The organism is Sphingomonas sp. PvP055 (genome assembly GCF_040546365.1).
Taxonomy (GTDB): Bacteria; Pseudomonadota; Alphaproteobacteria; order Sphingomonadales; family Sphingomonadaceae; genus Sphingomonas; species Sphingomonas echinoides_A.
The window spans coordinates 1-55,774 of the sequence record NZ_JBEPNS010000003.1 but is presented as its reverse complement, the minus strand read 5'-3'; the positions used below and the strand labels follow the sequence as shown (position 1 = coordinate 55,774).

Sequence of the window (55,774 nt, the reverse complement as noted above, 5' to 3'; positions counted from 1 at the left end):
GTAGTCAGCCTTCAACCCGTAACGGGCACGATATTCGCTCGCCGTAAGACCATTGGTTGTGAGATGCCGCGTCAAGGTTTTGTACGGCTTGCCATCAATCATCGAGATGATGACATCCGGATTGGACAACGACTTTCGTGGAGTAACCGCACCAGTGAACTCCGTAGCGCTTTCCTCATTCGAACTTTCGGTTGGCGCGTTGGTGAGGCCATTAACCGCGTTGTACATAGACTGTAGGAATGTCGGAACATCCTCCGCCGAAGTCCGGGTGTTTACATTTGAAAGCCACGCCATCGTCAATTCCGCGGCTAGCTTAACTGAGTTTGTAGGTTCGTCTGACATAGAAGATCCTTCTGGCCAGCGATCTAAGGATACGATCTTAAACTGGCGCTGAACACGATAAATGACATATTGTTTAACAAGTTACCATGAATGCGCACCGCACCGTAAGCCATCTAAGGTTGCTTAGTAATGACTTTCTTCATAGCGTCTACTGCACACGTTTTCAAATAATCTTGTCCGCCTAGGTTCCAGTTCAGTTTCGGCTTGCGCGATGTGACGCACAATGCGCCTATAAGATATCCGTTGCTGTCTCGCATTCCCGCAGCAGCGTAGAAGTCTATGTCACCGTCCTCGACCAGCGGATAAGTGGCGAACCGCCCGTCACTTTTCGCACTTGGTACGATTAGTGTATCTATATCGCCGTGAATCATGTGGCCGACAAAGGATGTGGATCGGTTAAAGACGCCCGAACGCGCTCGGTCCTGCGCGATAACGAACACGTTATAGTGGCTCACGGCACAGATTATCGCGGTCTCGACCCGACAGTGAATGCGTGCGCGTCGCGCCAGATCCATCAGCACCGGATCGCCAACCAAATTTAATATACCTGACGCCTCTGTCGCCTTTTGACGCTCGGCCTCGTTGCCGGGCATGCCAGCCGAATTGTAGGAAGTGATGTTCATTGTTTGAGCTTGTTCACGTTACGTTGAGCAATTCGCTACCAAGAGAATCTTTGCTGCTTGCTGAATATCCGCACAAAGTATGATCCGTCCTAAAAACGTACGGTTGTTCGGCGTTGATGTCAGATGTCTGAGGCGGACTTCAAACCTGACGACTGTGAAAATGGACTGTGAAAACGCGCATGATGGCAACCGGCGAACGGATCGATGAAACAGGAACGCTGATACAAGCCGGAGGTGTGATCTTTTTCCGGCGTGACCATGGGGGCCGTTACCAGCTCGAGCTGCACCGTTTGCCTGTGGACCTAATTCAAAAGCGGGTACGTTTGATTGGTACGTTGGTTGGCCCGATGCTCGTACATGCCGAGGGCGTAGCTCCGGCCTGAATAACAGGAATTGCTTTTTTACGATTAACCGCAATTCCGATTCAGCTCGACTCATACCGATTGTCAGGATCATGTCGCTGGGGATCATACCTCCATGGGACACATCATTACGCACGCTTGCGGCCACGGCCAGATCCACCACCTCGCGGGCTATGCCCGACAACAGGAGCAGAAGGCGAAGTGGTTAGAAACCACGCGTTGCCGCGAGTGCTTTATTTCTGACAAACAAGCTGTCCAGGCGGAAACAGCTGCCAGCGATATTGCAGCTGTAGCCCATCTTGCACTGCCCGCGCTCAGCGGCAGCGATCGCCAGATTGCCTGGGCGGCATCTCTGCGAGCGGCTCGCCTCATATCTACGACATCGCACGAGGGCAGTGATACCACCGTGACCGCGTGGGTGAGACACTTGACTGACGCAAAATGGTGGATTGACGGGCGCGGTCTAACCGACGTCGAATGGCTTAACCAAGCCAAGCAAGTCGTTGCCGCATGTTTTCCAACCTTACGCGGAACCCAGACCCTTGAGTAGCCCCGAGTTTTTTAGACGCCTTCAGCTTTCAAAATCTGCTGCCGTTCGAACGCGACGGGCGACAGCATCCCGTTCCTGACCTGCTTGCGCACCGGGTTGTAGAACATCTCGACATAATCGAACACGTCCTGGCGGGCTTCCTCGCGGGTTTTGTACGTTCGCCGCCGGATGTGTTCGCGCTTGAGCGAGGAGAAGAAGCTCTCGGCGACGGCGTTGTCATGGCAGTTGCCGCGGCGGCTCATCGAGTGCTCAAGATTGTGAGCGCGTATGAAGGCAGCCCAGTCCATGCTGGTGAACTGCGAACCCTGATCCGAGTGGATCAGTACCCTTTGCTTCGGCTTACGGCGCCATACCGCCATGTGCAGCGCCTTCAGCACCACATCGGTGGTCTGCCGGCTCTGCATCGACCAACCGACCACGCGGCGGGAAAACAGGTCGATCACGACAGCCAGATAGGCGAAGCCTTCCAAGGTGCGAATGTAGGTGATGTCTGTCACCCAAGCCCGGTCTGGCGCAGCCACGTCGAACTGACGGTCCAGCGTGTTGTCGACCGCCAGCGACGGCTTGCCGCCATGGCCGCCGGGCCTGCGCTTGTAGCCGATCTGCGCCTTGATGCCCGCCAGCCTGGTCAATCTGGCGACCCGGTTCGGGCAGCAGGTCTCGCCGTGATCCAGCAGGTCGTCGTGCAGCTTGCGGTAGCCATAGACCTTGCCACTGTCGTTCCAGGCCCGCCGGATCAGTTCCGTCTGCCGAGCATCTTCCCGAGCCCGCTGAGCCAGCGGGCTCTTTTGCCATGCATAGTAGCCACTTGGCTGCACAGCGAGGCACCGGCACATGGCCCGTACGCCAAAACAATCGCGATGCTCAGCAATGAACGCGTATCTCACTTTGCATCTCGAGCGAAATACGCGGTGGCTTTTTTTAGGATGTCGCGCTCCTCGGTCACCCGGGCCAGCTCGCGCTTCAGCTGGCGGATCTGCGCATCCTTGCCAGCATCGCCCGACACTTGACCCGCCAGCTGCCGCTTCCAGGCATAGAGCGAATGCGGACTGACGCCGAGCCGCTGTGAAACCTCCGCTACCGGATACCCGCGGTCGGTGATCTGGGCCACCGCGTCACGCTTGAACTCATCGCTGAAATTGGGCTTCCCCATCGTCGCCTCCTGTCCTCAAAATTAGGATCGAAGGCGTCCAGAAATCTAGGGGCTACTCAGAGAACGGTTACAACGAGAGCTTCAATGGTTCGCTTCGCGACGAGCTGCTCAACGGAGAGATCTTCTACAGCCTCGCCGAGGCAAGAGTGCTGATCGAGGCGTGGCGGCGTCACTATAACACCGTCCGACCACACAGTAGCCTGGGCTATCGACCTCCGGCGCCAGCAGCGGCGACCCCGCCATTGCCAGCCTCCGGTTCCGCTTCGCTCCACCTACGCCCGGCAATGGCGGCGGAGGCGACAATGCACTAACTATCTATCTGTACCACCCGGTGGGGGCTGCTCACCAAAAAGGATCCAATTTCTAGGAAAAGGGCGCGTGCCTGTACGACTGGAATTGGGTGCTTGCGGACTGGCAGCTTTCCCACACGATAGATGCCGGTCGGCTTTCAGGCGCCTTGGACGCCCGCAAAGGGTTTGAACGGCGATAGGTGGTGGTCAGCGGACATTCACCACTGGTCGTCGTTGACGCCCTTCCGGGAGCGACAAATACTCCGCAATCTAGTGACGTCGCTAACGAACGAACCCAGCACGATTGGCATGCCGACCAGCAGGTAGACCGGCAAAAACCACCGCCATGTTATATCTGATGCTCCCGCGTAGAGCATCGCAAGGCATACGACAGTTAAAGACAATGTGGGCCAGAGCGTCCATCGCGCTAACCGTTCGATCTTCCCAATCGCTGCCTTATCGCTGCTGTTCATTCTGCCATCCTCCGGCAATTACCGAATGACCGCAACTGGGCGCTTCCGGTCCGTCCGCTTCGGCGCCCAAAAGTGGCCGGTCGGCTTTCGGCCAAGTTCGCGCTGCGGAAAGCGATGGAACGGCTCAACCTGAGTTGGAAGCCGACGTTCAAATGGTCTTGCGCGCGGTGGTGACACGCCGCGAGGGGGCTGAACCAATACTCCCATCGCCGCCACCCGGCCTGCATGTCATACCGACAGGCGGGCCTCTTTGGCCGGTCGATCAACGGCAAGCGAATGTCGCGACTTCGTAAAAATTGAAACGCTAGGTCGGGCTTCGGGAGGGGCCTACCCGACCTAGCGTCATCCACAAGCACCCGTCCACCGGTGCAACACCGAGTTACCGTTTCACGGTTAAAAAGGTATTAACGACAAAAGCTACAACTAAAAGTTGCGCTAATTATTCTTGTAATTAACTTTTTACGCGATGAACGTTACCCTAACCACGCATACATCTGCCGGTAAGAGCTGGCGATTAAAGTCGCCACACCAGCCACCTCAATCAAGATGCGGTTGAAGTTTTTTACCGGAGAACGGGTAGAAGCAGCAAAATAGAGTTTGGCCTCTATAGCCCGTTGTTCTGTTTTTACCGCTATGGGTTTTGTATTTTGCGGCAAGATCGTTTGTTAAATGGATGGATGAGAACGTTTGAACAGGCGTTTTTGCATGAGTTTACGCCAAGCGGCGTTCCGCAATTTCGATCTCTAAAAAGGCTCCGTGGCCAATAAGATCGTCAATTGGAATATACTGCAAATCGCTTGTTGAAGTTGAGCTCCGGAACATGCTCCCTTTGGGTTACGTTCGATCTACTATGCAACAAAGACATAGAGACTCGGGGATGGGCGTAGTGGTATGGGTTCGCGCAGCAAGGGTGACACAGCATGCTTCGATCTGATCTCGTGCAGGCGGTCTCCGCTGATAACCCGACATTACCCCTTCCGGTCATCGACGCCGTCGTGTCCTGTTTTTTTGAGCAGATCACGAACCGGTTGGCAGAGGGCGGGCGTGTCGAGCTGCGGCGTTTCGGCACATTCACAACTCGTGAACGCGAAGAACGGTTATGCCGCAATCCAAAGACTGGGGAACCGGTCCAGGTTAACGCAAAGCGCGCGCTCCACTTTAAGCCAGCAAGAGAACTGCGCACAAGCGTGACGATCGGGAAGAAATGATTCTTTCTTGTCGCCTTGCAAGGGGGTGCGACCGCGAACGCGTTGTAGCTTACCCTATCCCATTTTTGTCGCCGCAGCTTTACAGATTATTAACCATTTTCTGAAAAGATCTAAAGGTCGAAGCGGGGGCTGGAGATTCCCAATGCTCAACAAATCTGAGATTGAAATAGAGATCAACAGAACGAGGCGGATGGCTGATCAGCTGTTCGACGAGCGTTCTGCAAAGGCGCTTAAAACGTATACGAACGAACTTGAACGTGCTGCTGACCTTATCAAAAATAAGGGTCGCCGTTTCGTCCTGTCATCAAGCTTTTGAAAAGCTCCTGCAAGCATTCAGCAAAGGGTTGGCTGCGTTTCACGAAGTGCCGCACGCACCATCGCGCAATCCTCACGAACATGAATTGCTATAGAGTCATCTTCCGATCCCATCCAGATTAACGTACCTCCATTGCGGGCGGGCTCAATGGATGTAACGACGTTATTTTCTAAGCTGACTAACCGCCCATCAGGGTAATGTATCTGAGCCATTGGTTTATTTTCGCCGCTAGGGGGGAGCGATATAAGCGCCACTGACTAATCATTTACAACCCTACTTTAGTCTAACGCGTTTGGGTGAGTCGGCAGACGGAAAGGCTCCTACGTTGGCGTCGATCCGCCTCAGGTCTATGGACGTCCCAACCGCCATATTTCCCCCAAGCAACATGGCGGCCAGGGCTGCTGCGGACCCACGTCGGCAGCGGCCCGAAACTATTCTCTCCGGTCTCATCATCGATCTTTGCTTAGGATGGCATCAGGGAATCCGCCGTCAACCATTCGAGAGCGGCCGCACATCCTTTGAAAACGCACATGTTAGAGCGGTTCTCAGAGATGCGCAGCGCTTGCCGGCGGGCCAAGACTCCGTCGGTATACATCGCGACACGCCGGTGAATCATAGCAGGATGTTCCGCCAAAGCTTTCATGGCCGCGACAACTTCTTGGGTCTGAATTGTCGCGTCGGTAAAGTCGTAAAGGGTGGTGGGCGGCTGATCGCCGACCGGAAAACTGGCTTCGCCGCATCACTCGTCTCCATCTGACGAGCTAACTTACCAATGGCATGATTTCTGGGGAGCACGTCACTAAGCGGCTAACAGACTTCGGACTTCGTTTTCCAGAGTCTGTAACGTGAACGGTTTCTGTAGAAAGCGGTCTGCAAGACCAGTGCGCTGGATGCTTTCCCCAGTGTAGCCTGAAATGATAATCGTCCGAAGGTGGGGGCGGTCGGCGAGCGCTTTTCGAACTAAGTCGAAACCATTTATAGCTCCAGGCATTCTGACGTCTGTTACAATAAGGTCAATGCGAGTCACGCCTTGCACGATCTTGAATGCGTCATCGCCGCTGGCTGCCAGGATTACCTTGTAGCCCACGGTCTCGAGTTGATCCCCGATCAACGTTCGTATCCTTTCCTCGTCATCGACGACGAGGATAACCCAACGGTCACAAGACATCGTCTGAGTTCCCAACGTTTTCTAAAATACATACTGAACCTAGGATGGTGAGCATGGCTAGTGGCAAACTGTTGATCGTAGATGACAACGCGCTAGTCCGTCAGATGATAGCGAGCCTTGCGCGCGAACTAGGCCTGTCCGTGATTGAAGCAGCTTCGATCGACGCTGCACAGGCGCCGCTTGCTGACGGCGATATCGATATGCTGCTTTGTGATGATGACCTAGGCACTGGCGTGTCAGGCGTTCAATTTATCGCCAGCAATCCGTTGCAGATGCCGGCGACCGTTGTGCTGATGTCCGGTAATCCGAAACCGAATGGGCTGCCAGAAGGTATACGGTATCTCTGCAAGCCCTTTACGATCGGGCAACTAGAAGGGGAGTTATTAGCTTAAAGACCGATAACCGAGGCGTGACGCAAAACTTTAGCTTTGCATCACGGACGTCCGACTTGGGTGGGGGGTGCGTAAGAACGGTGACGAAGCGTCGCTGATTGAGACGCGCGTGAACGCAGTGTTAAGGCCTGCATCGCTGCTATCAGTCCCGGCACACCAACCAGAGCGATGGCGCGCTTGGTATTGTATGCGAGGAGCTGGAGGCTCAACTCGGTTCCGACGTTCCTCAGTGTTCGCGTCTTGAAATAGCTTTGCCCCACCCGGTCCTTGAGAGTGCCGAAGACGTGCTCGAGCGCGCGTGCGCGATAGCTGTCTCAAGCTTCCCACTAAAAATGTCGGCAAAATCCAGTAGGCTCTCGTCTTCAAGTTCTATGATGGACAACTCTATCTGCGTAAGACGCTTCATTGCGCCCGCGTTTTGCTGCGCCTCCCGCTTCATCCGTATTTATAACATGAGATCATCGTACCACCAATGGCATGCATGTGGCAGATCCCCAAAACTCGGCGCCCTCGTGTCGCGAATGTTCTAAGTTTCGGACGTCGCGTATATCCCGCCTTTTGCGACACCGCTGCTTGCCCTCCGAAACCTTTCCCAAAAAGGATGGTGAATCGGGAATCTGAGATAAAAGGGGAAAACCAGCCTAGCGCCATCCTCTGCCACCTTCGACATTGTGCATCACTGAGTGGGCTTCTAGACGCATCCAATGAAACGCCGGGCTCGCCCACTCTCCAAGATATTGCATTCCATGGCGTTTTTCGTCCTGGCGGTGATGTTGCTGGTCCGGCTTGGCCCGCTCTGCGAGACGATGGCGATGGCCGCGCCTCCGGCTGCGTCCGCTATGATGGACTGCGCCAGCAAATCAGCAGGCGCTCCCATCAAAAAGGCCCCTGCGTCGGCCTGCGCCATACCGTGCGTTGCGGTTGCCGGCGAAACCGTAGAGCATGTCGGGCTGGTTCCGTCCTCCCGTCTATCGCCTTGGCCGGCTCCACAGACCGGCCTTTTGGGCATGGCATACGCTCCGGCCACACCCCCTCCGCAAACCGTGTGACGTCGAACACCATCACACGTAAATTTCGGAGAATATCATGACCAAGTTCAAGCTCATCAGCGCTGCCTTCGCCCTCACCCTGTCGACTGGCGCATTCGCCGCTGTCGCCAATTGCTGCGCCGACATGGCGTGCTGCAAGGACGGTGCGGACTGCTGCAAGGATGGCGCAAAAGCCAAGGCTGCTGACTGCTGCGATCATGCCAAGGGCGGCATGAAGCACGGCTAAAAGCTAGATAGGGGCGGGCAACCGCCCCTATCTATTAGCCGGCTGCGATACGCCGCCACGCCACGGCTACTGATCGACTACATAGCTATCCAAGAATGGAACGGGCCGCTTACCAGCGCGTCCGTAAACGATTAAAAAATGGGAACACCCAAGCATCCCAAGCCGCGTCGCACGCGTCATGAGAGAAATATTTATCCTCGTTCAACCGTGGCATTAGTTGGGCACGGCAGTAATCGCTTCCATTACCCGGCAGTCGGCGATGCGTCCGCCATCGCAGTATCGTGTTGCAGCACTCAATGCGTCGCGAAGCGCGACAAGGCGTGTGATACGATCCTCCACGCTGGCGAGATGCCGACGGGCGATGGCGCCGGCCTGGTTGCAGTCCTGATCGGGATCGGCAGACAGGGCAATAAGCGATCGGATTTCATCTACTGAAAATCCTAGTTCCCGGGCATGGCGGATGAAGCCAAGCTGGCGAACCTGCCCCTCTCCATAGGTGCGACGGCCTCCAGACGTGCGGAGCGCTTCGGGCATGAGGCCGATTTCCTCATAGAATCGGATGGTGTTGATTTTGGTCCCTGTCCGCTTTGCCAAATCGCCGATCATCAACACGTTGCCACTCCACTAGAAACCGCTTGCTCCTACAGTGACTGTAGATCGTAGAGGCACGATATGAGTGCAAGTGAATCCTCTTCATGCGGTTGTTCCGGTGATACCAAACGAGCGGAGCGCGATCCCGCATATCGGCGCGCATTGTGGATCGTCGTTCTGCTTAATCTGGGCTTTGGTCTGGCTGAAATCGTCGGGGGGTTCCTTGCCGACAGCCAGGCATTGAAGGCCGATGCCCTCGATTTCATCGGGGACGGCAGCATCTCGCTCCTCGGATTGATTGCGCTGGGATGGACCGCTCGTGCCCGTTCTCAGGTTGCGCTTACACAGGGCATATTCCTTGGCGCGCTCGGGATAGGTGTCATCGCCTTCGCCCTTTGGCGTGCGATGAATGCAATTGCGCCAGAAGCCGAATTGATGGGCGCTATCGGGATCGTTGCGCTCATAGTGAACGTGACGGCTGCACTAGTTCTATCGCGATTTCGCGAAGGGGATGCGAACGTCACCGCTATTTGGTTGTTCAGCCGTAACGACGCGATTGCCAATGTTGCGGTGATCATCGCAGCCGCCCTTGTTGGCTGGACCGGTGCGGCTTGGCCCGATCTGGTCGTTGCCGGCGTCATCGCGCTCCTGTTCCTGCATTCGGCCTACGAAATTATCCGCAATGCGCGGCGCGAACTCCAATCAACGGCAAGGCCGTCGTCATAATGACTTACCCTATGAAGCTCCGGCACCGGTTGCCCTTCGTCCTGATCGCGGTCGTCGCCGTCGTTCCGTGCGTAGCGCACGCCCAATCGCAAACCGGTTCCGAAGCGACGGTCACCCCGGTACTGACGCTAGAAAAAATACTGGCGTTGGCGGAAGCGTCAGCACCGTCGCTAGAAGCAGCGCAGGCCGGCGTTCGGGCAACAGGTGCGGCGCGCGATGTAGCGGGGCTGCGCCCTAACCCTACGCTGAATGGCGGTCTGGAATATTTTGGGGGTTCGGGGGCATATCGCGGTCTTCGTAGCGCGGAAGCTACAGTCGGTGTTGCTCTACCTATCGAGCTTGGCGGCAAGCGTTCCGCGCGGGTCGGTGTTGCCAACGCACAAGGGGAGCAAGCTCGGCTCGCCCTGGTTATTGCTACGGCCGATATTCGGCTCGCTGTAACACAGGCGTATATCGAAGCCGTAGCAGCCGAGCGTCGCATCACGACTGCGCGCGAGCAAGCCGGCATTGCCGGGGAGGCGGCCCGCGCGGCGGGCATTCGGGTACGCGCGGGCAGGGCATCGCCGCTAGAGCAACAGCGTGCCGACGTGTTGCGCATCAATGCCGAAGCTGCGGTTGAACGTGCGCAGCGCCTGACGGAAGTCGCGCGGGGCAATCTCGCCCGGCGTATTGGTCAGCCCGTAACCGGCCCGCTCGACGTTGCCTGGTTCGATCGCGTGCAAGGTTACGGCCCCTCGATCGCGGCCAGTCCGGGCGGCACGCTGGCATTGTCTGCGGCGCGAGCCGCAGTGACGACGGCAGATGCGCAAGTGCGGCTTGCTCGCTCCCAACGCATCCCCGACGTGACCGTCAATGCCGGCGCACGCCGGCTCGATGCGTCGAACGATATGGCTGCGGTCGTCGGCCTCTCGATACCGCTTCCACTGTTCAACAACGGCCGGGCGTCGGTCGTTCAGGCGCGGGCGCAACGCGATCAGGCGGACGCGATGCGACGCGCGGCTGAGCTGGATGCGGGGCAGTCGATAGCCAGCGCGGAAGCGGAAGTGGCAAATGCCGCGACGACCGCTAGAACCACGGGTGGGCCGGTCCTGGCAGCAGCGACGGAAGCCGCGCGCATTGCCCGCATCGGCTACCGTGAAGGCAAGTTCGGCCAACTCGATCTTCTCGACGCCGAACGCACCCTGTCTGAAACCCGCACGGCCGCGATCGATGCGCTGGCGACCTACCATGATGCAAAGGCCCGGCTTGAGCGGCTGACCGCTGCCGCTCCCGAACTGGCGAAGGACCAATGATGACGAAGACCGGCGCGCGGGTCGTACTATCCGCTCTGCTTCCCCTGACGCTGCTTGCCTGTGGCGGGGGCGGGGAAAAGAAGGCCGACAACATGGCCGGCATGGAAGGGATGGAAAAGGGCGAAGGCGAGAAAGGCGAAGCCGGCAAACCTGCCGATAAAGACGCCGTAAGCCTTTCGGCCCAGCAAATCGCGGATGCCGGGATCGAAGTTGGTCGGCCTGCGATTGGCGGCGTTGCCGGCGCAATCGAGCTGCCGGCCTTGGTTCAGGGTGATCCGCAAGGGGTGCAGGTCGTATCCGCGACGATCGGCGGTCGTGTCGTCTCCCTTACCCGTAACCTCGGGCAATCGGTGCGCCGTGGCGATGCGCTTGCGATCATTGAAAGTCGCGAGGCCGCCTCATTAAACGCCGAGATTGAAGCCGCGCGCGCGCGCTCTGCGCTCGCACAATCGAACCTGCGCCGTGAGCAACGTCTGTTTGCTGAACGCGTCTCGCCGGAACAGGATCTCATCGCCGCTCGAACTGCTGCCACCGAAGCCAACATTGCGGTCCGCCTCGCCCAACAGCAGCTCTCGGCCACAGGCGGGAGCGGGGGTGCGCTGAACCGTGTGGCGATCCGCTCGCCCCTTTCCGGTCAGATCATCGCTCGATCGGCGACGCTCGGTCAGACGGTTGCGGCAGACGGCGAGCTGTACCGGGTCGCCAACCTCTCGCGCGTGACCATCGCTGCGTCACTCTCACCGGCTGACGCCGGCAAGGTAAAGCCTGGAACACGCGTTGAAGTCACCTCGGCCGGCCGCAGGCAGGAAGGTCGCGTGACCTTCGTGTCGCCCGCTCTCGATGAAACCACGCGGCTTGTTCAGGTTATCGCTTCCCTCGATAATGCGGGCGGCACTTGGCGGGTAGGGGAGCCCGTCACGGCCTCGATCCTGCTGCCCTCGATCGGGGATCACAGTATCACTGTGCCGTCCACGGCGGTCCAATCGGTAGAGAATAAGATGGTCGTGTTCGTGCGCACGCCTAGCGGCTTCAAGGCCGTTCCGGTGCAGGCAGGGCGTCGCAACGGCGATCAGGTCGTCATCACCTCTGGCCTGACCGGCAGCGAGCGTATCGCAACCACCAATAGCTTCACGCTCAAAGCCGAACTCGGCAAGGGCGGCGAAATGGACATGGATTGATCCAATGATCGGCCGTCTTGTAACTTTCGCGGTCGAGCGCCGCTGGCTCGTCCTGCTTTTCACCGGGATCGCGGCCCTGGTGGGTGCTCTGGCGCTGCAACGCCTTCCGATCGATGCCGTCCCTGACATCACGAACAATCAGGTTCAGGTCAACGTGATGGCCCCCTCTCTGTCGCCCGATCAGATCGAGCGGCAAGTATCATTTACGATCGAAACCTCGCTCGCTGGCATACCGGGTCTGGAATATACGCGCTCGCTCAACCGGAACGGCTTTGCGCAAATTACCGCCGTATTTTCCGATGCCACTGATATCTATTTTGCCCGCCAACAGGTGGCCGAACGGCTGCGTTCAGCGGAGGAACGCCTACCCCAAGGCATCATGCCGGAAATGGGGCCTATCGCTACCGGCCTTGGCGATATTTTCATGTGGACGGTCGAGCTTCGCGAGTTGGACAAGGTCCGGCATCGCGACGGGGAACCGGGGCTGCAACGTGATGGCAGCTATATCACGCCGGAAGGCGAGCACTTGGTCAGCGAAGATGACAAGGCCACTTACCTGCATACGGTTCAGGAATGGATCGTTGCTCCCCAACTTCGGGGTACGGCCGGCGTCGCCGGCATCGACTCCCTTGGGGGGTTCGATCGCCAGTATCTCGTCATGCCCGACCTTCAACGCCTAGCCGCGCTGCGCCTCACGATACAGGACCTCGCGACCGCATTGGAGCGCAGCAATAGCAGCATCGGCGCGGGCATCGTGGACAGTAACGGCGCGGGCCTTTTCGTCCGCTCCGACGCGCGCGTGCGAACCGCGAACGAACTGGCGCGGACGGTCGTGGCGACCCGCGAAAACGTCCCCATCACGCTCGATCAGGTCGCGACCGTCAAAGCAGGCCACGGCATTCGCACCGGCTCCGCTTCCGAAAACGGTCACGAGGTCGTGGTCGGCACAGCTGTCATGCGCATCGGCGAGAATAGCCGCACCGTCGCCACGGCTGTGTCCGATCGCCTGAAAACAATCAGCCGCTCGCTTCCGGCCGATATCATCGTGAAGCCGGTGCTGGATCGCACCAACCTCGTGAACTCCACGATCGCGACTGTCGGCCGCAACCTTGCGGAGGGCGCGGTGCTGGTCATCGTCGTGCTGTTCCTGCTGCTCGGCAATATCCGGGCGGCATTGATCGCGGCCCTGGTTATTCCTGTCACGGTGCTGCTGACCAGCGCCGGCATGCTACGTGCCGGGGTGTCGGCCAATCTAATGAGCCTCGGCGCGCTCGATTTCGGCCTGATTGTCGATGGCGCAGTCATCATTGTAGAAAATGCCCTGCGCCGCTTAGCGGAACGCCAACACGAGCTGGGCGAACGCCTTTCGCTAGAGGAGCGGCTTGCGATCGTCGCCGCGTCCGCGCGCGAAATGATCCGCCCATCGGTGTACGGGCAGGCGATCATCATCCTTGTCTATGCCCCGCTGCTCACCTTCTCGGGCGTCGAAGGCAAGATGTTCGAGCCGATGGCGCTTACCGTCATCATCGCGCTCGTGTTCGCCTTCATCCTGTCCCTGACATTCGTCCCTGCCGCCATCGCGGCATGGATTGGCGGACGCGTGGATGAGAAGGAAAGCCGGGTCATCGCAGTGCTGAAACAGCGCTACGAACCCGGCCTGGATGCCGCCATGCGACGCCCGAGCATAACGATCGGCGCTGCGGTTGTGGCTGTGGTAGCAGCTGTCCTGGCCTTCTCGACGCTGGGCCAAGAGTTTTTGCCTCAGCTTGATGAAGGCAACATCCTTGTTCAGGCGTGGCGGCCTGCGGGCACCTCTGTCAATCAGAGCCAGAAGATGCAGTTTGCAGTCGAGAAGATGATCGCTCGCGAGCCGGAAATTCGCTTCGCGTTCTCGCGTACCGGCACGTCCGAAATCGCCTCCGATCCGATGCCGCCCAATGCGACGGACACGTTCGTGATCCTCAAGCCACGCGACGAATGGCCTGATCCCAGCCTGCCTAAGACTGAGCTGGTCGAGCGCCTTGAAAAGAAGCTCAAGACCATTCCCGGCAATGGCTACGAGATCACGCAGCCTATCCAGATGCGCTTCAACGAGCTGATCGCGGGCGTCCGTGGAGACTTGGCGGTCAAGGTGTTTGGGGATGACTTCGGGCAGATGAACGCGACCGCCAATCAAATTGCGGCAGTCCTCCGCAAGATCCGTGGTGCGGCTGATGTGCAAGTTGAGCAAACCGAGGGCCTGCCGCTGCTCGATATTCGGCCGAACCGCGATGCGATGGCGCGTGTTGGTGTCACTGCCGGCGACGTGCAAGATACCGTTGCCGCGACGATTGGCGGTCGTGAGGCGGGCATGATCTTCGAGGGCGATCGGCGCTTCCCGGTCGTGATCCGCCTGGCGGAAACCGCACGGGCTGACCTACAGGCGATCGGGCAGATACCTATTCCTACGCCCAACGGCTCCTACGTCCCTCTGGGGAGCGTCGCGGACGTTGCTGTCGGGGATGGTCCAAACCAAATCAGCCGCGAGAACGGCAAGCGCCGCGTCGTGGTGCAGGCCAATGTCCGCGGTCGCGACGTTGCTGGCGTGGTGGCTGACGCGCAGGCCGCGATCGACGCGCAAGTCACGCTCCCTCCCGGCACCTACCTCCAGTGGGGTGGTCAGTTTCAGAATCTGGCTGCGGCGCGCGAGCGGCTGACGATCGTCGTCCCGATCTGCTTCGCGGTCATCATGTTGCTGCTCTATGGTGCTCTCGGCAGCGTCCGCGACGCGGCCCTGGTGTTTACCGGCGTTCCTCTGGCGCTGGTGGGCGGCATTCTCGCGCTCGTGTTACGCGGCATGCCGTTCTCAATCTCGGCCGCTGTCGGGTTCATTGCGCTGTCGGGTGTGGCTGTGCTGAACGGGCTGGTGATGGTTAGCTCGATTCAGGAGTTGATGCGGCAGGGTATGGCGCGGGCGCAGGCGGCGAGGGAGGGTGCTCTGACCCGTTTCCGCCCCGTCGCCATGACAGCGCTCGTTGCATCCTTGGGGTTCGTCCCAATGGCGCTCGGGCACGGCGCGGGGGCGGAAGTGCAAAAGCCGCTTGCTACGGTCGTGATAGGCGGCTTGATCTCCGCAACGTTGCTGACTCTATTCGTGCTGCCAACACTCTATGCGCGCTTTGGACAGGCACGGGCTGATCCGGTCCCACAAACCACCTGACGGACGTATTGCTTTTACGGATCGTCTCCCAACGGCTTTTCTAAGACGATGGTATTTCGGGATTATGGAAGTAGATCGGTTAGCCTGTTCCACCTGAGACACCGGGAGCCGCCTTGGGGTCGGGATCCTGCGCCTTGCCTGTCGCGGGTGCCGCCTTCTGGCTCGGCATAGCGATGAGATAGGCGACGATCGCGTCGACGTCCTTCTCGGCCACCGGGGCCTTGTACACCTTGCGCATCTTGGTGACGGTCGCCTTCCACTGATCCGCCGATAGCGATGGCTGGGTCAGCGCCATGCTGGCCGAGTGGCACGAAGTGCAGTTGGCGTTGATGACGTTGGCGTGCGGACCATCGGGATAGGTCGCTTCGTCGACCGGCAGGTCGACGCTGGTCGAGGCGAGCGAAAAGCCGCGGGCTGAGACGCTGGTGGGCGGTGCCGGCTCGGATGTCTCGGAGATCGGGGCAGGCGCCTTGCGGCTGCTCGGCGCCCCGATCGAGACGAGGATAATGCCGGTCAGGCCGATCAGGCCAGCGGCCATGATACCGGGAGACGGGGTCTTCATGCTACTCGCTCCTCAGGCCGCGATGATGGTGGTGGTCTCGATATTGCCGCGCATGAACCCGCCTGGGTTCCAGATCGGCTTCATCGGCTGAGCGACACCGTTGGCGTTCCAGCAGCGCACCATGATGGGGTTGGGACCGCGCCTAAGCGGCACGCGACCATCCCAGCGCCGGAAGCTATACTTGCCCTCGTCCGCTCCGAGCGTCGTCCTGTACCAGGTGCGGCCACCATCGGATGAGACATCGACCTTGGCGACGCCGCAGTCGCCGCCCATCGCGATCCCGCCAACCGGGATGGACGCTTCATAGGCGATCGCCTGGCCATCCGGCAGGCTGGTCATCCAGCTGCGCGGGATCATGCGATTGATCGGCACGGTCGGGAAGTCCTTGGCACCGGGCGCGACATTCGCGCCGGGTGTCGCCGGTATCTTGTAGGCCTTGGCCATCCAATACTGGTCGTCAGGGCCGGGCAGCACCTCGATCGCGTTCAGCATCTTGACCCAGTAGGTCGAATACCAGCCCGGGACGATCAGCCGGCAGGGAAAGCCGTTGAGGAGCGGCAGCTGCTCGCCGTTCATGCCGAAGGCGATCATCACTTCGCCGTCGCGGGCATGGTCGATGTCGAGCGCCTTCTCGAAGTCAGGGGCGCCCGCCACAACCGGCTGATCGAGCGCGCCGAAGCGCACCTGTACCGCGCCTGCCTTGACCCCCGCGAGGTTCAGCACGTCGCGCAGGCGCACGCCGAGCCATTTGGCATTGCCCATCGCGCCGTTGCCCCATTGCGCGCCGGCGACCCGGGGCTGGAACAGCCCACGGCTGTTGCCCGAACACTGGTTGATCGCCGCCATCTCGACCCGCGGCAGGCGCAGCAGTTGGGCAAGGCTGATCGACAGCGGTCGGTTGACGTGGCCGAAGACGTTGAGGCGGAAGCTCTCGACGTCGATCGAGGTTGGAATGTCGGCCCAGTGCCAGCGAACGAAGAACTGGTCGTTGGGCGTGAACACCGACTTGTCGAACACGTCCATCGGCGTCTCCAACAGCGGAGGATGGATGCGTTGAAGGATCATGCTGCCCTTGCCAGGAAAGGCGCTGGTCATCGGCCGCTCGGCATTGCCGCCAGGCAGCTTCAGGTCGACGAGCTGCTGCGCCAGCGCAGGTGCTGCGGCAAGGCCGGCGGTGCCGAGCGCCGTACGCCTGAGAAAGCGGCGACGGCTGGTTTTACTCGCCAGCGCGGCGTCAAAATTGTCCATGACAAGGCTCTCCTGTGGCCAGCCACGCTGGCGGATCGAAGCGGCGTTCTGCAAGTGATCGGACCGACTGATCCGATCATCAGGGTGGATCAGTTCGGGGTAGCGATGCAGGGCGAGACGAACAGGTTGCCGCGCCATGCTCCGGCGAGCGTCTTGGCACCGACCAGCAGCCACATCGCCGCGAGCGCGATCGTCAGCACCGTGCCGACGATACCGAAGAAGCCGAGGTTCAGCGTCGTACCGAGGCGGAAGGTGGCGACGGTGTAGACGCCGAGCGGGAAGGTATAGCCCCACCAGCCAAGGTTGAATGGGACGCCGGCGCGCCAGTAGCGGATGGTGATGAGCGTCGCGAGCGCCAGCCACCACAGGCCGAAACCCCACAGGCAGAGCCCGACGACGACGCCGATCCCTTGCGCGACGGTACCGACATCGACCAGCCCGTGCGCCGCGAGGATCGCCGGCGCATCCGCCCCAAGCACCAGCATACCCAGCGCCCCGGTGCCGATCGGCCCCAGCGCGAGCCAGGATGATGCCGCCATGCTCTCGTGCGGGAGCTTGTGGAGCGCCATGCGCAGGATCAGGATAGCGAGGATGCCAAACGCGACCGGCACCGAATAGGCCCACAGCACATACGAGGTCGCGAGCGTCACGATCTGCGCGTGGGGATCGACCAGATGCGGCGCGAGCAGCCCGCCGCTGGCACCCGCCACTTCCGCTGCGACGACCGGCAGCAGCCATACCGCGGTCATGCCGTCCAGGCTGTGCTCGTGGCGGGTAAACATCAGGTAGGGGATCAACACGCCGCAGGCGAGCGACATGGCGACGTCGATCCACCACAGGACGTGTGCGACCGGCACGATGCCGTTACCGAACCGCACGATCCCGAAGGCGAGGCATCCGTTGATGATCGTCGCCAAGCCCATCGGAATGGTCCCGATGAACATCGACACGGTGTTGTGGCCGAAGATGCGCCGTGCCTCATGCCCGAACATCGCCCAGCGCGCGCCATAGAGACCGGCGAACAGGATGAAGAGCGCGATGTTGAAGAACCACAACACCTCGCCAATCGGTTTGAGCGCGGGGCCGATGCCGGGCACCTGCGGCAGCGCGAGAGCGAGGATGCCGGTGCCCATGGTCGCGGCGAACCAGTTGGGCGTGAACTGGCGGATCATCTCGCGCGGATGGTCGAGCCGGCTGAGCGGCTTGAGGCCGGTCAGGACCGGAGGTGTTTTGGCAGTCATGCGACCTGCTCCTTGATAAGGTCCGTCAGCGCGTCCGCCGCGCGGGTGCGATAGCGTTCCTTGTGGCGCAGCGCGTGGAAGGCGCGATCGGGCAGCCCCAGCGGCAGCTCGACCAGATCGCCCGCCTTCAACGCACGAGCGACGACCAATCGCGACAATACGGCGACGCCGGCACCGGCCTCGACCGCGGTACGCACCGCCTCGTTGGACGGCAGCGTCATCGCTACCGTCAGCTGGGCCGGATCAAACCCGCGCGTTCGCAGCACGTCCTCGAAGGTCGAGCGCGTGCCCGAACCCTGCTCGCGGACGATCCAGCGTTCAGCGCGAAGCCAGTCCTCGTCGACGCGCCCGGCGTCCTCACGGCCGACCAGCACCATCGGGTCACGCCCGACATTCCAGAGGGCGAGCGCCGGTTCGTCCACCTCGCCCTCGACGAAACCGAGCTCCGCCGCGCCGCTCAGGATCTGCGCTGCCGCACCTTCGGTGTTGTCGATCGCCAGTTCGACCGCGATCTGCGGGTGGCGTTCGTGGAAGGCGGCGAGCTTTGCCGGCAACCAGTAGCTCGCGATCGTCTGGCTTGCGACGATCCGCAACGAACCACGGGCAAGCCCGGCATAGTCCGCCAGCATCGTCTCGGCATGCGCTGCCCGCCCCAGCACCGCGCGCGCTTCCTCCAGAAAGCCGCGGCCTGCTTCGGTCAGCTGGATGCCACGCCCGACACGGTGAAACAGAGGAACCCCGTAGCGCGCCTCCAGAGCCGCGACCGCGCCGGACGCAGCAGACTGCGTGACGTTCAGCGCCTCCGCTGCCTTGGTGACGTGTTCGCGCTCGGCGACACCGACAAAGATTCTGAGCTGCTCCAAGGTCATGCAGCTTATATCGCGCACTCTGATCGATACGACCAACCGTTTGATCTGTTTATTTCAATCTGGATACCGGAACGATCGGTAATCCTTCGTCTGCGATAGTCTTGAAGACTTGAAGCGATCCGCGCGCTTGCGGCGTTGGTTCGTCCATGACTGATATGATCGAGCGCAAATCCGAGCCCTACAACGCCGAGCCGACGCCCGGCGCGCTGATCGAGCGGTTCCTGACGCCGCAGGCGCTGTTCTACGTGCGCAGCCATGGTGCGGTGCCTGATCTGCCTGCCGATCACCGGATCGAGGTCAGCGGGATGAGCATGGAAAGACGCTCCTTCTCGGTGGAGGAATTGAAGAGCGCGTTGGCCACGCGGACGGTGACGGCAGTTCTCCAGTGCGCCGGCAACCGGCGCACGGATCTCCAGCCGGTCGCAAAAACGTCCGGCGACCCCTGGGACGTGGGAGCGATCGGCAATGCGGAATGGACCGGCGTACGACTGTCCGACCTACTGGATGCCGTCGGTGCGCCGGATGCGTCCGACCTGTTTGTGGCGTTCACCGGCGCGGACGAGGTGGACGTCGAAGGCGAGGAAGCATTGTTCGGGGTCTCGATCGCCATGGACAAGGCGCGGCAACCCGACGTCCTCATTGCCTGGGCGATGAACGGCGAGCCGCTGACGCCCGAACACGGCGCACCGCTCCGCATGGTGGTGCCGGGCTATGCCGGGGTGCGGAGCGCCAAATGGCTGACACGGATCGAGGTGCGCGACACGCCATCCGACGCACCGATCCAGGCGCACGACTACAAGCTCTTTCCTGCCGATGTGACGAGCGACACCGTCGACTGGAGCCAGGGTCTGACCATCAATGCCATGCCGCTCAACGCCGCGATCTGCGTGCCCGGCTCTGGCGAAAGCCTGCCGGCCGGGGAGGTGCGGATCGAGGGCTATGCCATCGCCTATGATCGCCGCGTCTCTCGGGTCGAAGTGTCGATAAACGGTGGTCGCGACTGGCAACAGGCGACGTTCACCGATGATCCGGAGGCGCACTGGGGTTGGCGGCGCTGGACCCTCGACGCCACGCTCGTCAAGGGGCGCCAGCACCTTGTCGTGCGCGCCTTCGACGAGACTGGACAGGGTCAGCCCGAGCGGCCGGATACGATGTGGAACTTCGCCGGCTATCTGTGCACCGCCTGGCATCATGTGCACGTGCTGGTCGAATGATCGAAGCATCAGCGGCATCGGACCTCGGCTTTTGGATCGACGCGATCGGGCGGCTGGTGGTGGCGACCGCGGCTGGGATGGTGCTCGGCTGGGAACGCTCGCGCGAGAACCGGCAGATCATGGGCTTGCGGACGCTGGGCCTCGTCGGTCTGGCGAGCTGCATCGCCGTGCAGGCGATCGTGCACAGTGGCTTGCCGAATGTGAACGCCGATGCCGCAGGGCGGGCGATGCAGGGCATTTTGTCTGGCGTCGGTTTCATCGGTGCCGGTGCGGTGCTGCGGGTCGGCCAAGGTCAGGAAGTGCATGGACTGGCGACCGCCGCGTGCATCTGGGTGACAGCCACGATCGGCGCGGCAGCAGGGTTGGCGGTGTGGCCGCTCATCATCGGCGGGTTGAGCCTTGCGATGCTCGTACTGTTCGTCGGCGCTCCGCTCGAACGTCGCATTCGCGAGCGGGCCAGGCTGACTCCGGCAGAGGCCGACCGGAAGGATGCCGAGCGCAAGCCGTGATCCCGCTGGTCCGCCCAGTGCCTGTCGCGCTGAGAACCGGCCACGCGCTATCAGGACACAAGCGCCGCATCGGCCTGGCGCCGGACCTCGTTGGCGATCGGATGCAGCTCGGCAGCGGGGCGCTCCCCCACCACACTATAGCCGATCCCGTCGACCGCCCATGTGACCCGGCCCATGGTCCCGCTGGACGTGCTGGTCATGCTTGCGCTCTTGTCGATTTGCATGGGCCTCGTCAGCACCGCGAGCTTCGACGCTTGCGGTCCATCATAGAGGAGCAGCGCCGCAGGGCCGTGGGGCGTCGCGACCAATCGCCCCCCGCCATAGCGGTAACCCGCTGTGCTAAGGTCCGGGATGGTCACGCGCTCACCCAATCGGCTGGAGGTCCACCGGATCAGCATGGCGCGCTGGTCGGGGCCGATTTCCGCCGGTCGGATCCGGTCGGCGGCATAGACACGGAAATTGTCGCTCGCCTCATTGGCCAGCGCCGCGATGCCCGCGTGGGGTTCGCCGCTCCACCGCGCGCTCGACCAACCACCGCCAAATCCGACCGCCAGCAGAAGCGACGCGGCGATGGCGAGTTGCCAAGGCGGTTGGCGTTGCCGTCCCCTGATGGCTGCGACGCGCATCGTCGCCGGGATCGGTTCCTCCGCGATGGGAGCGAACAGGGACGCAAGGGCTCGCGCCTGCTCCGCCTGCTCCCGCAAACGGGCATGCACGTCCGGCTGGCCTTCAAGGTAAGCGTCGACCAGACGCTGCCGCTCGGGCGACAGCCTGCCATCGATCCACGCGGCCAGATCGTCTTCTCCGATCGGGCTGGTCATCGAATACTCCTTAATCGTGGCCGTTCATCCTCCTGGAGGAGCGTCGCCAGACGGTCGCGCCCCCGCGATATGCGCGACATCACCGTTCCCAGCGGCACGCCGACGACGGCAGCGACTTCCCCATATGACAGACCTTCGACGGAAATGAGGAGCAGCACCGTCCGCTGCTCCTCGGGCAACGCATCAAGTGCGCGCAACAGGTCTCGGTGGTGCAGGCCTGCGTCCTGATCGGCCGGGTGGCCGAGCGCAGCGTCGTCCACGAGGTGGAGCGGAACCGCCGTACCTCGCCGGCTATGCTGCCGCTGATGGTCGACCAACAGATTGTGCAGGATCGCATAGATCCAGGGGCGAACCTCCGTCCCGCGTCGTTGCCGCCAGCGCCCGACCGCGCGCTCAAGGCAATCCTGCACCACGTCATCCGCCATCGCCCGATCGCGCAACCACGACCGGGCATAACGGCGCAGACCGGGGACCAGGGGCTCGATCGCGGCGGCAAGCGGGTCCATCTCAGTCGCGCTGCACCTGCACGATGCGGCCCGGTGCGCCATTCACTACCTCGGCGACCGCCAGAAAGCGCCGGGGGGCCGCTGCACTGCCCTGAACGATCTGCCGGATCGGACCCGATGCGTTGACGATCGCCGCACCTGCCGGATTGCTCATGAAGTTCGCAAGCGGCTCTACCGCACCGCTGCCGTCCGCGTTGGCGGTGAGCACGAGCATATAAGGCTTCTTGGGCTGCAAACCGGTAACGGCACTCTGCACGACCTGAATGATGCCCTGGTCGAAGAGGGTAATGCTGCTTGCCGCACCATTGCCTCCAACTGGCCCCATGTTCAGATGCACCGCCTTGCCTGCCGTACCGAGCGGTTGGAGATTGTCGGTGCCGGGGCCTGTCGGAATAGCGTTCGGCACATAGGCGATCGCCTGCGGTGCCTGTCCGACCGGCACGGTGGCAACGACCTTGTTGCCGGCGGTGTCGATCGCGGCAAGTTCATCGGCATTCTCCAGCCCGACATAGATGCGCCGGCCGTCGCCCGATGGCCAGACGCCGTGCGGCATCTTGCCGACCGGGATGGTAGCGACAAGCGCGAAGTCGGACGTGCGGAACACCTTCACCGCGTTTTCCCCGCCCACCGTGACATAGGCGAACTGTCCCCTGACCGTGCGGGCGAAGTTGACGTGATTGGTGATCGGTCCGGTATCCAGCACCTTGAGGATCGCGAAAGGCGGCCTGGCATCGAATGCGACCGTCTTGCCGATGTCCTTCAGCGTGAACCACACCTGCTTGCCGTCCGGCGTCGCGGCGATGTTAGGACAGAACGGACTCGGCTGCGCCACCTGTCCGACCTGCGCGTGGGTCGAGACATCGAACACGGCCAGCACCGGATTGAACGAGGAACAGACATAGCCGTATCGGCCATCGGGAGAGAAGATCGTCATGCCCGGACCACCGGGCGTCTTGATGCGACCGGTCTCCTTGTACGTCGTGGGGTCGAGCACGGCGATGTAATCCTCGCCGCGTACCGTAACCCACACCTCCTTGCCGTCCGGCGTGAAGAACGCCTCATGCGGGCTGCGCCCGACATAGGTCGTGTGCTTGACGGTGTTGGTGGCGGTGTCGATCCACGACACGGCGTTGGATCCGATCGACACGACCGCCAGTGTTTTCCCGTCCGGCGAGAAGCCGAGGCCGTGAACCAGCACCTGCCCCTTGTAGAGCGGGGAAAAATTCATCGGCTGCGGATCGCCGAGCTTGATGACGCCGAGCAACCTGTTGTCGGCCGGGTCCGTCACCGACACCGTGTTGGAGAATTGTTCGGATGCATAGACGCGGTCGCGGTGGCTGACAGGCACGTCCTTGGCGTTCCACGGCGCCTGCTGGGCCATGGCAATGCCCGGTGCGGCGCTCATCAGCAAGGCGGCCGAGCGCAGGAAGGTCGGGATCATGTCAGTGCTCCATATGGCTGTGGTGGTCGCCGCCCTGCGTCGAGGCTGGCGTCGAAGGGGGTAGCGGCTGACCGATCGCCAACTTCATGGCGGCGATCTCCTGCTGCTGATCGATGATGATCTCCTGCGCAATGCGCTTGAGCTGCTCGTTATGGCCGTAGCGCAGCTCTGCCACCGCCATATCAATGGCGCCCTGGTGATGCGGAAGCATCATTGCGACGAAGTCGCGGTCGACGTCGCCGGACGGCTTGACCATCATGCCCGCCATCATCCGGTCCATCGCGGCAGATACCATGCTGGCGTAGCCATCGGCGGGGGCGGCCGCGACTGCGCCGGTGAGCATGGCCGAAGCAGTCAGACCCAGCATCCAATTTCGTCTACGCATAAGCCTCCGGCGCATCAGTCTCGAAAGCGTAGACGACGCCCGTCGGGGTTTATTCCATGGGTGCAGTCATTTTATCGATCTTCACCAAGACATATGGTCCCTTCGCAACCCTGCGGTTGGTTGACCAGGTCGCCGTCGGACATCATATGCTCGGGCACGGCGATGGATTTCCGCCGGGCCATTCGGCCGAACCGCCCTCGCAAGGGCCGATGATTCCTACCAAGCGCCGCAAGGCAGCAAGGAGGAATCGTGCGCGCGACATTTCGCAATCTCTACGACCAGTTCAACATGGCAGCGTTCATTCGCGATCGCCGCACCCATGCCATGTCGGTGCTGCGGTGGGCTTTGATCCTGGTCCCGATGGCCGCAACGGTGGGAACGCTCTGCGCGGCCTTCTTGTGGAGCCTCGATGCCGTGACCCGGCTTCGCTTTGCCTTTCCCTGGCTGCTCTACCTGCTGCCGATCGGCGGGTTCATGGTCGGACTGCTCTACCATCTGACAGGGCGCTCGGTCGAAGGCGGTAACAACCTCATCGTCGAGCAAATCCATGAACCGGGGGGCGGTGTGCCGCTGCGCATGGCCCCGCTCATCTTCTTCGGCACGGTCGTGACGCACCTGTTCGGGGGATCGGCGGGGCGTGAAGGCACCGCCGTGCAATTGGGCGGCAGCCTTTCCAGCGGCTTCGGCCGCGCACTCAAGCTGGATGCGGAAGCGACACGCATCCTGCTGATGACCGGAATCGCGGCGGGCTTTGGCGCGGTCTTCGGGACGCCGATCGCGGGCGCGGTCTTCGCGCTGGAGGTCCTGGCGATCGGCCGGGTCGAGTATCGTGCGCTAGTACCATGCTTGGTCGCGGCACTGGTGGGTGACTGGACCTGTCTTTCCTGGGGCATTCATCACGGCGCCTACCATGTCGATGCGATGGTGCCGGTCGACGCGTCGCTCGTCTCAAAAGCCAGCCTCGCGGGCGTCGTATTCGGATTGGTCGGGCTGGCCTTTGCAGAGGCCAACCATGCGCTCGGCGGATGGCTGAAGCGCGTGATACCCTATGGCCCACTACGACCCGTTATCGGTGGTTTGGCCGTGATCGCGCTGGTCTGGCTATTTGGCACGCAAGATTATCTCGGCCTAGGCACGCTGGCGGCAACGCCGGGTGGCCTGACCATTGCCAGCTTCTTCGGCTCCAATACGTACCCGTGGAGCTGGGCGCTGAAGCTGCTTTTCACCGTCGTCACCCTAAGTGCCGGCTTCAAAGGCGGGGAGGTGACCCCGCTGTTCTTCATCGGCGCGGCGCTCGGCAATGCGCTCGCGCCCGTATTTGGAGTGCCGACGGGGGTGTTCGCGGCGATCGGCTTCGTCGCGCTGTTCGCGGGTGCAGCCAACACGCCGCTTGCCTGCACCTTCATGGGGATCGAATTGTTTGGCGCGACCTATGCCGTGCCGATCGCAGTCGCGTGCTTCGTCGCCTACCTCTGCTCAGGCCACAACGGCATCTACCTGTCGCAGCGCGTCGCTGTACCAAAGGTACCTGCCGCACACCTCACACCCGACGCGACCCTGCGCGATGCCCGCACGCACCGCGCTTCTCGCCGGCGCACGCGCGCCTGATCCTGTTTCCTGTCGAAAGCCCGTCATGCCCAACCGTTTCAATGTCCATCACCGCGAAGTCGGGATGCTGCGCATCTATCTAAAACCGTCCGACAAGATCGGCCCGCGTCGCTTCTGGGGGGCAAAGCCGCTCTATCGTGAGCTGATTCGCACCGCGAAGGCGGACTGCATCATCAACGCCGTCGCGCAAAATACCCATTACGGCTTCAGCAATCACGAATCGATCCGGGGAAGAACGGCTCGGAAATTGCCGATCCGCATCTGACGATCTGTGTCGAACTGGTCGGCGATCACGATCAGCTCGACCTTTTCTGTCGCCGGCATGGAGATCTGCTCGGCGACAAGGTGATCGTCTACAAACGACTGGAGCATTGGACTATCACGCGCAAAACTGAGCTAACCAGAGCCTGATTGGCGTTCCCGTAAAGGAAGGTCGATTGGGAATCCCCAACTCAATGCCCCCTGAAAAGCACTGGTGTTGGGTGCCGTTTTCTCGAAATCTGTTCCCAAATCGATTTTCTCGAAATGGCCTAAACGACACGGGAAAACGGGAATCCTTAGCTGACCGGTTTTGGCGACGGAACTATGCCCAATTTCTAAATAGGCATCCGGCAAGGATGTCGCGCATGTCCTAAGTTTCGGACGTCGCGTATATCCCGTCTTTTGCGACACCGCTGCGCTTGCACCCCGACACCTTTCCCAAAAGGGAACGAGAAGAGAGAAAACAGCGGCTTTGCCTAACTGTCGGATGGACATTTTGGGAGCGTCAGTTGTCGTTTAAAATCCGTTGAAAGATAACTGAGGAACCGCCGACACCGCTTGCAATGGACCTATCCGCCAAGCATCGCGGTTATCTTCGCTCCCAGCGCATCAAGGGCAAATGGCTTGGTTATCATGTCCATGTTGGTGCCCAGGAAACCGGCGCGGATGGCGGCGTTTTCGGCATAGCCGGTCACAAAGAGCACCGGCAGTTCGGGCCTGTGGGTACGCGCGATCTCAGCTAGCTGCCGACCATTCATACCCGGCAGACCAACGTCCGATACCAGAAGGTCGATTGTGCGGTCAGACGCAAGTACCGGGATCGCCTCGTTGGCGTCTTTGGCAAGGATCGTGCGGTAGGCCAGCTCGCTCAGCACTTCGTGGATGAGGACACGGACAGAGTCATCGTCCTCGACCAGCAAAACCGTCTGACCTTCACCTTCCTGAACCCGCAACGCAGCCAGCGTATCGCTACCTTCCGGCGCTTCGCCGGCCGGCAGGTAGAGCTTGACGGAGGTTCCCTCACCTGGACGGCTATGGATGCGAACCTGCCCACCCGATTGCCGGGCAAAACCATAGACCATCGACAGGCCGAGGCCGGTCCCCTGGCCGATCGGCTTGGTGGTGAAGAACGGATCGAACACCTTGGCAACGAGATCAGGCGACATACCAACGCCGGTGTCGGACACAGCAACCATGACGTATCGCCCGGCCGCAACCTCGGGCTTGGCGGTCGCATAGGCCTCATCGAGCTCGACGAGCGATGTTTCAATCGTGAGCTGTCCGCCATCGGGCATTGCGTCGCGCGCGTTGATGACTAGGTTCAAAATCGCATTCTCAAGCTGGTTGGCATCGGTGACGGCAAAACCGACCTGCTCGTTGGAGACGATGGCAAGAGCGATGTTCTCCCGGATCGTCCGGCGAAGCAGATCCTCCAGCGATTGCGTGAGCGCATTTACATCGACCGGATGGCTATCGAGCGATTGCCGCCGTGAGAAGGCGAGCAGTCGCTGGGTCAGTGCTGCAGCGCGCTGTGCCGACGCCGACGCCGCATCCATGAACCGGTCCAAGTCATCAAGCCGACCAGACGCGATCCGACGCTTGATGATGTCGAGACCGCCGATGACACCGGTCAACATGTTGTTGAAGTCGTGAGCGATCCCGCCGGTGAGCTGTCCTACAGCCTCCATCTTCTGGCTTTGTCGCAGCGCATCCTCGGCACGCGCCCTCGTCGCCATTTCCGCTTCGAGATCGGCCGTGCGTTCGGCGACCTTGTCCTCCAGCGTGCGGTTAAGCCGATCGAGCGCGTCCTCGGTTTCCTTGCGCGCAGTGATGTCGATGATCGTACCGATGAAGCGGATCGCCTGGCCGTCAGCAAAGAAGCTGCCACCGCGCGCGCCAACCCAACGCGTGACGCCATCGGTCATTCCGATCGTGCGGTACTCGATGTCATAGCCGCCATCGCCAGCGGGATCGACAGCTCCGTTCAAGGCCGCCTCGACATTCGCCCGATCGCCGTCGTGAATATGCGCGAGGAACAACGCGTTATCGACGACCGTATCCGCCGGCATGCCGAACAACGCCTTGCAGCGCGCATCCCACCGGATCGTCCCGTCACGCGGATCGTGATCCCAGGTGCCGACATCGGCCGCATCGGTCGCCAGCCGCAGTCGGCTTTCACTCTCGGCAAGTTCGGTCTGCCGATCGCGCATGGCGAACTGCTTCTGACGCGACCGCATGGCGGAGGCGACAGCACTGACCAGGGATGCCTTTCCCAGCGGCCGTTCCAACACGATGCTGTTGTCGGGCCGACCAGTCGGCATTGGTCTCGGACGCGCAGCGTGATTGGTACGCTGGGCAGCGAGCAGGACAGTCGGAATGTCAGACCAGGCCGGCTGCTGTTGGAATGCCTGGCGCAGGCTCTCATTGCCCTGCTTTAACGCCTCTTCGGTGAGGAGGAGAACGCCGATACGCCAGTCGAGATGTTCTGCAACAGCACCCAAATCAGGACATATCGCGACATCATAGCCCTCGGCGTCGAGTAGCGCCTTGATGCTTGGCGCGTCCCGGCCAAATGGTGCGCAGACGAGAACGCGGTGACCTTCCGACGCCGTCTTATGATCCACCGAAGCGATCTTCCATCAAGGGTGTCTGGGCGCCGAGGTATTCCGGCGTGCCGGTGAGTACGCCTTTGAACGCGGACAGCGCCTCACCGACGCGCACGCCCTGCTGGTCGATGCGCAGTTCGCGAATGGTATCCTCATGCATGCCACCACGGTTCTTGATGACCGATATCGCCTTGCGGATGCGACCTTCGGCTTCAAAAAAGCGCAGCAGCAGCACCGTGTCAGCGACGTAGGATATGTTGAGGTTGGTTGCCATCGTACCCACCAACCCATGCTGCGGGTTGATGAGGAAGGTGACGACACCCTTCTGGCTCAAAAACGACAGCATCTCATGCATCTGCAAAATGAGCTGCTGCTCCTGCGGCATTGCGGCCATATACCCGTTGAGACTGTCGATGACGATCATGTTGGCGCCGCGGTTCTCAACCTCACTCACCACTCGCGAGGCGAACTCACCCGGCGACAGCTCGGCTGGATCGATCTGCTCGATAACAAGGCAGCCGTTATCGACATGGTTCTGCAAACCGAGATTGAAAGCGCGTGCCCGCGCCATCAGCGTGCCCACCCGCTCATCGAATTCGTAGATCGTGCACTTCTCACCACGCCGACACGCGGCATCGATATATTGCAGCGAGATCGTCGTCTTCCCGGAACCCGCCGGTCCCGTCACCAGGACGCTGGTGCCGCGCATAGGGCCACCGCCGAGCAGATTGTCGAGCTCGACCACACCGCTCGGCGTCACCTCGCCGCTGAACTCGGCATGATGGGTTGCCGCAATAAGGCGTGGGTAGATGTCGAGGCCCCCCTTGCGGATCGTCATATCATGATAACCGGCGATGAAATCGACGCCGCGCAGCTTTTGTACCTGGAGCCTTCGCCGGGCCGCGCCGAAGTCCAGGGTCAGGCGCTCCAACGTGATGACACCGTGAGCAAGACTGTGAAGGTGATTGTCGTGGCCCGTTGCGCTACCGGTCATGTCATCGACGAGTATTACCGTAGCATCACGGCCGGCGAAGAATTGCTTCAGCGCCAGCACTTGGCGGCGATAACGCAGCGGATCCTGTGCCAGCAGCCGCATCTCCGACAGGCTGTCGAACACCACCCGCCGTGGTTGCACGCGCTCGACCTCGGCCTGAATAAGCTGGACGGTCTCGCTCAGCTCCATCTCCCAGGGGTGAAGCACCGACTGCTCGCTCCCGCCGCCCAGAATTTCCGAGGCAGCGCTGAACTCGAACACGTCAAAATCGTCGATGCTCCAGCCGTGCGAGGATGCGACCACGGCCAGCTCTTCGCGGGTTTCCGACAGGGTGATGTACAGCGCCTTTTCGCCCTGCCGCACGCCTTCGCGCAGGAACTGGAGCGCGAGCGTCGTCTTGCCGGACCCCGGTGTGCCTTCAAGCAGGTAAAGACGGTTGGCCGGCAGACCGCCGGTCAGGATCGTATCGAGACCGGTATTACCGGTCGAGATTGTTGGTGCCTGGCTCATATCTTGCCCGTTGTTCGCGCTATGGCCGGTGCTTAGCCGCTTCTCGCGTGCAGAGAAACGGTCCGCAGCGGTGCAAACCTTTCGTAAGCTATTTCGAAATATGAGGGAAAATCCAAAGTTGCGTGGTGGGTATCGATGTTCTGGAAAATGTTACGGGAGCGTAATCGGTCACGAGCCGTACAAAGAACTGGTGCCCTGGACAATCTTGCCGAGCCAGGCTTTAACAGCTTCGTCCACAAGGCAGCCATTGCCTTCGATGCGCCAATCTCGCTTCTGACGCTTCTCCACGACGACACCTTGTGGGTAAAGGCCTCGACAGGCCTTGATATGCAATGCGCGCCTCGTGAAAACGGATTTTGCACGCATGCCGTTGATCGTAAGGAACTGCTTGAAGTCTGTGACGCGGACGCCGATCCGCTGTTTGCCACGCTGCTGATTGTCACCGGTAAGCCACACATCCGCTACTACATCGGAGCACCCCTGACGCTCATAGACGGTACTGACATTGGAGCTTTGTGCGTGCTGGACACACAACCGCGCGGACCTGCTTCCCGGGATCAGAAAGCGTATTTGACCGGTCTGGCGCGACAGGCGACTCAGGCAATCGAACGGAATGCTCATATCAAGGGTAGTCTGGCCGCATGATGGAAGTTATCACTTGCATCGTGCAGGAGCATGATCTCCGCCTTGTGGCGGTGGCGATCATTGTCGCTCTGATCGGCTCTGCCGCGACCGGACAGCTCTTCGGGCGTATTCTCGCATCGCGCGGGAAAAGCCGCGCCGGATGGATCGCACTGTGTTCGGTGGGTACAGGCACGATGGTCTGGTGCACGCATTTCGTCGCGATGATGGGGTTTCAGGCTGGCGTGCCGGTCAGGCTCGATCCGGTCCTCACTCTCGGTTCGCTCGGTATTGCAATCCTGCTTGCGGCACCGGGATTGGCCTTGGCGGCACGACGCTCGCGTTCGTTCGTGCTCATCGGTGGTGCTATCGTCGGCGTCGCCATTTCTACCATGCACTATGTCGGGATGATGGCTTACCGGATCGACGGTATCGTCGAATGGCGATGGTTCTATGTGGTTGCGTCTGTCCTGTTGTCGTCGGTGCTCTCTGCCGCAGCCTTTCACGTTTTCCGCAGCAACCGCACCGCCCGCCGTGTCATCGGAGGACTGCTGCTCGGGCTTGCGGTCGCGGCGCTGCACTTCACCGGCATGGCGGCGATGAGGATCAGCGTTCTGGTTCTGAGACCGGAACTTGGGCTCTCCGATGCCACAATGACCCAGCTCGCCCTCGGCACGGCCTGTGCCGGGCTGCTGTTCATCGGCTGCGCTGCGGTCAGTGCGCTTATCGATGGCGAAACGCAGAGCGAAGCCTATCGGCGGATGCGGCGCATGGCGCTTCATGATGGCCTGACCGACCTGCCAAACCGTTTGTGCTTCAACGAAGAACTGGCGATCCGGCGGGAGCGAAAGGGTGGAACACCCCACCTTGCGGTCGTCATGCTCGATCTGTCGCGCTTCAAGAACGTCAACGACACCTACGGTCACCAAGCCGGGGATCAGCTCCTGATGGCGCTTGCCGCACGTATGAGCGATGCGCTTCTTCCTGGCGAATGCATTGCAAGGCTTGGCGGCGATGAGTTCGCAGCGCTCGTTTCCTATACGGAGCAGGCCGAGGTCGACAGCTTTCTGGAACGTGTCGGCAAGGTCTTCACCGAACCATTCACCTTTGAGAGATTTTCCGCCTCAGTCGGTGCCAACATCGGTATCGCCTTGGCACCGCAGGATGGCACCGACGCCGACACGCTCCTCGCCCGAGCCGACCTCGCGATGTACCGCGCCAAAGGCGCGCATTCGGCTACCCCATGCTTTTACGACCCTACTATGGATGAAGCCGCGCGGGATCGGCGCGAATTGGCCAACGAGCTTCGCAACGCCGTCGCCAAGGGTGACTTCGAGCTGCACTATCAGGTTCAGGCTTCGGTCACGACTGGGGAGATCAGCGGCTACGAGGTGCTGGTGCGATGGCGGCATCCGTCCCGCGGACTGATTTCTCCTGTAATTTTCATCCCGCTCGCTGAGGAAATCGGCGCGATCATTCCGCTGAGCAACTGGATCATCGCCCAGGCCTGCTTCGAGGCCGCGCTTTGGCCGAACCGGCACGTGATCGCGGTCAACCTGTCGCCATTGCACCTGTCCGATCCTGGGTTGGTCGGAACCGTTCGCCGCGCGCTCGATGATAGCGGCCTGCCAGCGGAACGGCTGGCACTGGAATTGACTGAAAGCGCGATCATCCGCGACCGCCGTTACGCGCTCGATCAGTTGCGTGAACTCAAGGCGATGGGCATTGGCTTGGCCCTGGACGACTTTGGCGTCGGATACTCCTCGCTCGACGTGCTGCGATCATTTTCGTTCGACAGGATCAAGCTCGACAAGTCCTTCGTCGACGAGATTGAACGCGACGAACAAGCCGTCGCGCTTCTGCGCTCGATTGTGGCGTTGGGAACGACGTTGCACATTCCCGTGCTCGCGGAAGGGATTGAGGAGCCCGGACAATTGCGGATTGCGGCACGCGAGGGATGTTCGGCAATCCAGGGCTATTTGATCGGTCGACCATCGCGCGATCTTGTAGACGCCGATCAAGTGCGCTTGGTGGTCAAACATGCAAATTTCCGAGGTTCAGAGGTCAGTCTCGTCGCATAGCCGTCGGTATTTCGAGGATAGCTATCGTGGCTGGCAGCCTTAAGTCATCGCCCGGATAGGGGCGGGACCAAGGCACGGGATCTACCCACAAAGGACCGGCGATCGAGAAGGCCGGGGCCTTTCAAAAGGATGATTTAGCAGCACCGGCTTACTTAGTTGCTGATGCAGCTGCCGCCTATGATTTTGGCATCAACAGGCACGGTGGCGAGCCGGACCCCGCACTCGTCTTCAATTTGGAATTCTAGAGCAACGTGGGCCCCACCGTTCCGTATTGCATCAGCGATAAGATGCCTTGCTGATACTTCGGTCGCCGTACATGCATCCTCCAGCGTGTTAAAGTGCTGCCCTTCAGGATCGGCAATCACGCCGTTTGCTGTCATGATATGAGTAAAGAATATTGCCACCTTCCATCAACCCGCAAAATGGCCGGCAGTTTCTGTAAGCTAGCAGACAAAGCACTTCGCTTAGTCCTTGCAAACTGGTGGCTGAGTCGGCGCTCCCGAAAGGAACCGCGATTGGGACAGGCGAACGGGCATGGGGGCCGAGCTACTGCATCAGCCTGGCCATTTCCCAAAACCTGTGCCCGATTGGCTTTTCCCAAAACAGCTGAACGATGACGGAGAAACGGGAAAGCGGCAAAGTCATAAAAGTATCGAGTTCTGGCGACGTGTGCCGGTGGTCGCATTGGCTCGCGCGACCGATATGTCGTTACGTTCGTTGCAACCGCTCGGGCATACTTCATGGGCCCACGTTGAAGGAGCAACACAATGTCGGACCTCAGCCTACACGACCTGTCAAAAAAGATGGCAAAGTTGGACTTCACGATGATGGCCACTCGCTCACCCAACGGCACCTTGACAGCCCGCCCAATGAGCAACAACGGCGATGTCGAATATCGAGGCGACAGCTACTTTTTCGCCTACCAAAACTCGCGAAAAATTGCCGACCTGCGCGCCGATCCGCACGTCACGCTTAGCTATACCGGTGCAGTCGGTATGCTTGGCGGTCCCCCGCTGTTTGTAACTGTCGAAGGCACCGCTGCGCTGATCGAGGACAAAGCCGCGTTCGCCGATCATTGGACCAAGGATCTCGATCGGTACTTTCCCGAGGGCATCGACACACCCGGTGTCGTGATGATCCGTATCGATGCAAAGGCGATCCGCTACTGGGATGGTAGCGATGAGGGCGAGATCACCATTTAAGCGAGGCACCTGAAGCCTGTACCACACAGGACTTCCGCGGCGTTGTCGCGGAAGTCCTAAGTTTCGCGACAGAGTTCCAAACGCTCCTCCTTACTCGTGCACCAATGTCGCAAAAGTCTATTGCATAATATTTTTGTTCCGATACAGTTATGCGACATGCTGATTGGCTACGCCCGTGTGTCCACCGATGACCAGGATCTCCGCCTGCAACGTGCCGCGTTGAAAGAGGCCGGATGCAAGCGGACTTTCGAGGAAAAGATCTCGGGCGCAAAGCGTGACCGCCCCGAGCTGGCCAAGATAATCGAGCAGCTGCGCGACGATGACACGGTGGTGGTGACGCGGCTCGACCGACTGGCACGTTCCACCCGCGACCTGCTGGATATTGCCGAGAAGCTGAAAGAGGCCGGCGCTGGCTTGCGCTCGCTGGCTGAGCCCTGGGCAGATACGACCTCGCCAGCGGGTCGCATGGTGCTGACCGTGTTCGCCGGCATTGCCGAGTTCGAGCGCGATTTGATTCACCAACGCACCAGCAGCGGGCGGGTAGCTGCCAAGGCGAGGGGTGTACGCTTCGGGCGCCCGCCCAAACTCACCCCCGACCAGATCGCGCTAGGTGAGCGGCTGGTAAGAGAGGGCACGTCCGTGCGGGAAGCTGCCAAGCTGCTCAAATGCCACCATGCGACGCTTTACCGGGCGCTAACCGCCGCAGCACTGACCGCATAATGCAAGGCGTTCTGCAACGCGATGCAGCGGAACGGGAGGCCTAATGCCAATCCGGCCCGAGCACGTGTTCCTGTACCCGATCGACTGGCCGCAGCTCTCGCATCACGTGCGCTTTGTGCGGGCCGGGGGCTGCTGCGAGCATTGTGGGCGCCCCCACGGGCAAAGGGTATTCCATCTACGCGACGGGCGATGGTGGGACCGGAAACGGCATTGCTGGCGCAACGGGCAAGGCCGGCGTGTGCGGCGACCAACAGAGAACATCCTGACGCACGGTGCCTGGACGCCTGTGGTGTTGGCCTGCGCTCACTTCAACCATGACCCCAGCGACAGCGCACTCTATCAGCTAGCGGCTCTTTGCCAGCGCTGCCACATGCTCCACGACGGCCCAGAGCATCGACGCAGGCGTTGGATGAACGCGCACTACCGGCGCGCGCTCGGCGATCTGTTCTACGGTCCATACCCCACGTTGGGAGGCGACTGGATCACGCCCACGCCAATTAGCATGCTCGACGGTAGCCCACCGCTCTACGCTTGGATCCGGTAACGAACAGCCAGATCGTAGCTGCCGCAAAGGGGCCCGGAAATCCGCTGATCCTTATTGCTTTGTTGGGTTTTCGCTCATATCTCGGGGGCAATCGAACCCGCCAGGCCTCTGCCCGCAAGGACATGCACACTTGGCGGGTCTTTTTTTACCCTGCTAAGCAGGATGGGTGCCACGCCCTTTCAAAAAACCCGCGACAACGATCGCGCAGCAGCTTCAACATCTCCAGGCTGAAGGCATGGCAATCCCAGATATGGCGCGGGCCGAGCACTGGTTACGCCATGTCAGCTATTACCGCCTGAGCGCCTACTGGCTGCCCTTCGAACATCCCAAGGGCAATCCCAGCCCTCGCTTCTTACCGGGCACGAGCTTCGACACCGTCACCGCTCTATACGATTTTGACCGCCGCCTTCGGCTTCTAGTGCTCGATGCAATCGAGCGGATAGAAGTCGCTGTGCGGGGAAGCTGGGCCTCCGAGCTGGCCCAGCGGTTTGGACCTCACGGCTATCTGGATGTAGCACTCTACTCTCATCCGGGTAGGTACCAGGACAACCTAACCCGCCTCGCCAACGACGTGGCAAGCTCGCCCGAGACGTACATCGATCATTATCGCCGGACCTATAACACGCCGGCAATGCCGCCGGTGTGGATGGTAGCGGAGATGATGTCGTTCGGGCAGCTCTCACGCTGGTATGCGCTGCTCGACGATCGGGCGCTGCGCAACGCCATAGCCAAGCCCCTCGGCCTTCACGAGGCGGTGCTGGTGCCGCTCCTGAAGCATCTTTCAACTATCCGAAACAGCTGCGCGCATCATGCCCGGCTCTGGAACCGCGGTTTTTTGCTGCGCATGCGGGTGCCCTTCAAGCCGGTCGCCCTCGTCAGCACGCTTGAACCGCCCGCAGCCCATGCTCCTGCGCAGCTCTACAACGCTTTGGTCCTGATCGTTTACCTGTTGAGGCAGGTCGCTCCGGCATCGGCATGGCGGGACGAGCTGACGGCACTGCTCGCCCAACATCCTACCGGGGAGCTGAGCGCCATGGGATTTCCTCAAGATTGGAGCGCCAGACCCTTGTGGCTTTAACCGACGGGACCGAGCGCGCGACCGAGTTCCCGTTCGCGGAATGGCTGCTTGGCGTTGAGGACGCCGGAAACCGGCTGACAGGGCGCGTCCGTCATTGCTCGCGCAGCGCGTTCGTCCACCTCCGCAAGGCTTGGAGGCTACACGGTGTCGACGACGAAATGTCTATGTTTCGCGCGATCACGGCTGAGGAGGAAGCGGCGACCGCCTTGATTCAGGCTCTAAAGGCACGGCGATACGCTGGTGCCGACAGGTTGCGGCCATGGAAACACGAGCACAAGACAGCATTCTGGCCGCTTGTTGAGGCCGTGAACCGTATTCTGGTCGCGAGCGGCATGCCCACGCCCAAGATCGCCTTGGCAAGGAGAGGCATGCCAAAGGTCGCGCTTAAGCTCGACATCGCAGCCATGACGGGATCGGCTGAGCCGCTTTGGGGCGAGCCCGACCACCCGTTGAACTTCCTGCTCCGATCCGGCCATGCCTCCGAACCGCTCGTCCACATGTTCGAGGCCGAGTTCGACACAAATGGACGTTCAAGCGCGCTTTACGGCCTCCCACTTCCGGCCGTTCGTTCATGACGGTCTCGGAACCGCGTGTTGTGAGCTGAGGAGGCGACCGAGCCGTCAATCCGTGGGCGGCTTTTGGCTGATGTTTCGATGGTGGGGGCTCGGGCGGCACCTGCAACATGACAGCCAAATGAACTTTTATTCTTTCGGAAACAAAAAGACACAATTGCTGTTCAGTGACGAGGGCCGCGGTGTGTCGCGCCTGAAACGGGGTTCCTCGGATGGATCAGACAGCTTTTCTCACCGGGTTCACGGTCATGTCGCTGGGGTCGCTTGCGATATATGCTACTGGCAAAAAATCATACCCGGCCGGGCATCATACGCTACTACATGCGAGCGTGCCGTTCATTGCCGCCACGGCGTATCTCGCTATGGCGTTCGGCATCGGCACGTTGCTCAGTTTTGATGGGTCGATCACCTATCTCGCACGCTACCTCGACTGGTCGGTAACCACGCCGATCCTGTTGGCCGGCTTGGTGCTGGCGGCATTTCACGAGCACGGTAAACCCGGCACTGTCGGTGGCTACCTCACAGCAATCATTGTCCTTGACGTTCTTATGATCCTGACCGGACTGATCTCCTCTCTCGCGCCTGCCTCGCCTGCCAAATGGGTCTGGTATGTTTGGTCCTGCGTCGCATTTGTCGGTGTTCTGTACCTTTTGTGGGGTCCGCTGCTCAAGCAAGCACGTAGCCACAGCGCGGCACTCGGCACCGCCTATACCAAGAACCTCACTTTCTTGACCGTGGTCTGGTTCTTGTATCCCATCGTCTTCCTGCTCGGACCGGAGGGCTTGAAGGTCATCACTGACCCGACGTCGGTGTGGGCGTTCCTAATTATGGATATCGTCGCCAAGGTGGTTTACGCTTTCTACGCGGCGGTCAATCTCGACAAGGCGTTGCCCCATCAAGGCGACGACCGCCTTTACCGCTCGTGACATTGCGCGCTCCTGCATTCGGCTGGGGCGTACTTCTGGCGGCGACATTGCCCGCCGCCTTTGGTCCGATACCCGTTCAGCTCGGTTTTGCAGGCGTGACGGTAGGTATGATCGGCCTCGCGCATGGCGCCAGCGATCTTGCCATTGTTAGGACGGACCGGCGCGGTGCGTTCCTCTGGGCATATGTACTTGTAACCTTGGTCTGCCTTGCCTGGTGGATCGCTGCTTCTGCGGTCGCGCTTCCCGCGTTTCTGCTCGCTTCGGGGTTGCACTTTGGGCTCGAGGATGCGCCTGCGGACAGACCGCTCGAACGGCTTGGGCGTGGCATAAGCTTGGTCGCCACGCCAGCGACACTGCATATCGTGGCACTAACGAACCTTCTGTCGCTGGCCGGATTGCCAAAAGATATCGCCCCAGCACTTGTCGAGATGCTCGCGATAGCCGGCGGTGCGGCGGCAGCGGGCCTCGTTTGGCGGGGCATCGCCCGAGCTGACCGACGCCTGATCATTGGCACGGTCGCATTGCTCCTTTTGCCACCGTTGATTGGATTCTCGCTAGGGTTCCTAATCCTGCATGCCTTACCCCAAACCACAGAACGGCGCGTAAGGCTCGGATGCGCGACGACAGCCGCATATTTGCGAGAAACCTGGCCAATCTTGCTTGCGGCGGTGATCCTGGTTTGCGCGATCGTTATCATTGTACTCCGCTGGGACTCCACGGGCGTACGGTCGCTCTTCGCCGCGCTTGCCGCACTTGCCGTGCCTCATTTGCTGGTTACTCCGTGGTTTGAGCAACCTATGCCACGGCTTGGTCAGGCGACGGCAGCCATACACTCCAGTTAAACAGCTATAGACATTACCCTTACTAAGCTCCGGCAGGTCCGGCTGCGAATGAATATTTTCGCAGCTTGGAAATTGAACAATGTGCTTGCGACTGACGTCGACATCGTCGGTGTGTAGTGATGGTGAATCAGAAAGCCATCGTCCCGCAAACGCAAGCAGACCCCGAAAGCGACGCCGGACAGTCTCTTTGCGACCCCCAACTTTAGACAGCTATTTATGGCGAAGATCCAATTTTCGATCCGGCGCTTCGGGTCTTGGCTTGAAGCGCCCTGGACCCTAGAGCGAGCTGAGCCTTCGGCGGCAAGCGACATCTAGAGAAAACCAGTATGCAGATCATCGTACGCGACAACAACGTGGATCAGGCACTCCGCGTTCTTAAAAAGAAGCTGCAGCGCGAAGGGATCTATCGCGAACTGAAGCTGCGGAAACACTACGAAAAGCCCTCGGAGAAACGTGCGCGTCAGCATGCTGCCGCCATCCGTCGCGCGAAAAAGGCTGATCGCAAGCGTGCCGAGAAGGACGGCTGATCAGCCTTCGTGCTGCCCATGACGACGTGATCGAATATAAGTCATTTGCGATCGCCCTTCATGGCGCTGAGCGAAGCCAGCTGTCCGCAGCTGACCGCAGGTGACCTTCTGACCCAAACTTTGACATTCAAACGCCCTTCCCCGTCTCCCACTTCCGGACGTTCATTCATGAAGTCTGAACGTAGTTCCTCATGATCCGCGTTTGTTCGGGGTTCGAGAAAACGGGGAACCCTGCTGCAGTCGTTCCGGCAACCGCTTGATCTATGACGCAATGAATCGCGTTGCCGCCTCAGGCGATAGGTCTAAGCTGCTGATAACCTCGAGGGTCCCCCAAAGATCAACTTGGCCAGGGCTGCAGTTAAGGTCACCTCCGAACTGCAGCCCGCCTCCAGTAGCTAGCGATCGTTCAACGCCTGCCGCGTCGCAGCGGTCAGCTCGCTGAAGGCGGCCTGCCATGTTCCGCCCATCCGCGTGACTGAATGTCTTGAACTGGGCACTTGCAGACTGGCAGCTTTCTCGCCTCGTAGCTGCCGGTCGGCTTTCGGACAGGATTGGCGCCTGCGAATGGTTTAAACGGCGATATGTGGTGGGGAACGGACAGGCAGCTTTCAGGAGGCGGCTGCCGATAGCTGCCGTTCCCGAAAAGGATGGTGAAATGGGAAAGCGTCCGTCAATTCAGGTCGAGCGCATGATGCGGCGCATCGCTTGGGGAGGCTGCCCGTATCGCGCTATGAACGCCCGTCGCATCCGCTCGGGATCGTTGAAGCCAACGGCGCGTGCGATTGCCTCCACCGGCTCGGATCCGTCCTGTAGGCGTAGATGGGCAGCCTCAGTGCGAAGCCGCTCGATCGCCTTCGCCGGCGTTTCCCCGGTCTCCCTACGGAACGCGCGGCCGAACTGGCGCGGGCTGAGCCTGGCCGCCTCGGCCAGCCGTTCGAGCGGTAGCGGCTCTGACAGGTGCTCGCGCGCGAAGGCGAGCGCTACGCGCATCCGGTCGGACTCCGGCTCCATCTGCGACAAGGCGGAGAATTGCGACTGGCCGCCAGGTCGCCGGTGATAGACAACCAACTCGCGTGATACCTGCCGCGCCAGATCAATGCCGTGATCGACTTCGATTAGCGCCAGTGCGAGGTCTATGCCAGCGGTGACGCCCGCAGACGTCCATAGCGGACCATCGGCGACATAGATGCGGTCCGCTTCGACCGACACGGCCGGGAAGCTGGCTTGCAGTTCTTGGGCACGCGACCAGTGCGTCGTCGCTCGTCTCCCGTCCAGCAAGCCCGCCCCCGCAAGCAGGAACGCTCCCGTGCAGATACTCGCTATGCGGTTTGTGCCCTCGGCAAGCCGCTGCACGGTCGCGATTTCCTCCGGTAAGCGCATGGCTTCGATTGCGCCGCCAACAACCAGCAGCGTGTCGAAGGCGGCATCATCGGGCGGCATCGTTTCAATCGGCAAGCTCGTGCCGCTCACTATAGACCCACCGGTTCGCGAGAGGACGCGCCACCCATAAAGCTGCTGCCCCGCTACGGTATTGGCCGCGTTGAATGCGTCCAGCGGGCCTGCGAGGTCGAGAAGCTGGTAAAAGGGCGGGACGTAGAAGCCAATGCGATGCGTCATGACGCTTTTTAAGGGATCATTGTCCTTTGCGCCAGCCGCTCTCCCGCTAGGGTCAAGCGACTGTTCCGCCCCTGAAGGACAACGCCCATGCTGCCGACCAACGCCACCCTACTCGTGATCGACGTGCAACAGGGGTTCCTCGATCCGTCCTGGGGACCACGAAACAACCGCCAAGCGGAAGCCAATATCGCTCGGCTGATCGAAGCTTGGCGGCACGACGGGCGGCCAGTGCGACACGTCCATCACTCGTCTCGCAGTGCGACCGGCACCTTTGTTGAAGGCACGCCCGGCTTTCAGCCCAAGCCGGAAGCCACCGTCGTGGCTGGCGAGCGGGTCCATGTAAAAAAGGTCAACAGCTCCTTCATCGGTACTACTTTGGAACAGGAATTACGGGATGCGGGGGTGGACACGCTGGTGGTAGTCGGGCTGACGACTAACCATTGCGTCTCCACTACGGTCCGCATGGCGGGCAACCTCGGCTTTACAGTATATCTGGTCGCGGACGCGACCGCGACGTTCGACCGATTGGGCCTTGACGGGGAAATGCGGCCCGCTGCGGAGGTTCACGAGGCTGCACTTAGCGACCTGTCGGAGGAGTTCGCCACAATCGTCAACACGGCTGAGATGCTGCGGAAGCTGGACGCCCCTCAGCCGCTGGTCACAGCATAGCGCTCCTTCTCGCAAACGAAGGTACAGCGGGAAAGGCGTGGTGCGACAGTGGTTTCATCGTCGCCAAACTTGCCGCTTTCCCAAAATCTGTTCCCGATTGGGTTTTCCCGAAATTGCCTGCCGGACATGGAAAAACGGGAATCTAATGATGGCTCGAACGGCAGGTCTCAGGATCGTGCGCGTACAGACTGAACGACCGGGTTTGGGCGCTTCCGGACCGTCCGCTTTCGGAAGGCCAGGCGTGCGATAACGACCAATGCGCATAGCTGCGGTTCACGCCATTGGGCGTTATCAGCACTCCGTCCGCGCGCTCATCACCTCACGCCTACGTCCGATTTTTGGTGGCTAGCTGCCGTCCGAAAAAATTGCCTTGTCGGCGGAGCGACGAACCAAGCTTTGGGGTTCAGCCCCCTCCGACCTACGCTGATACTCTTCCGCCATATCTGCGTGGATTTTGCGTATCGCAGGGTCTGATGCTTCGGACGCCGATATGCGTTCCATTGCGGCACGTCGAGCAAAGTAGGCGCGGTCTTGGTCATCGAACATGGTAACCTCCTTACAGGCTACCAAATTTCATCATTGCCGTCCGTCTGTTGTCAAGAGGCCCTCCGGAGCGGGTCATTCTGCCCGCTTTTGGGCGATTTAAGACCGGCTGCTTTCCTCTCTAATAGCTGCCGGTCTGCTTTCAGGAACGGTCGCCTCTCGGCATTGGTTGAACATCGCGAACTGGTGGTTAGGCGACAGGTACCTTTCAGGACTCGATAGCCGTTAGCTGCCATCCCGATTCCGCCGGCCTTTCTTATAAGGAATCGAGAAAAGAGAACGCGCTGCGTGTACCGGAAGAGCTGTCATATTGGCTGAGGGGCTGGATGCTTTGTATGCAGCAGGCAGAGACCAGGGTGTGGGCGAATGACGATAGCGGCAATCGTGTTTCTTCTTTGCTGGGCTACCCTTATCCGTGACGCGCGCACGCCTATCACCCGTTTTCTACACCGCCTGACGGTGGAGATTCCCGCTGCAGCGTTGAACCGCCTTGAACCCGGGCACATCGCATTGGCAATTGTCGTAACAATGTTGGTCGTTGTGCATCTCAATGCGGGAGATAGCGACGCGATCCGCATGGTTGCGTTGTTTGCCCCAGAAGTCACCGTATGGCTTGCCAGCCTCGAGATCAGCGCCATTGTTGAGGCGGTCGTAGCCTTGGCTGCTGCTACGGCGGCATTGCGCCGTTTAGGTATTGCCGCCACCCTTACAAGAGTTTTCGTCTCTCTGCCACGACACCCTAAAAACAAGGTAAATCGTGCGCGGAAGGGACCACGACTTAACCACAAAGTGCCTTCGAACGATGAAGAGGACGGGGTGAGGTTCGCGCTAGCGAGCTGAGCTTAACAGTTCGTCGGAAACGGCTTCGACAGCCGCTCCACTCGGATACCCCTGTCATCATGTCGGCCATGCGCGCCGACCCTTCGCCATAGGTGCGACTTGCTTGACCATCTTCTAGCTATTTTGCTGCTTCTCGTTGTCCCGATGCGCGCGCTTTGGCGCAGCCGACCTGGACGGACCGCCTCTCGCACTAAGATCACCCGTTACATAACCACAATTGGGATGGTGGCCGGGTTGCTCGCTCTATTAGCAACCAGCTGGCTTATGACAGGTCGATCCGCACAAGCGCTTGGCCTTAATGCTCCTACATCGACACCTTCGCTGATTGGTCTTGGCGTCGCGATTGCAACTTTTAATGCCCTGTTCCTCAGCAAAAACAAGAAACCTAAGCCGTCGCAGAGGGAGGAAATAGACGCCGTACGGCGGGATCTATTTCCTGAAACACCAAACGAAGTGAAGCTGTTTCTGCTTTTGAGCCTTGCAGTCGGAGGTGGATGGGAGATACTCTATCGAGGTTTTCTTTTGTACTACCTACCGGCAAGGATCGGTCTATTAGGTGCGATCATCATCGCAGCCCTTGCATACGGCGCGGCGCACGGGTTCAAAACCCCAAAGCAATTCGTAGGTAGCGTCGTGTCTGCGCTGGCTTTTACTATTGCATATGTCGCCACATCAAATTTGTGGTGGTTGATACTGTTACACATAGGGGTAATGCTATTCGGCGCCATCGTCAGCAAGGCCATCAGTGGTGATTTAGAAGCGAGTTGATTGGTGATGGATCTTCCCGATTGGGAAGGTCGGGCGAGATGGGAGTGACCGGATCCCCTCGCTGCGACCAATGCGACCGCTTTCACAAAACCCGTTCCCAACTGCACTTTCCCCAAATGGGCGGTTGGGGATGGGGAACTGGGAATGTCGGCGTAGTGCTTGAACGGCTGGTTTTGGGACGACAGCCGATCGGCGGAACGACTGAGATTGGGCGCTTGCCGTAGGTCCGCTTTGAGGCTGCAAAGACTCATTCCCTGACAATCGAGCGTCCTTCCGCGCTTGCGTCTGCCGGCCAATCTTTGATGTACGTTGAAGGGCAGTTTCTCGCCAACTGGATCAGCCGCCCCTACGACTGAAATTGGTCGGTGAGCTACCGCGAATTGCAACCTGCTCTCCCCAACCTCACTAAAGATCACCCGCTGCCGGCGGTTTACCCCCGTTAGGAGGTGCAGAACGCTTTTCGTCCACCTTCCAGGTAGATTCGAGAGCCTTGAGGATGGACCGCCAGGTTTCGGCAACAGCGCCACTTGAATTGTCAGCTTGGCTACGAGCTACTTCCTCAGCTCTATTGCCAAAGCGACGTCGCATCCCAGCGGCGAGGGCCGAAAGCTGATCCTCCATCTTCTGGAAATTATCGGATTACCAAAATATGTGAAATAACATTTCTCAAGTGATCGCCTCGATTTGCGATCTTACAACACCCGCCAGTGTGATGGGGTCAAATGGTTTTGTTATCACCCCGATGATGCCGGGCCTGTTGAGGTGAACGTTGTGAGAAGTGTCCGATGAGAGCAAAATCACTGGAGTAGGCGGTGATCCATCCGTTTTAGTTATTTTTTTTAGCAAATCCGTCCGACTTTTGGCTTCCAGCGCAGCGTCTAAAATTACCAAATCAAACGGTTTTTCAGCTAACGCACTTATCGCATCCGCAGCGCAACTTACTGAAAAGACAAAAATATTTGAATCGAGATGCAGCGAAATCTCTAGTATAAGCCTTATGTCCGGATCATTGTCGACGCAGAGAATGCGCAAACTACGAGTGCTACTCATGCTCCTCCCGCCTTCCCTGCAATAGTGAAAATAGATTCATTTTCTGGATAAGGTTTAGCATGGTATACGAGAAAAGAACAGTGATATGAATACAAGTGCTGTCGAAGCTCCTGTAATGCGGCATCCTTTCAGCGAAATCGATAAGCGTTCACATCTAAAAATGTTTATTAATGGGCGTCTAAGAAATGGCTGACAACCTACTAGCGAGTTGCGATGTTCAAAAAGGTTTTTTAACGCCCTCTCTATGGGGACCGAACAAGGAAATTCAAATTGACTGATGGAATTTCGAACAGCGTCGAGCTTGCTACCCAAATGACGATGGCATGGTTGTCCAACCCTAACACGCGCACGTCGGCGGAGGACGTTGCGGCATTCTTGAAGTCGATGCACGCCGCAGTGGTCGGTCTTTTGGCGGCGCCAGCAGACGTTACTGCCGAGGACGCCGCTCCTGAATTTACCGGGGCAGTCACCGCACGGAAGTCGCTGGCAAATCCCGATGTCATTATCTCAATGATCGATGGCAAACCCTACAAGACGCTGACGCGGCATCTTTCTACCAACGGTCTGACGGCTGGCGAATATCGCGCTCGCTATGGTTTAAAGGCCGACTATCCCATGACTGCACCGTCCTACTCGGCACTGCGGCGGGATATGGCGAAAAAAGTTGGTCTTGGCCGAAAGCCGGGCCAGAAACCGCCAGTCAAGGCAACGGTGCCTACATCTACACCAAAACGTGGTCGTCCCCCGAAGGTAGCCGAGCCTGCGTGAAGTGACAGGCGCCGAACATGCCCGCCGCCACTATGCTTCGACTCGACGTGGATGATCGTCCGCTATTGGGCGTTTTCGGTCCGACCGCTCTACCACCCGAAAGCTGTCAGTCGGCTTTGGGGGGGCAGTCGGCCCGTCGGTCATGTGGCTGAACGTCCCGACCTGGTGGGGAACGGACAGGCAGCTTTCAGGAGGCGGCTGGCGATAGCTGCCGTTCCCGAAAAGGATGCAATTCTGGGAAAGCCTGATCAACCAAGCACAATCTAGCCGCGTTCTGGCTTGCCCTCGAAGTTACTGATGGCGGAAGCGTCGGTGCGGTTCCTCACGCCCCACTCGCACAGGGGCAGCAGAGCCTCGATCAGCGTCATGCCGAATGGAGTGACGGTGTAATCGACTTTGGGCGGCACCTCGCCATAGTCGCGACGAACCAATACCTCTGCCGAGGCGAGTTCACGCAGTTGCTGTATTAGCACCTTCTCGCTGATGCCGGCGACCGTCCGCTTGAGATCGCCGAACCGCCTCGGACCCGAGCGGAGGTGATACAGGATCAGCGGCTTCCATTTGCCGCCCATGATGGCCAGCGCGACATCAAGGCCGCAGTCAGATGGAGGAACGCTCATCGCATCTCTTCGGTACTTACCTTTAGGTAGGTTCTACCCACATTACCAGTGCCGGTCCATATTCTAAAAACGTGCGCGACGGGATCAATCATCTTTCCGTCGCAACAATGGAGCTTAAACATGACCGACACGCCGACCATCCTGATCTATGCAACATATCGCATCCAGCCCAGCGACGTGGAAGCGTTCCGGGATATCGCTTCGCGCATGGCGAGCGCGGCCAGGCTGCGGGACGGCTGCGTATTTCTTGACGTTACGGAGGAAGTAGGTGCCGCCGGCACGTTCCGGCTGATTGAAGCCTGGCGAGATCAGGCGGCGTTGAACGCACACCTCTCCACGCCCGATTTCCAAGCGGTATTCGAAGAAGCTGGGAAACTCGGCATCACCGACCGTCAGGCCGACTCCTATTCGATTTCGGGCAGAGCGGCGCTCGACATGCCGTCCTGACCGGAATGAGGACCGGCCCACAAGGCGTTCCAGCAAACGGACGGCGGGAGAGAAGGCGTCGGCCTTCTCGGAATCGATCGTGAACTGAGAATTTATCCAGTGTCTCGATATCCCGTTTGATTGGCATTTTAGGACGTAGTGGGGGGTGGTTGTCCGGCAATGCCGATCGCACTGCGATAGGGCAGCTCTGAGCAATCTTGCAGATTGACGGTGCCACGGGTACGCGCTTCTCGTCTAGCTGGATGAATATCTTGCTGGGCAGTGATCGCGCTGGTGTCCCGAGAGGGACTTAATAGGGAACACGGTGTGGGAGATACTCTCCCGAAGCCGAGGCTGTCCCTGCAACTGTAAGCGGCGAGCGAGACGTACATCGCGTCCTCTTTTGGAGGGTGCAGCCACTGGACCAACGCCGTAACGGCCGAGATCCGGGAAGGCCGTATATCGAGCGACGACCCGTGAGCCAGGAGACCTGCCAGCGTCTGGTCGCTCTTGCTTTGGTCCAGGGGATGGTCGGGGCACGGTTCTTCCGTCTGAGCGACGAACGAGCGGCGGGGGTCGCATCGGTTCGTGTCGCGGGCGCTTGCGTCCGCCTGTCGACGCGTGCCGACCGTTCGCAGCGGACGCCCCCGTCCGAAGTCGCTTGGCGCACGGGGGACGGACATGAAGAATCTGAGATTACGAACAAAATGGCTCGAATGCGTGGCTATAGCTTCGGCATGTAGCACCACACCAGCATGGGCTCAGGGGCAAAACACCGAGGCTGTGCCGTCACAGGCACCAAACGACATTGTCGTGTTCGGCCGCGGCGAAGCGAAGATCGGTGTTGCGCATGCAGCAAGTGAGGGCACCGTCGCCGGTGCCGACCTTCTGGTTCGCCCGCTGCTGCGCGTTGCCGAACTGCTAGAGGCGATACCTGGCATGGTCGCTGCGCAGCATTCGGGAAGCGGCAAGGCCAACCAGTATTTCCTGCGTGGCTTCAATCTCGATCACGGTTCGGACTTCACGACTTATATCGACGGGGTGCAAATGAACCTGCGCACCCACGGTCATGGCCAAGGCTATCTCGATCTCAACGGACTGATCCCGGAGATCGTCGCGCGCGAGGATTTTCGCAAAGGGCCATACCGTGCCGATGGCGGCGACTTCGCGCTGGCGGGGGCTGCCTACATGACCACGATCGACAGCTTCGCCCGGCCGTGGCTTTCGGTCGAGGGCGGCTCTTATGGCTATGGTCGGATCGCCGCGGGCGGGACGATTGACGGGATTGGTCCGGGGAAACTGACGCTCGTCGCGCAAACCAAGGTCTACGACGGACCATGGGAGGAGCCTGAGCATATGCGACACGCATCTGGCTTTGCGAAATATACCGCTCCAGCTGGCGCAGGCCAGGTCGAAGCCTCGCTCAACGCCTACCGCGCGACCTGGCGTCCGACCGAACAGATTCCCGAGCGCATAATTGGTACCGCGCTCTGCAAGGACGTGTTCTGCTCACCCGATCCGACGGCACGCGGCGAAACGACACGGCTCGTCGGCAACGTCGCGGTCCGCCAGCCTGACTGGCACGCCAATGTCTATGGTCAGTTCTACGACTGGTCGATGTATTCGAACCCGACCTACACCGACCCGGACGGGACCAGCGCACAGATCCGCCAGTTCGACAAACGCTGGATCGTCGGCGCGAGGGGCGAAAAGCGTTGGACGCTCGCACCGACCCTTGCCGTCTCGCTCGGCACCGAAGAGCGCTACGACCATATCGGCAGCGTCGGTGTGTATCGCACCAGCGCGCGATCGTTCCTGTCGTCGCTCGGCCGCTACCATGTCGAGGAAGCGTCGGCAGCATTGTACGGCGAAGCGACGTGGACGCCGGTTACGGGTCTCCGCCTGATCGGTGGGGTTCGTGGGGACTATTATCACTACGTCGTTCGCGCGCGGGATCAGGCGGCGGTCTTGGCCGGCGAAGGCAGAGGCGACGACGCGATCCTGTCGCCCAAGGCATCAATCGCGTACTCGCCGACCGATCGGCTGGAGTTCTACGGCAACTGGGGACGTGGGTTCCACTCCAACGACGTCCGCGGCGCGGTAAACGTCGAAACGCCGGTGCCTGTGCCGGTCCGCGGCAACGGCCGCGAAGTCGGCGCCCGGTGGCAGTTACCCGGCATTACGCTGACCGCGACCTATTGGTGGCTCGACGTCGACAGCGAACTGCGCTTCGTCGGAGATTCCAACGCGGTCGAACCGACCGGTGCCAGCGAGCGTCGTGGCTATGAACTTGTGGCGTTCTGGCGGCCCAGGCCGTGGCTTGCGATCGACGGCAATTACACAGCGAGCCGGTCGCGGTACGACAATGGCGATCGTATTCCCAACGCCTTCGAGAACGCCGCATCCGCCGGGATCGCGCTGGTGCTCAATCCTTGGGAGGCAAGCGTTCGCGTCCGCCACCTCGGGCCCTATCCTTTGATCGAAGACAACAGCGTCCGAGATACAGGAAGTACCGTCGTCAACGTCCGCGCGGCTCGCAAGATCGGACGGTTCGAGGTGTACGGCGAGGTGCTCAACATCCTCGACAGCCGCGACAAGGATATCGCCTATTTCTACGAATCCTACATCCCCTCGTTTGATACCGCGGGACCGGCCGATGGTCGTTTAAGCCGCGTAGTTGAGCCACGGACGTTGCGCCTGGGTGTCCGGGTGAGTTTCTAGGCGGTGCCAGATGATCGCCAGTCTCGGGTGAAGCTGGCGATCATTCAATGGCTGCGCACCTGCAATGGTGTCTGCCTCATAGTGCGCGCATTGGACTCTACCCCTCAGATCGGTACGCCCCCACTCAGACGGGTAGCATGTTCCCATAAGCGACGCAGACTGTGCGGAAACTCGCCTTTGGCTGGTGCTGCCGCCTAGGCTGCGCTGGATGGGACCGAAACTGCGGACACCCAGATTGGTGAGATCGGAACGATCGGCATACGCTAGAGGGCGACCTTCTCGTCCTCAATATGGTAGGGCTTGCCCGTAATATGCGCTTTGACGAACGACAGTACCGACACCACGGCCTGATCTGCCCCCCGCTGAGAGGCCCAGAGACTATGATAGTCTGGACCACGAAAGGGACGACAGATGCCATTCAAGAAGCACAAGCCGGAAGAGATCATCGGCAAGCTGCGTGAAGTTGAGATCGTGCTGGCACAGGGGGCATCGACGGCCGACGCGTGCCGGCGGATCGCTGTCAGCGAGCAGACGTACTACCGCTGGCGCAAGGAATATGGTGGGCTGAAGACCGACCAGGCGCGGCGGATGAAGGATCTGGAGAAGGAGAATCTGCGGCTGCGCCGGGCGATCTCGGACCTGACGCTGGACAAGCTGATCTTGCAGGAGGCAGCCCGGGGAAACTTCTGAGCCCTGCGCGACGACGGCGCTGCATCGATCATGTGCGACGAGAGCTTCCGGTGTCCGAGCGACGGATCTGCCGGGTGTTGGGTCAGCATCGATCGACGCAGCGCAAGGTGCCGCGTGGGGCGGATGACGAACAGGCGCTGTCCGAAGACATCATCGCGCTAGCAAAGCAATATGGTCGCTACGGCTATCGCCGGGTGACGGCATTGCTGTGCCATAGGGGCTGGACGGTGAACCATAAACGGGTCGAGCGGATCTGGCGGCGTGAAGGGCTCAAGGTGCCGCAGAAGCAACCGAAACGTGGGCGGCTGTGGTTGAACGACGGCTCGTGCATCCGACTGCGCCCGGAATATCCGGGGCATGTATGGGCGTACGACTTTGTCGAAGGCCGCACGCATGATGGCCGCAAGTTCCGCATCCTGACCATCATCGACGAGGCCAGTCGAGAATGCCTGGCGCTGGTCGTGGCACGGCAGCTCAGACATGAAGACGTACTGGCGGCGTTGGCCGACCTGTTCGTCACACGGGGACCACCGGCGCACATACGGTCGGATAATGGCGCCGAGTTTATCGCGAACGGGGTGCAGAAATGGCTTGGCCAGATCGGCGTGAAGACGCTCTACATCGCACCGGGATCACCATGGGAGAATGGCTATAATGAGAGCTTCAACGGGTCGCTGCGCGACGAACTGCTGAATGGCGAGATCTTCTACAGCCTCGCCGAGGCGAAGGTGCTGATTGAAGCCTGGCGGCGGCATTACAACACCGTTCGCCCGCACAGCAGCCTTGGCTACCGACCACCGGCCCCGGAAACGGCCTTACCGCCATATCCGGCCTCCGGTTCCGCTTCGCTCCACCTCCGCCCGGATATGGCAGCGGCGAGCATAATCCACTAACAATCAACACGGTCCACTCGACGGGGGCAGGTCAGGCCGCGCCGGGGTGTCCCAGTATTCGGCGCCATCGGCATGTACTTTCAACAGTACAAGCTCAGGATCCTCCGGCCCGTTTGGAAACCACGCCGAGATGCCGGCGTTCCACAGCTGCTTAGTCTTTTCGGCATCGTGTATGACCTCGGCGTCCCCGGTGAGGGAAACCCATGAACTTTTGGATGATAGGGCAACGTTGACGCGGGGGTTCCGGCCTATCTGTTCGACCTTGCGTCCATCCTGTTTAGTGATGAACCATAGATCGCCATCAAACTCGACCTCTTGCACCGCCATGGGTCGGCTCATTAAGCGACCCTCTGCACCAGTTGTCGTGAACATGCATACCTGGATGTCGGACATCAACTTGGCGAGCTTTGCGATTTCCTCGTTGCGTGAGGCGGCCTGATTTTGTGACGTGTCGCTCATGATGGTCAGCCTGTTCTGTATCGGAACAGGATGGTCCTTACCGTCGCTCGTTCGTACAAACGTGCCGACTACGGATCTGACCCATCGACGGATACGTAAGCAGAGAATATTTTCATTCCGACTGTCTTACAGAGACGGTCAGTGGTTCAGATGCGGTCCGACGTATCTTCGTCAACCTAATCAGAATAGCCATCCTGTTCATAACTGGTGAGCCAAGAGCTTTTAATTTAACTTACCAGCTATGAAAGACTTGCATAAGCTCGTCGACGGCTAAGTGTTGCTGGCTACTTTCCGAGATATGACCTCACTGCCGTAACACCCCCTCAAACGTCGCCGACGCTTAAAGCCGCCCGACTGCCATCCACTTTGCCAGCGAGCCCTGGAACTTCCTCCAGCTGGCGCAAATCAGTGAACCGTCCCCGCTCCCCTCGATAACGCACGACCTCGAACCCATGCCCTCTAAGTCCGGGAACTGCATCCAGTTCTTCCGCGCTTGCGGTGTTCACATTGACGGATGAGGGTTCGTTCATAGGTTTGCCTGCTCTTCTTCGCTAAGATTAGCGTCTGGTCCATAATATAGTTCTGCACAGGCTTCGCGCAGACAGCCACCGGTGATTTGGATATCATCCCGGTATGCATCCCCAATGAACCCAAGGGTGTCGACGTGCCGCGCTTCGAAGTACATCGGATGGACATCACTGCGACCAGCACCGTAGACAACACGGCCGACCTTGGACCAGATCGAGGCCATCGTGCACATGCCGCATGGTTGGAGTGTCGAGTACAGGGTGGCGCCGCGCAACTCGAGCTCGCCAGTGCTTTCGCACGCACGTCGGATCGCCATCATTTCGGCATGCGCGGTTGCGTCAGGCAGCTCCTTGGTCTGGTTGCGTTCGGCCGCGAGAACTTTTCCGTCTAGGACGATGACGCACCCAAGCGGCGACGTCGAGGGGTCGGAGCCTTTTGAGCGTGCCACGTCGATGGCCATCTGCATCCAGTGTTCGTCAGGGTGATCCTGCATGTCGCCTCCTCAAAGCTTAGGCGTTTTGTTGGTCTGGCGTTATCGTGCTCGCCGACTGAACGACGCGGACCGTGGTATCTGTCGGGTCGACCGGGTCCATGACGAATGCGCCAGCGTCTCGGTTGGCAGTTAGCCATGCAACGTGAGCCGGGGTGATCCTTTGTCCCGGCACAAGGCGAGGCACGCCGGGTGGTGCCGGCGCGATCATCTCCGCAGCGATACGTCCAGCGGCGTCTTCATATCGCACCATTCCGACCGAGCCACTCATTGCTGCTGGCCCCGACATAGCCATCTCTACGGATAACGTCGCAATCCCCGGGACTGCCCGCGCCCTTGGCAGGATCGATGGATCCGCCGCGAGTTGCCTCAGCAGGTCGTGCAGACCGCGGACGAGCTTTCGGACGTCCGACCGTGTCGTGCCGAGCGACAGAACGGCGAGAAGATGGCGGGCATCTGACAGGCCCATGCTGATACGATGATGCTCGTACAACCAGTCATCGATGGCATAACCTGAGACCCCCAAGGCCGACACGTCGACCAGCACCTTGGTGACATCAAGGTCGGTATCTGGAGGCAGATGCTCACGACCAAACACTCGCAATCCCGGCATCGCGTTGATGGTCATGCGTAGCCCCTCAGCGAGACTGATAACGCCCGACCACATCTGTTCACCGTTCAGTGCATGGTCGCGCCTGGTGGCGTCGAGCGTTGCCAGGATCGGGACGGAAGGGCTGGTCGTCTCGAACAATTCATAGGCCATCCAGAGACGCTGCCGATCGATCAGATTGCCTTTGGCAACGATCACCGACGCTTGCGCCAATGCTCCCATCGTCTTGTGCGCGCTATAAACCGCAACGTCCGCTCCCTTGGTCAATGGATCGTCCGGCAACCCCTCACAGAAGGCGAACGCGCCGCCCCAAGCGGCATCTACGATCAGTGGGATACCGTGATCGTGACAAATGTCGGCCAAAGCAGCGACATCACTGGTGACGCCGTAATAGGTTGGACTAACCAGGACGAAGGCCTTCGCCGAAGGGTTTGCTGTCAGCATTGCCAAAAGCGCCTCCGGCTCAACGCCATTCTCGATGTCCCAGGCATCATCGACCTGAACGGGAACGATTACGGCATCAAGCCCGGCCGCCAGTGCGTAAGTACGTTCCGCCTTATGCGCATTGGCAGCGATAAGGATCGTATCCCCAGGGGCGGTAACCGCTGCCATCACGGTATGAAGGCTTTGGGTCGATCCGCCCGTCACAAACCGGCAGAAGTCCGCATTCCATGCCTCTGCCGCGATTTCATGCGCTCGCTGCAGCGCGAGTTTTCCCTCGGTTCGATCGTCCAGCCCCTTGGGGGTCAGTACGTCAGCCTGAAAGATCCGCTTGCCAAGCAGTCTGCGCATTCCCGTTGGCATTGCCGCGCCTTGATTGTGGCCCGGAGCGCCAAAGCCGATGACTGGTTTCTTCTCGATCGCAGCCAACGAATCTACCAACGGCGCACTCTTCTGATCCATGCTAAGCCTGCTCCTAACTCTCGCGCAAGAAACGCACGGATCGAGAAAAGCCCCGGTAATAAGCGACTTAAGTTTGCACTGACTGAGCGACGTCAGAAGGGGCATTGACCCCTTCGAAGCTAGCTCATCGGTCCGTTGCAACGGTTAGTTTATGGCCACGCTCTACAGCAGCTGCCTCATGCATTCCGGCAAGCTTGGTATGGATCTGGGCATTATGGCTATCGGACGCTCGCGCCGCCATTTTGCGATGCTCGTTCGCCCGCCGGTGGTGATAAGTCGCCGCATCTTCCAATGAACGGTTCCCTGTTTGTTCAAATTTCGAGCGGCTTTAGATAGGTATGCATCATATTGGCAAGTGCCGGGGGTACCCGCTGATCGATGATGGACGTCGGAGGGTGGCGATATTGACATACTTCAATCTTTGGAGCGCTGTCGTACACAGCCAACAGCTTGCGCGGGACGTCGCTCAGCGTGTTTTAGCTGGCTAGTTGAGTCCATCGCGGTTCAAGGTTTGGAGAAGCGATAAGGCTTGCTGGTCGCGGCATGCTGGGTGGCGGATCGAACATGCCATTGGCCAAATAATTGATCGCGTTGACCAGCCCCGCATGAGAAAAGGGCTTGGCTATGACGCCGTGTGCGCCAGAGAAGTCGGCCGGTATTCTCGAGACGTTTGCGGTGACGAAAATGATCAGTGCATCTGGCCAATGCGCCCGGATGTATCGACATACATCCAGTCCGTTCGACTCGTCTGCTAAGTGGATGTCGACAAACGCGAGTTGCGGATGCAAATCCTCAGGCAATGCTTCGACCTCACGAAGGCTTGCCGCCTCGGCTAGCACGTGATGGCCACTGTCCTCGACCATCGCCTCGATATCCATCGCGAGGAGCATTTCGTCCTCGACGATCAGGACTTCCATCGTGTTGGTCATGATTTCGCTTCAGCTTTGGGAAAGGTGATCGTCACGCAGGTTCCCGGCGCATTGTCGCTCCAGGTGGCTTCCGCGCGAGCTTGGCGTGCTAGACGAGTGATAAGCGATGTGCCGATACTTTTGCTCCGAGCGATAGACGGCATGCCCGGACCATCATCACAAATTTTGATGGTGCCGTAATCATCACCGCCCTCCACCAGGAGACTTAGGTGACCCGACCGACCATCCGCAAAAGCGTGTTTGACGGCGTTGGTCAGGATCTCGTTCAGAATTAGGCCAAGCGCCGATGCATTGGCTGCGTCTATTGAAAGCGGCTGTGCGCGAACGTCCAGCTTGATATCACTACGGCCGCTTGATCCAACTACGTCAGATATGAGGCTTTCGGCGAAGCTGCCAATATCGAACCGAGCGATATCGGAGGATTGGTAAAGTTGACGATGAACCACGGCGAGAGCATCGACGCGTTCAAGCATGGAATCGAGCTTTGATGCCACAGAAGGATCGTCGATCGTGCGTACTTGGAGGCGCAGCAGCGATCCAATCATCGTCAGATTATTCTTAACTCGGTGATCGACCTCGTGGAGAAGGATGGTCTTAGCATCGAGTGCCGCACGTAGGTCGGCGGTTCGGCGCTCGACTTCGCGTTCGACCAAAATCTTCTGATCATTGATAATATTCTGCGCTTCGACCCGGTCGCTGACATCCAGTTGTGATGCAAAGAAGAAGCGGACTACACCGTCCTTATCCCTGACCGGGGACATATAGAGAGCGTTCCAGAAGGTCGTCCCGTCTTTGCGATAATTCAGAAGATCGACGCCAATATCATCACCGGCTGCAATGGCTTCGCGGACCTGGGTAACTGTATCACGGTCCGTGTCAGGACCTTGGAGAAACCGACAATTTTTGCCAATGATTTCATCTCGCGTATAGCCGGTCAGGTCCTGAAACGCGACGTTGCAAAAGACGATGGGGTTATCATCTCGTGCCGGGTCAGTAATTACCATCGGCATGCGTGTAGCGCGAACGGCAGCAGCGAACGGATCCCCTCGACCGTGCTCGTACTCCAGTGCGTCAGTTAAATGCCAGTCGTCGCGTTGCTTCAAGGCTACCCCCCTAGCGAAGGCCGGAGGGCTCCACGCATGCGTGAACGTCATTCGTAGCTAATCGTTCCGGACAGGATCACTATGAGACATGTGTCACAACTGGACGGTTTGGCACCGCTAT

56 protein-coding genes, 1 pseudogene and 2 riboswitches (1 of these 59 cut by a window edge) are annotated in these 55,774 nt (G+C 60.0%); of the genes and pseudogenes, 32 read left to right on the top strand and 25 right to left on the bottom strand.

The features are described from left to right. On the bottom strand, positions 1-342 hold the 5' portion of the coding sequence (locus tag ABIC16_RS20165; protein WP_277971479.1) for a Ros/MucR family transcriptional regulator. It extends 156 nt beyond the left edge of the window; the window shows 342 of its 498 coding nt (coding positions 1-342); it begins with the start codon at positions 340-342; its stop codon lies off the left edge, out of view. 113 nt (positions 343-455) lie between these two features. Further along, positions 456-965, bottom strand: coding sequence for a hypothetical protein (locus ABIC16_RS20160; RefSeq protein WP_354292657.1), 510 nt, complete (start codon positions 963-965; stop codon positions 456-458). A 179-nt stretch (positions 966-1,144) separates the two neighbouring features. Between ABIC16_RS20160 and ABIC16_RS20155 the strand changes: the two genes are divergently transcribed. Together ABIC16_RS20155 and ABIC16_RS20150 are read left to right on the top strand one after the other, a co-directional pair. Continuing rightward, the gene (locus ABIC16_RS20155; protein WP_277971477.1) at positions 1,145-1,348 is read left to right on the top strand and encodes a DUF5818 domain-containing protein; all 204 of its coding nucleotides are present in this window, start codon (positions 1,145-1,147) and stop codon (positions 1,346-1,348) included. A gap of 94 nt (positions 1,349-1,442) precedes the next feature. Beyond that, a complete protein-coding gene (locus ABIC16_RS20150) occupies positions 1,443-1,877 on the top strand; it encodes a hypothetical protein (protein ID WP_354292655.1) in 435 nt (144 codons plus the stop codon). A gap of 11 nt (positions 1,878-1,888) precedes the next feature. On the opposite strand, the gene ABIC16_RS20145 is transcribed toward ABIC16_RS20150, so the two are convergent. Further along, positions 1,889-3,030 (bottom strand): IS3 family transposase gene (locus ABIC16_RS20145; RefSeq protein WP_354292653.1). Its coding sequence is split into 2 segments (ribosomal slippage): positions 1,889-2,790 and positions 2,790-3,030, totalling 1,143 coding nucleotides; the frame shifts between segments, so codons are not numbered across the junction. A gap of 59 nt (positions 3,031-3,089) precedes the next feature. Between ABIC16_RS20145 and ABIC16_RS20140 the strand changes: the two are divergent. The 3 genes and pseudogenes from ABIC16_RS20140 to ABIC16_RS20130 form a co-directional block, all read left to right on the top strand. Beyond that, positions 3,090-3,341, top strand: a pseudogene (locus ABIC16_RS20140) (integrase core domain-containing protein); the annotation flags it as partial. A gap of 1,372 nt (positions 3,342-4,713) precedes the next feature. Continuing rightward, the gene (locus ABIC16_RS20135; protein WP_277971350.1) at positions 4,714-5,001 is read left to right on the top strand and encodes an HU family DNA-binding protein; all 288 of its coding nucleotides are present in this window, start codon (positions 4,714-4,716) and stop codon (positions 4,999-5,001) included. 142 nt (positions 5,002-5,143) lie between these two features. Further along, a complete protein-coding gene (locus ABIC16_RS20130) occupies positions 5,144-5,317 on the top strand; it encodes a hypothetical protein (protein WP_354292651.1) in 174 nt (57 codons plus the stop codon). A gap of 799 nt (positions 5,318-6,116) precedes the next feature. On the opposite strand, the gene ABIC16_RS20125 is transcribed toward ABIC16_RS20130, so the two are convergent. Next, positions 6,117-6,428: a response regulator gene (locus tag ABIC16_RS20125; protein WP_277969895.1), complete on the bottom strand. Its 312-nt coding sequence runs from the start codon at positions 6,426-6,428 to the stop codon at positions 6,117-6,119. Between the two features lie 110 nt (positions 6,429-6,538). On the opposite strand from ABIC16_RS20125, the gene ABIC16_RS20120 reads away from it, so the two are divergent. Together ABIC16_RS20120 and ABIC16_RS20115 are read left to right on the top strand one after the other, a co-directional pair. Continuing rightward, positions 6,539-6,877: a response regulator gene (locus tag ABIC16_RS20120; RefSeq protein WP_277969896.1), complete on the top strand. Its 339-nt coding sequence runs from the start codon at positions 6,539-6,541 to the stop codon at positions 6,875-6,877. Between the two features lie 1,086 nt (positions 6,878-7,963). Next, positions 7,964-8,152: a hypothetical protein gene (locus tag ABIC16_RS20115; RefSeq protein WP_041394287.1), complete on the top strand. Its 189-nt coding sequence runs from the start codon at positions 7,964-7,966 to the stop codon at positions 8,150-8,152. Positions 8,153-8,365: 213 nt separating this feature from the next. Here ABIC16_RS20115 and ABIC16_RS20110 read toward each other — a convergent pair whose 3' ends face one another. Next, entirely contained in the window at positions 8,366-8,758 is a 393-nt protein-coding gene (locus tag ABIC16_RS20110) for a MerR family transcriptional regulator (RefSeq protein WP_502958371.1), read from the bottom strand. Between the two features lie 66 nt (positions 8,759-8,824). Between ABIC16_RS20110 and ABIC16_RS20105 the strand changes: the two genes are divergently transcribed. From ABIC16_RS20105 to ABIC16_RS20090, 4 genes are read left to right on the top strand one after another with little or no spacing between them, the layout of a single operon-like run. Further along, positions 8,825-9,469 (top strand): cation diffusion facilitator family transporter, encoded by a 645-nt coding sequence (locus tag ABIC16_RS20105; RefSeq protein ID WP_041394289.1) that lies wholly within the window; start codon positions 8,825-8,827, stop codon positions 9,467-9,469. Between the two features lie 11 nt (positions 9,470-9,480). Further along, the gene (locus ABIC16_RS20100; RefSeq protein ID WP_041394291.1) at positions 9,481-10,761 is read left to right on the top strand and encodes a TolC family protein; all 1,281 of its coding nucleotides are present in this window, start codon (positions 9,481-9,483) and stop codon (positions 10,759-10,761) included. After that, on the top strand, positions 10,758-11,939 hold the full coding sequence (locus ABIC16_RS20095; RefSeq protein WP_156340141.1) for an efflux RND transporter periplasmic adaptor subunit: 1,182 nt from the start codon (positions 10,758-10,760) through the stop codon (positions 11,937-11,939). The genes ABIC16_RS20100 and ABIC16_RS20095 overlap by 4 nt, the downstream gene beginning before the upstream one ends. A 4-nt stretch (positions 11,940-11,943) precedes the next feature. Then, positions 11,944-15,138: an efflux RND transporter permease subunit gene (locus ABIC16_RS20090; RefSeq protein ID WP_041394292.1), complete on the top strand. Its 3,195-nt coding sequence runs from the start codon at positions 11,944-11,946 to the stop codon at positions 15,136-15,138. Between the two features lie 79 nt (positions 15,139-15,217). On the opposite strand, the gene ABIC16_RS20085 is transcribed toward ABIC16_RS20090, so the two are convergent. The 4 genes from ABIC16_RS20085 to ABIC16_RS20070 all read right to left on the bottom strand — a co-directional run bounded on the left by ABIC16_RS20085 (position 15,218) and on the right by ABIC16_RS20070 (position 19,058). Beyond that, on the bottom strand, positions 15,218-15,700 hold the full coding sequence (locus ABIC16_RS20085; protein ID WP_041394294.1) for a c-type cytochrome: 483 nt from the start codon (positions 15,698-15,700) through the stop codon (positions 15,218-15,220). Between the two features lie 12 nt (positions 15,701-15,712). After that, positions 15,713-16,948, bottom strand: coding sequence for a molybdopterin-dependent oxidoreductase (locus ABIC16_RS20080; protein WP_041394295.1), 1,236 nt, complete (start codon positions 16,946-16,948; stop codon positions 15,713-15,715). 89 nt (positions 16,949-17,037) lie between these two features. Continuing rightward, positions 17,038-18,189 carry a TDT family transporter gene (locus ABIC16_RS20075; RefSeq protein WP_041394297.1) on the bottom strand — a complete coding sequence of 384 codons (1,152 nt, stop codon included), beginning with the start codon at positions 18,187-18,189 and terminating at the stop codon, positions 17,038-17,040. Beyond that, entirely contained in the window at positions 18,186-19,058 is an 873-nt protein-coding gene (locus ABIC16_RS20070) for a LysR family transcriptional regulator (protein ID WP_041394299.1), read from the bottom strand. Before ABIC16_RS20070 ends, ABIC16_RS20075 begins: the two co-directional genes overlap by 4 nt. Before the next feature lie 155 nt (positions 19,059-19,213). Between ABIC16_RS20070 and ABIC16_RS20065 the strand changes: the two genes are divergently transcribed. Next, complete coding sequence (locus ABIC16_RS20065; RefSeq protein WP_354292644.1) at positions 19,214-20,272, top strand: sulfite oxidase; 1,059 nt, start codon at positions 19,214-19,216, stop codon at positions 20,270-20,272. Then, the gene (locus ABIC16_RS20060; RefSeq protein WP_052075880.1) at positions 20,269-20,781 is read left to right on the top strand and encodes an MgtC/SapB family protein; all 513 of its coding nucleotides are present in this window, start codon (positions 20,269-20,271) and stop codon (positions 20,779-20,781) included. The genes ABIC16_RS20065 and ABIC16_RS20060 overlap by 4 nt, the downstream gene beginning before the upstream one ends. Before the next feature lie 50 nt (positions 20,782-20,831). On the opposite strand, the gene ABIC16_RS20055 is transcribed toward ABIC16_RS20060, so the two are convergent. Genes ABIC16_RS20055 through ABIC16_RS20040 form a run of 4 tightly spaced genes read right to left on the bottom strand, consistent with a single transcriptional unit; the run spans position 20,832 to position 23,916 of the window. Further along, on the bottom strand, positions 20,832-21,602 hold the full coding sequence (locus tag ABIC16_RS20055; RefSeq protein WP_052075881.1) for an anti-sigma factor family protein: 771 nt from the start codon (positions 21,600-21,602) through the stop codon (positions 20,832-20,834). After that, positions 21,599-22,108 (bottom strand): RNA polymerase sigma factor, encoded by a 510-nt coding sequence (locus ABIC16_RS20050; RefSeq protein WP_041394245.1) that lies wholly within the window; start codon positions 22,106-22,108, stop codon positions 21,599-21,601. The genes ABIC16_RS20055 and ABIC16_RS20050 overlap by 4 nt, the downstream gene beginning before the upstream one ends. Position 22,109: 1 nt before the next feature. Beyond that, entirely contained in the window at positions 22,110-23,549 is a 1,440-nt protein-coding gene (locus ABIC16_RS20045; RefSeq protein ID WP_041394247.1) for a YncE family protein, read from the bottom strand. A gap of 1 nt (position 23,550) precedes the next feature. Further along, positions 23,551-23,916, bottom strand: coding sequence for a DUF305 domain-containing protein (locus ABIC16_RS20040; protein WP_354292641.1), 366 nt, complete (start codon positions 23,914-23,916; stop codon positions 23,551-23,553). A gap of 167 nt (positions 23,917-24,083) precedes the next feature. After that, positions 24,084-24,160: riboswitch (Fluoride riboswitch) on the top strand. A 23-nt stretch (positions 24,161-24,183) separates the two neighbouring features. Between ABIC16_RS20040 and ABIC16_RS20035 the strand changes: the two genes are divergently transcribed. Further along, positions 24,184-25,542 carry a voltage-gated chloride channel family protein gene (locus ABIC16_RS20035; protein WP_041394249.1) on the top strand — a complete coding sequence of 453 codons (1,359 nt, stop codon included), beginning with the start codon at positions 24,184-24,186 and terminating at the stop codon, positions 25,540-25,542. A gap of 25 nt (positions 25,543-25,567) precedes the next feature. Continuing rightward, entirely contained in the window at positions 25,568-25,807 is a 240-nt protein-coding gene (locus tag ABIC16_RS20030; RefSeq protein ID WP_354292639.1) for a putative PII-like signaling protein, read from the top strand. A 565-nt stretch (positions 25,808-26,372) separates the two neighbouring features. On the opposite strand, the gene ABIC16_RS20025 is transcribed toward ABIC16_RS20030, so the two are convergent. Both ABIC16_RS20025 and ABIC16_RS20020 read right to left on the bottom strand, forming a co-directional pair. Further along, complete coding sequence (locus ABIC16_RS20025) at positions 26,373-28,427, bottom strand: ATP-binding protein (protein WP_354292637.1); 2,055 nt, start codon at positions 28,425-28,427, stop codon at positions 26,373-26,375. Further along, positions 28,417-29,913 carry an ATPase domain-containing protein gene (locus ABIC16_RS20020; RefSeq protein ID WP_354292635.1) on the bottom strand — a complete coding sequence of 499 codons (1,497 nt, stop codon included), beginning with the start codon at positions 29,911-29,913 and terminating at the stop codon, positions 28,417-28,419. The genes ABIC16_RS20025 and ABIC16_RS20020 overlap by 11 nt, the downstream gene beginning before the upstream one ends. A gap of 135 nt (positions 29,914-30,048) precedes the next feature. Here ABIC16_RS20020 and ABIC16_RS20015 point away from each other — a divergent pair, with 135 nt between their 5' ends. Together ABIC16_RS20015 and ABIC16_RS20010 are read left to right on the top strand one after the other, a co-directional pair. Further along, positions 30,049-30,558 carry a GAF domain-containing protein gene (locus tag ABIC16_RS20015; protein ID WP_354292633.1) on the top strand — a complete coding sequence of 170 codons (510 nt, stop codon included), beginning with the start codon at positions 30,049-30,051 and terminating at the stop codon, positions 30,556-30,558. Next, positions 30,555-32,615: a putative bifunctional diguanylate cyclase/phosphodiesterase gene (locus ABIC16_RS20010; RefSeq protein ID WP_354292631.1), complete on the top strand. Its 2,061-nt coding sequence runs from the start codon at positions 30,555-30,557 to the stop codon at positions 32,613-32,615. The genes ABIC16_RS20015 and ABIC16_RS20010 overlap by 4 nt, the downstream gene beginning before the upstream one ends. 152 nt (positions 32,616-32,767) lie before the next feature. Here the strand turns inward: ABIC16_RS20010 and ABIC16_RS20005 are convergent, their stop codons facing one another. Beyond that, a complete protein-coding gene (locus ABIC16_RS20005) occupies positions 32,768-33,019 on the bottom strand; it encodes a DUF6894 family protein (RefSeq protein ID WP_354292629.1) in 252 nt (83 codons plus the stop codon). Positions 33,020-33,382: 363 nt separating this feature from the next. Between ABIC16_RS20005 and ABIC16_RS20000 the strand changes: the two genes are divergently transcribed. The 7 genes from ABIC16_RS20000 to rpsU all read left to right on the top strand — a co-directional run bounded on the left by ABIC16_RS20000 (position 33,383) and on the right by rpsU (position 39,026). Next, positions 33,383-33,817, top strand: coding sequence for a pyridoxamine 5'-phosphate oxidase family protein (locus tag ABIC16_RS20000; protein ID WP_354292627.1), 435 nt, complete (start codon positions 33,383-33,385; stop codon positions 33,815-33,817). Positions 33,818-33,973: 156 nt separating this feature from the next. Further along, the gene (locus ABIC16_RS19995) at positions 33,974-34,537 is read left to right on the top strand and encodes a recombinase family protein (RefSeq protein ID WP_354292626.1); all 564 of its coding nucleotides are present in this window, start codon (positions 33,974-33,976) and stop codon (positions 34,535-34,537) included. Positions 34,538-35,316: 779 nt separating this feature from the next. Then, positions 35,317-36,159 (top strand): Abi family protein, encoded by an 843-nt coding sequence (locus ABIC16_RS19990; RefSeq protein ID WP_354292624.1) that lies wholly within the window; start codon positions 35,317-35,319, stop codon positions 36,157-36,159. Then, positions 36,132-36,734: a hypothetical protein gene (locus ABIC16_RS19985; RefSeq protein ID WP_354292622.1), complete on the top strand. Its 603-nt coding sequence runs from the start codon at positions 36,132-36,134 to the stop codon at positions 36,732-36,734. The genes ABIC16_RS19990 and ABIC16_RS19985 overlap by 28 nt, the downstream gene beginning before the upstream one ends. A 209-nt stretch (positions 36,735-36,943) precedes the next feature. Continuing rightward, entirely contained in the window at positions 36,944-37,657 is a 714-nt protein-coding gene (locus ABIC16_RS19980; protein WP_354292620.1) for a bacteriorhodopsin, read from the top strand. Further along, a complete protein-coding gene (locus ABIC16_RS19975) occupies positions 37,654-38,499 on the top strand; it encodes a Brp/Blh family beta-carotene 15,15'-dioxygenase (protein ID WP_354292618.1) in 846 nt (281 codons plus the stop codon). Before ABIC16_RS19980 ends, ABIC16_RS19975 begins: the two co-directional genes overlap by 4 nt. Positions 38,500-38,825: 326 nt before the next feature. Then, positions 38,826-39,026 carry a 30S ribosomal protein S21 gene (rpsU, locus tag ABIC16_RS19970; RefSeq protein WP_010215290.1) on the top strand — a complete coding sequence of 67 codons (201 nt, stop codon included), beginning with the start codon at positions 38,826-38,828 and terminating at the stop codon, positions 39,024-39,026. 675 nt (positions 39,027-39,701) lie between these two features. On the opposite strand, the gene ABIC16_RS19965 is transcribed toward rpsU, so the two are convergent. After that, on the bottom strand, positions 39,702-40,643 hold the full coding sequence (locus tag ABIC16_RS19965; protein WP_354292616.1) for a GlxA family transcriptional regulator: 942 nt from the start codon (positions 40,641-40,643) through the stop codon (positions 39,702-39,704). Between the two features lie 87 nt (positions 40,644-40,730). Between ABIC16_RS19965 and ABIC16_RS19960 the strand changes: the two genes are divergently transcribed. The 3 genes from ABIC16_RS19960 (at position 40,731) to ABIC16_RS19950 (ending at position 43,463) form a co-directional block, all read left to right on the top strand. Then, positions 40,731-41,312: a cysteine hydrolase family protein gene (locus ABIC16_RS19960; RefSeq protein WP_354292615.1), complete on the top strand. Its 582-nt coding sequence runs from the start codon at positions 40,731-40,733 to the stop codon at positions 41,310-41,312. A 909-nt stretch (positions 41,313-42,221) separates the two neighbouring features. Beyond that, on the top strand, positions 42,222-42,695 hold the full coding sequence (locus ABIC16_RS19955) for a hypothetical protein (RefSeq protein ID WP_354292613.1): 474 nt from the start codon (positions 42,222-42,224) through the stop codon (positions 42,693-42,695). A 99-nt stretch (positions 42,696-42,794) separates the two neighbouring features. Next, positions 42,795-43,463 (top strand): CPBP family intramembrane glutamic endopeptidase, encoded by a 669-nt coding sequence (locus ABIC16_RS19950; RefSeq protein ID WP_354292611.1) that lies wholly within the window; start codon positions 42,795-42,797, stop codon positions 43,461-43,463. A 666-nt stretch (positions 43,464-44,129) separates the two neighbouring features. Here the strand turns inward: ABIC16_RS19950 and ABIC16_RS19945 are convergent. Next, positions 44,130-44,513 carry a response regulator gene (locus ABIC16_RS19945; RefSeq protein WP_354292609.1) on the bottom strand — a complete coding sequence of 128 codons (384 nt, stop codon included), beginning with the start codon at positions 44,511-44,513 and terminating at the stop codon, positions 44,130-44,132. A gap of 270 nt (positions 44,514-44,783) precedes the next feature. On the opposite strand from ABIC16_RS19945, the gene ABIC16_RS19940 reads away from it, so the two are divergent. Continuing rightward, the gene (locus ABIC16_RS19940; protein WP_354292607.1) at positions 44,784-45,281 is read left to right on the top strand and encodes a Ros/MucR family transcriptional regulator; all 498 of its coding nucleotides are present in this window, start codon (positions 44,784-44,786) and stop codon (positions 45,279-45,281) included. 263 nt (positions 45,282-45,544) lie between these two features. On the opposite strand, the gene ABIC16_RS19935 is transcribed toward ABIC16_RS19940, so the two are convergent. Beyond that, on the bottom strand, positions 45,545-45,901 hold the full coding sequence (locus ABIC16_RS19935; protein ID WP_354292605.1) for a winged helix-turn-helix transcriptional regulator: 357 nt from the start codon (positions 45,899-45,901) through the stop codon (positions 45,545-45,547). A 120-nt stretch (positions 45,902-46,021) separates the two neighbouring features. Between ABIC16_RS19935 and ABIC16_RS19930 the strand changes: the two genes are divergently transcribed. The 3 genes from ABIC16_RS19930 to ABIC16_RS19920 all read left to right on the top strand — a co-directional run bounded on the left by ABIC16_RS19930 (position 46,022) and on the right by ABIC16_RS19920 (position 50,631). Then, entirely contained in the window at positions 46,022-46,348 is a 327-nt protein-coding gene (locus ABIC16_RS19930) for a putative quinol monooxygenase (RefSeq protein ID WP_354292603.1), read from the top strand. Positions 46,349-46,602: 254 nt separating this feature from the next. Continuing rightward, positions 46,603-46,839, top strand: a riboswitch (cobalamin riboswitch). Positions 46,840-47,008: 169 nt separating this feature from the next. Continuing rightward, positions 47,009-49,048 (top strand): TonB-dependent receptor, encoded by a 2,040-nt coding sequence (locus ABIC16_RS19925; protein ID WP_354292601.1) that lies wholly within the window; start codon positions 47,009-47,011, stop codon positions 49,046-49,048. A 411-nt stretch (positions 49,049-49,459) separates the two neighbouring features. Then, positions 49,460-50,631 (top strand): IS3 family transposase gene (locus tag ABIC16_RS19920; protein ID WP_354292600.1). Its coding sequence is split into 2 segments (ribosomal slippage): positions 49,460-49,724 and positions 49,724-50,631, totalling 1,173 coding nucleotides; the frame shifts between segments, so codons are not numbered across the junction. A gap of 3 nt (positions 50,632-50,634) precedes the next feature. Here the strand turns inward: ABIC16_RS19920 and ABIC16_RS19915 are convergent. The 4 genes from ABIC16_RS19915 to ABIC16_RS19900 form a co-directional block, all read right to left on the bottom strand. Beyond that, on the bottom strand, positions 50,635-51,090 hold the full coding sequence (locus ABIC16_RS19915; RefSeq protein ID WP_354292598.1) for a pyridoxamine 5'-phosphate oxidase family protein: 456 nt from the start codon (positions 51,088-51,090) through the stop codon (positions 50,635-50,637). Positions 51,091-51,413: 323 nt separating this feature from the next. After that, positions 51,414-51,620 carry a helix-hairpin-helix domain-containing protein gene (locus ABIC16_RS19910; RefSeq protein ID WP_354292596.1) on the bottom strand — a complete coding sequence of 69 codons (207 nt, stop codon included), beginning with the start codon at positions 51,618-51,620 and terminating at the stop codon, positions 51,414-51,416. After that, entirely contained in the window at positions 51,617-52,111 is a 495-nt protein-coding gene (locus ABIC16_RS19905) for a nucleoside deaminase (RefSeq protein ID WP_354292595.1), read from the bottom strand. The genes ABIC16_RS19910 and ABIC16_RS19905 overlap by 4 nt, the downstream gene beginning before the upstream one ends. A 16-nt stretch (positions 52,112-52,127) precedes the next feature. Beyond that, a complete protein-coding gene (locus ABIC16_RS19900) occupies positions 52,128-53,621 on the bottom strand; it encodes an aminotransferase class I/II-fold pyridoxal phosphate-dependent enzyme (protein ID WP_354292594.1) in 1,494 nt (497 codons plus the stop codon). Between the two features lie 151 nt (positions 53,622-53,772). Between ABIC16_RS19900 and ABIC16_RS19895 the strand changes: the two genes are divergently transcribed. After that, positions 53,773-53,916, top strand: coding sequence for a hypothetical protein (locus ABIC16_RS19895; RefSeq protein ID WP_354292593.1), 144 nt, complete (start codon positions 53,773-53,775; stop codon positions 53,914-53,916). Positions 53,917-54,097: 181 nt separating this feature from the next. Here ABIC16_RS19895 and ABIC16_RS19890 read toward each other — a convergent pair whose 3' ends face one another. Beyond that, positions 54,098-54,550 (bottom strand): response regulator, encoded by a 453-nt coding sequence (locus ABIC16_RS19890; RefSeq protein WP_354292592.1) that lies wholly within the window; start codon positions 54,548-54,550, stop codon positions 54,098-54,100. After that, positions 54,547-55,653 (bottom strand): histidine kinase dimerization/phosphoacceptor domain -containing protein, encoded by a 1,107-nt coding sequence (locus ABIC16_RS19885; protein ID WP_354292591.1) that lies wholly within the window; start codon positions 55,651-55,653, stop codon positions 54,547-54,549. The genes ABIC16_RS19890 and ABIC16_RS19885 overlap by 4 nt, the downstream gene beginning before the upstream one ends. Positions 55,654-55,774: the final 121 nt, after the last annotated feature.

What these genes read in the sequence shown, in the direction of transcription:
- ABIC16_RS20160 (WP_354292657.1), bottom strand. Translation starts at nt 965, where the DNA reads ATGAACATCACTTCCTACAATTCGGCTGGCATGCCCGGCAACGAGGCC.
- ABIC16_RS20155 (WP_277971477.1), top strand. Translation starts at nt 1,145, where the DNA reads ATGATGGCAACCGGCGAACGGATCGATGAAACAGGAACGCTGATACAA.
- ABIC16_RS20150 (WP_354292655.1), top strand. Translation starts at nt 1,443, where the DNA reads ATGGGACACATCATTACGCACGCTTGCGGCCACGGCCAGATCCACCAC.
- ABIC16_RS20135 (WP_277971350.1), top strand. Translation starts at nt 4,714, where the DNA reads ATGCTTCGATCTGATCTCGTGCAGGCGGTCTCCGCTGATAACCCGACA.
- ABIC16_RS20130 (WP_354292651.1), top strand. Translation starts at nt 5,144, where the DNA reads ATGCTCAACAAATCTGAGATTGAAATAGAGATCAACAGAACGAGGCGG.
- ABIC16_RS20120 (WP_277969896.1), top strand. Translation starts at nt 6,539, where the DNA reads ATGGCTAGTGGCAAACTGTTGATCGTAGATGACAACGCGCTAGTCCGT.
- ABIC16_RS20115 (WP_041394287.1), top strand. Translation starts at nt 7,964, where the DNA reads ATGACCAAGTTCAAGCTCATCAGCGCTGCCTTCGCCCTCACCCTGTCG.
- ABIC16_RS20110 (WP_502958371.1), bottom strand. Translation starts at nt 8,758, where the DNA reads ATGATCGGCGATTTGGCAAAGCGGACAGGGACCAAAATCAACACCATC.
- ABIC16_RS20105 (WP_041394289.1), top strand. Translation starts at nt 8,825, where the DNA reads ATGAGTGCAAGTGAATCCTCTTCATGCGGTTGTTCCGGTGATACCAAA.
- ABIC16_RS20100 (WP_041394291.1), top strand. Translation starts at nt 9,481, where the DNA reads ATGAAGCTCCGGCACCGGTTGCCCTTCGTCCTGATCGCGGTCGTCGCC.
- ABIC16_RS20095 (WP_156340141.1), top strand. Translation starts at nt 10,758, where the DNA reads ATGATGACGAAGACCGGCGCGCGGGTCGTACTATCCGCTCTGCTTCCC.
- ABIC16_RS20090 (WP_041394292.1), top strand. Translation starts at nt 11,944, where the DNA reads ATGATCGGCCGTCTTGTAACTTTCGCGGTCGAGCGCCGCTGGCTCGTC.
- ABIC16_RS20085 (WP_041394294.1), bottom strand. Translation starts at nt 15,700, where the DNA reads ATGAAGACCCCGTCTCCCGGTATCATGGCCGCTGGCCTGATCGGCCTG.
- ABIC16_RS20080 (WP_041394295.1), bottom strand. Translation starts at nt 16,948, where the DNA reads ATGGACAATTTTGACGCCGCGCTGGCGAGTAAAACCAGCCGTCGCCGC.
- ABIC16_RS20075 (WP_041394297.1), bottom strand. Translation starts at nt 18,189, where the DNA reads ATGACTGCCAAAACACCTCCGGTCCTGACCGGCCTCAAGCCGCTCAGC.
- ABIC16_RS20070 (WP_041394299.1), bottom strand. Translation starts at nt 19,058, where the DNA reads ATGACCTTGGAGCAGCTCAGAATCTTTGTCGGTGTCGCCGAGCGCGAA.
- ABIC16_RS20065 (WP_354292644.1), top strand. Translation starts at nt 19,214, where the DNA reads ATGATCGAGCGCAAATCCGAGCCCTACAACGCCGAGCCGACGCCCGGC.
- ABIC16_RS20060 (WP_052075880.1), top strand. Translation starts at nt 20,269, where the DNA reads ATGATCGAAGCATCAGCGGCATCGGACCTCGGCTTTTGGATCGACGCG.
- ABIC16_RS20055 (WP_052075881.1), bottom strand. Translation starts at nt 21,602, where the DNA reads ATGACCAGCCCGATCGGAGAAGACGATCTGGCCGCGTGGATCGATGGC.
- ABIC16_RS20050 (WP_041394245.1), bottom strand. Translation starts at nt 22,108, where the DNA reads ATGGACCCGCTTGCCGCCGCGATCGAGCCCCTGGTCCCCGGTCTGCGC.
- ABIC16_RS20045 (WP_041394247.1), bottom strand. Translation starts at nt 23,549, where the DNA reads ATGATCCCGACCTTCCTGCGCTCGGCCGCCTTGCTGATGAGCGCCGCA.
- ABIC16_RS20040 (WP_354292641.1), bottom strand. Translation starts at nt 23,916, where the DNA reads ATGCTGGGTCTGACTGCTTCGGCCATGCTCACCGGCGCAGTCGCGGCC.
- ABIC16_RS20030 (WP_354292639.1), top strand. Translation starts at nt 25,568, where the DNA reads ATGCCCAACCGTTTCAATGTCCATCACCGCGAAGTCGGGATGCTGCGC.
- ABIC16_RS20020 (WP_354292635.1), bottom strand. Translation starts at nt 29,913, where the DNA reads ATGAGCCAGGCACCAACAATCTCGACCGGTAATACCGGTCTCGATACG.
- ABIC16_RS20015 (WP_354292633.1), top strand. Translation starts at nt 30,049, where the DNA reads ATGTTCTGGAAAATGTTACGGGAGCGTAATCGGTCACGAGCCGTACAA.
- ABIC16_RS20010 (WP_354292631.1), top strand. Translation starts at nt 30,555, where the DNA reads ATGATGGAAGTTATCACTTGCATCGTGCAGGAGCATGATCTCCGCCTT.
- ABIC16_RS20000 (WP_354292627.1), top strand. Translation starts at nt 33,383, where the DNA reads ATGTCGGACCTCAGCCTACACGACCTGTCAAAAAAGATGGCAAAGTTG.
- ABIC16_RS19995 (WP_354292626.1), top strand. Translation starts at nt 33,974, where the DNA reads ATGCTGATTGGCTACGCCCGTGTGTCCACCGATGACCAGGATCTCCGC.
- ABIC16_RS19990 (WP_354292624.1), top strand. Translation starts at nt 35,317, where the DNA reads ATGGCAATCCCAGATATGGCGCGGGCCGAGCACTGGTTACGCCATGTC.
- ABIC16_RS19980 (WP_354292620.1), top strand. Translation starts at nt 36,944, where the DNA reads ATGGATCAGACAGCTTTTCTCACCGGGTTCACGGTCATGTCGCTGGGG.
- rpsU (WP_010215290.1), top strand. Translation starts at nt 38,826, where the DNA reads ATGCAGATCATCGTACGCGACAACAACGTGGATCAGGCACTCCGCGTT.
- ABIC16_RS19965 (WP_354292616.1), bottom strand. Translation starts at nt 40,643, where the DNA reads ATGACGCATCGCATTGGCTTCTACGTCCCGCCCTTTTACCAGCTTCTC.
- ABIC16_RS19960 (WP_354292615.1), top strand. Translation starts at nt 40,731, where the DNA reads ATGCTGCCGACCAACGCCACCCTACTCGTGATCGACGTGCAACAGGGG.
- ABIC16_RS19955 (WP_354292613.1), top strand. Translation starts at nt 42,222, where the DNA reads ATGACGATAGCGGCAATCGTGTTTCTTCTTTGCTGGGCTACCCTTATC.
- ABIC16_RS19945 (WP_354292609.1), bottom strand. Translation starts at nt 44,513, where the DNA reads ATGAGTAGCACTCGTAGTTTGCGCATTCTCTGCGTCGACAATGATCCG.
- ABIC16_RS19935 (WP_354292605.1), bottom strand. Translation starts at nt 45,901, where the DNA reads ATGAGCGTTCCTCCATCTGACTGCGGCCTTGATGTCGCGCTGGCCATC.
- ABIC16_RS19930 (WP_354292603.1), top strand. Translation starts at nt 46,022, where the DNA reads ATGACCGACACGCCGACCATCCTGATCTATGCAACATATCGCATCCAG.
- ABIC16_RS19925 (WP_354292601.1), top strand. Translation starts at nt 47,009, where the DNA reads ATGAAGAATCTGAGATTACGAACAAAATGGCTCGAATGCGTGGCTATA.
- ABIC16_RS19915 (WP_354292598.1), bottom strand. Translation starts at nt 51,090, where the DNA reads ATGAGCGACACGTCACAAAATCAGGCCGCCTCACGCAACGAGGAAATC.
- ABIC16_RS19910 (WP_354292596.1), bottom strand. Translation starts at nt 51,620, where the DNA reads ATGAACGAACCCTCATCCGTCAATGTGAACACCGCAAGCGCGGAAGAA.
- ABIC16_RS19905 (WP_354292595.1), bottom strand. Translation starts at nt 52,111, where the DNA reads ATGCAGGATCACCCTGACGAACACTGGATGCAGATGGCCATCGACGTG.
- ABIC16_RS19900 (WP_354292594.1), bottom strand. Translation starts at nt 53,621, where the DNA reads ATGGATCAGAAGAGTGCGCCGTTGGTAGATTCGTTGGCTGCGATCGAG.
- ABIC16_RS19895 (WP_354292593.1), top strand. Translation starts at nt 53,773, where the DNA reads ATGGCCACGCTCTACAGCAGCTGCCTCATGCATTCCGGCAAGCTTGGT.
- ABIC16_RS19890 (WP_354292592.1), bottom strand. Translation starts at nt 54,550, where the DNA reads ATGACCAACACGATGGAAGTCCTGATCGTCGAGGACGAAATGCTCCTC.